This window comes from Priestia taiwanensis, assembly GCF_014638355.1.
Lineage (GTDB): Bacteria > Bacillota > Bacilli > Bacillales > Bacillaceae_G > Priestia_D > Priestia_D taiwanensis.
Map to the genome: position 1 here is coordinate 1 of NZ_BMFK01000006.1, position 57,671 is coordinate 57,671.

Below are 57,671 nucleotides of genomic sequence, written 5' to 3' on the forward strand. Positions count from 1 at the left end.
ATTGTTTTTCAAATGTTTTTTCGTTGTTACTTCGTGTCTCAGAAGCAACTTCTACATAATAGCAATATACTATCAAATCGTCAACCACTTTTTATAAAAAGAATTTCTTTTTTCTTTCGCCTCTCACTTCCTCTTTCTCTTTTATTTTTCTATATAATGAAGGAACAGTAAATATACTTCTCTTTATATAAAAATAAAAAGCGACCTCGATAGTCGCTTTTCTCGCAAATACAAAAAGTTATTTCGATACTGTACACGTCACATCCGCTACAACTGCATCTAAATCTTCTACCATCCCATTTAACTTCGCAACCGTTTGTCTCAATGAGTCAGCTGTATCAAACTGTTCTTCAGATGCGTGTGCAATTTTCTCCATACTTTTCGCTGTAGCATCTTTACTCATTGAAATTTCTGTAATAACTTCTTTTGTCTCTTGAGAGTGATTCAACAAATAATTTGATGCTGTTATCACTTCTTCTATTTTGTCATTTACTTCTTTGACATACTCAGTAATTACCGTCAATGCTCTTTCGGTTTGCTTAATCTTCCCTGTCCCTTTATGTACATCCTCTAATCCAACATCCATTTGACGTACCACATTGTCAATTCTTCCTTGAATTGTTTTCACAATCTTCTGTACCTCAGACGCTGATCCTTCAGATTGAGTCGCTAACTTCCTTACTTCAGCCGCAACAACAGCAAAACCTTTTCCATGCTCACCCGCTCTTGCAGCTTCAATTGAAGCATTTAATGCAAGTAAATTTGTTTGGTCTGCGATATTTGTTACTTCTTTAATGAATCCAGCTATTTCTTCTGAACTATCTTTCAATTCTTTTACTAAATGATCAATAGAACGAATTGTATTCGTAATAGTGCTCATTTGAACCGTCACTTCATGTACAAGTTTCTGTCCAGCACCTGCCTGTTCTGTCGTTTTATATGCGATACTATTCATTTCTGTCATGTACGTATTCATCTGATTAATTTCGACGAACATATGCGATATCTTCTCTGCACCATTATCTAAATGACGAATTTGTTCCTTACTCTCTTTATTCAAATGACTAATTGTAGCCGCGATTTCCTCACTAGCTCTCGCTGTTTCATCTGAACCCTTGATTAAACTAGATGTTACTAATTTCACCGAATCATTTGATTGATTTAATCCATTTAAAATAAGCTCCAGCATTTCCTTCTGCTCTTGTTGCTTTGCTTCATACTCTCTTGCTTCAATTTTTTTGGCATACATAAACCAAATTGTAGCCCCACTCGTTAAAATAAGATAAAACGCATGAATAAGTAACAAACTAAACGAATACTCAGATACACCGCAAATTAACTCTGGGAAAAAGAAATATCCCCCAAGATGATGAACAGCAAATAACACCGTACTAATCACTATCAATTTAATTGCGTTATAACAAGCTATCATTGCTAATACCATAAAAATAGAAAAATGATACTCTACTAAACCGTCTCCACCAGCAATAATTGAAATACTCCCCGATGTAAGTGTCAGTGCAACAAACACAGGAATAAATCGATGATTTCTATCCACTCGATATAAGACAAAACTTATACATAACAATACGATTGGCAATAAGAGTACTACATTTATCAAAAATGGAAATTCAATTGCCACACTCCCGATTCCCTTTATAACTAAATACTCTTCTAAAAAACCCATCTGTCGATGCAACATATGTGTCATTACCGATATTCCTACTGTTAATAACGCTAGACATAACATCATCGTATTTTGGTGCCACTTCTTCAATGTATATTTCCCCCTCGGAATACATAATCCATCTCTACTACATACACTATTTTAAATAACTAGGCCTTCTATCATCTTCATTTCTTTGGAAACTTAATCCAATATACCTAGAAAAGAGGGAACTTGCAAGGAAATATTACACAACGAACAACAGGGAAATCCCCTCCATTCATTCACTAAACTTCTCCTATTCTTTCACCCAGTACGTCAGACCTTCTTTACTTCTCTCCAACAACTTGTAATCAATTAAGTAGCGACGTAAAATCGCGAAATCAGCATAAATTGGCTTTAGAATATCATTAACTTCTCTTTCCTTGTATTCTCTTCCCTTTTCAAATTGTCCGATTAAATAAAGAAAGATACTTACTTTCCCTTTTTCCTTACTCGGTAGGTTTTGCAACTTGCCATCCTTCACAAATTTACGAATTATTTCCTGCTTCTCTTCCTCTGTTATCAAGTATTTCTCCTGCACCATCTCTTTCTCCCCTTCTTACTTCTTTTGACAAATAACAACCATTGAGTAACATCCAGGTGTTAACGGATCTCCTAACCAGTTTCGATGAACATGAAGCAACTTAAATCCATTTTCGCCTAACACTCGCTCTAACTCTTGTGGATATGTATAACGTAAATCAATCGTTGTCTTTTTCTCTTCTATAAATGTTTCTCCTTCATAAAAGCGGCGAATCATCTCATACGATTGAATTTGTGAAATAGCATCGTACACTGCTTTCGTATAAATATCACACCTGATCCCCTCTGACACGTGTACAGAACGCCAATATTCCTCTTTCGGTTCTTGAAGCAATTCTTCTGTCGACGGGAAACGCGTACTGAAAATAAATACGCCCTCTTCTTTTAAAACACGATGGATGGACCGGAGTAATGCATCTTGATCTGTATTTGTTAAGAAATGTTGGAATGAGTTACCTACCATATAACTAAAAGGAATGCCGCCTTCCACTTGTAAGTCTGTACAATCTTGCTGTATCCATTCTACTTGTACATCCGCTGGTGCCTTCTCTTTCGCTTCCTCTAACATCCCCGCATGAATATCAACACCAAGAAGCGTATAGCCTTTCTTTGCTAGAGGCAACGTAATACGTCCTGTACCACAAGCTAAATCTAGAATACGCTCCTTCCCAACATTCAATTTCTCTGCCCACTCTACTAATAAATCAACCTCATCTGTAAACCAATCATTCTCGGCATCATATAATTTCGCGTCATCATACTCAGATAAATTGTTATACAAATCTTCTCCCTCCTAATATATCTCTTTTCATTTATTTTTTAAAAACAAACGTTGTTCCTTCACTCGTAGAATGAATCTCCCACGTAACCCCCATTTCTTTTGCCATTAAAGCAATAATGGACAAGCCAATTCCAGATCCTTTGTGAGAAGTTACTTGTTCAAACCCCGGTCCTTTGTCTACAATTGTAATTACTTGTTCATCCCCGTCATGCCGGATATAAAAACCAATAAATTCTCCACTCGCACCGTGACGAATGACATTTTGAATAACGTTATCAAGCATGCGCTCATACCAATTTACATCAATATTCCAACGAAACTCCTGTACAGATACATCTACATCGATATCGAAATATTCCGACTCTAGTTTGTTGTACCAGCCCGCAATAATCTTTCGTGTCACTTTCACCATATCTACTTCAGTTGGCTCATACGGATACTTCTTCGACGTTAATAATGTATATGCGAGTAAATTCTCTAGCAATTCGCCTAAGTAATGAATCTTCTCATCTACTAACTCAATCGTCTGCATACCTTTCACCGAAGATACTTCATTCTTTAATACATATAACTGCGCACGAATTGCAGTAAGCGGTGTACGTAAGTCATGAGATAAATCCGCAATTAGCTTTCTTCTTACTTGCTCTTCTTCTTGTTCATTCTGCTTACTTTCCTCTAACGTTAGAATCATCTTATTAAACGATTCTTCTAACGCACCTATTTCATCCAGCTTCGAAATAACAATGGGAGCTGGGATAGAACAATCATGTGGAAGTTCCATCGCTCCTTGCAACCTTACAAGCCTTTTTCTTATTCGTTGGAAGAATAACCATGAAACAAGTAGGAACGATACAAAAACGACGATACTACCTATGATTATATAATACTCGTAATTTTCCCCGGCCTTTTTATTAGGCAATTCTGTATACATACGTGGCATCTGCAATACAACAAACCCATTCTCCGCCGCTCCACCAACATACGCCACAATCGTTAAAGGATCACTATCATAACTCTTCTTCATAAATTCAATAGTATATCCAACACTCCACTTATTCGGAATATCCGTTCTCTCAGGTAAGGTAAGCTTTAGCTCCCCGTTTCCATTCACCCAAAACAAATGTGCCTCTTGATACATAGATTTCAATCTATGTAAGGACCCTTCTATTTGCCGCGGATTATCTACGTGCATGTCTGTCGCCTCTGTATGCCACATCGTAATTAACTCTTGTGAAGAGTAATATGGATCTGGATGATCAGAGATTCGCCCCGACATAGAAATAGGCACCAATGTAACAGGAACTAATAATAACGCTCCTGCAATAATCATCATATACTTGCGCAATAACGATTGCTGCTTCCTCATGATTTGAATCGGTATCCTATCCCACGAATTGTTTCAATAATAGTCGGTTCACTTGGGTTTCGTTCGATTTTTTCCCGCAAGTAACGGATATGTACCATAAGTGTTTTATCCCCTTCTATGTAATCCAACTTCCAAATCGCTTCAAATAATTGTTCCTTCGTTAACGTCTGATTCAGGTGCCTCATAAAGAAGAAAAATAAGTGATGCTGTTTGCCAGATAAGACAACCTCTTCTTCCGTATCTGTACGAATAATACGTTGTTCTTTCATATTTACACGTAAATGTTGAATATGTTGTACATTTTTATCTACTTTGTCATACCGTCTGAGTAACACTTCTATTCTCGCAACTAGCTCTTTCGGATGAAATGGTTTCGTTATATAATCATCCGCAAATGTTAGACCGTGTAGTTTATCATCTAACATCGTTCTTGCCGTTAACATGATAATTGGTATATCCGGTTGCTCTCGCTTGAAACGCTGTCCTAACGTGAAGCCATCTAACACAGGCAACATTGCATCTAATAAAACACAATCAGCCGTTTCAAGAATATCTCCACTACCTTCTCCTGAAAGTAACCACGTCACACGGTATCCTTGCTTCTCTAACTCTTCTTTGCCCCACTTTCCGATATCTACTTCATCTTCTATATACATAATATGCTTCATCTTTTTCTTCCTTCCAAGCAAAATCCTTCTCTTTCCCATCATACTAAATCTGTTATTTTTTTGAAAATGATAGATTGCCTTATTTAAACAAAACTTAAACAAAAGTAACCTTTCTCTTTAACCTCCACGATCTAAACTAAATAACGAGGTGATGAGAAATGAACTATATCGTTCAAACAAACAGACTAACAAAAACATATAAAAAGGAAAACGTTGTACAAGGAGTTAACTTAAACTTACAAAAAGGAGAAATATACGGATTTCTAGGACCAAACGGTGCGGGTAAAACAACAACAATCCGAATGTTGCTTGGCTTAATTAAACCAACTACTGGGACTGTCACAATGTTTGGCAAAGACTTCCCTAATAACCGGCTACACATTTTATCTAAAATCGGCGCACTCGTTGAAAATCCATCGTACTACGGACACCTAAAAGCAACAGAAAATCTTGAAGTATACCGCATGCTTCGAGGTGTGAAGAAAGAAAAAATTATGGAAGTATTAACGATTGTCGGACTTAATCACGTTGCAGATAAAAAAGTAAGCACCTTCTCCTTAGGAATGAAGCAACGACTTGGGATTGCTATCGCATTACTCGGTGACCCAGAGCTATTAATCTTAGACGAACCGACAAATGGATTAGATCCGCAAGGCATTATTGAAATACGCGAACTCATTAAATCCCTTGCAAAAGAAAGAGGCATTACCATTCTCGTATCAAGTCACTTACTAAGTGAAATCGATCAAATGGCAACGCACGTTGGCATTATTTCAAAAGGAAAACTTATTTTCCAAGATACAATTGAAAAGTTACGTGCTCATGCTATGCAAGGAATACAACTCACAGTGAACAAACCAGAGAACGCGTGGAAAATGCTTCTTGCAAAAGGAATCCCGTCTACATTGGAAAACCATCGTATTCTTTTATCCAATACAAATGACGAAGAAATTGGACAAATTGTTAAGTCACTTGTCATGAATGATATTACTATCTACCGCATTGAAGAGGAGAAAAAATCGTTAGAAGATATATTCTTACATATCGTAAAGGAGGATTATCATGTACAAACGGCTATTAGCGTCTGAGTTCTTAAAAATTAAACGAAGATGGGTATGGTTTCTTGTTGTACTAGGGCCAATTGGAGTACTTATCCTTCAAGGGCTGAACTTTGGACTTCGATACGACTATTTAACAAATTTATATAAAGATGATCTATGGGGCGGCTTTTTACGCACTGTCCAACTCTTCTTAACTCCTGTCATTATATTAGGGAGTACTATCATTGCTTCCATGGTCGCAAACGTTGACCATCAATCAACGTCTTGGAAACATTTAGTATCGTTACCGATTCGAAAAAGACATATTGTTGGTACGAAGTTTATCGTTTCTGTGCTATTACTAAGTGTTTCTTGTATTCTCTTAAGCATTGGTTCAACGTTGCTAGGGATTGGATTAAATTTCGGAACAGATTTTCCATGGACAGAAGTAATCAAAACAAGCTTTTATCCATTTCTAGCAGCTCTACCTATCTTAGCTATTCAACTATGGATATCCGTTATTCAACAAAACCAAGGCTTGGCGATTACAGTTGGTATTATCGGAATGATTATCGGTCTATTCGGACCACTCTTACCTGACTGGTTCCTATGGACATGGCCAAGCTTAATGAACGAAACAGGAAACCAACTAACAAACGTATACCTTGGTATACTCGTCGGCTTAATCCTATTCATTCTCCTAACTATTCATTTCGTACGAAAGGACGTGGAAAAATAATGCGCTTCTTAACTGCTATTCGAGTTGAATTATATAAAATACGTAAAACAAACATGTGGATGCTATTCTTTATTAGTCCGTTACTAGTAGGAATATTCTCGTACTTACATACACAGGACTTCTTACAAGAAGACCCCACTAACTCTATCGACTGGATTGGATTTTATGCATGGCTTATCCCATTTCACGGTATGTTACTCCTCCCGTTATTAGCCGGGATTCTATCCGCACTCATTTGTCGCTATGAGCATACAGACGGCGGTTGGAAGCAATTGCTCGTTCAACCCGTGTACAAACATGAAGTATATCTCGTGAAGTTCTTTCTTGTTAGCATGATGATCGCATTCATCCAATTACTTATCTTACTAACAACTGTACTGGTTGGGAATATGCTAGATATTTCAGGTTCCATTCCATTCCTGCAACTTCTGAAGCACCTAGCAGCTGGATGGATTGCCACGTTACCGCTCATCGCCTTGCAAATGTGGGTATCGAGTATATGGACAAATTTCGCCGCTCCAATGGCACTGAATGTCGTTGTAACCTTACCAACAATTATTATTGCCCAGTCTGAACAATACGGACCTTATTATCCGTGGGCTCAGCCGATGATTTCCATGATGCCAAACGAAAGTAATAACTTATTCGCATCTACCGAGACACTCATCTTCGTTATAGGAGGAAGCTTCCTTCTCTTCTTTATCGGAGGACTCACAACATTCACACGAAAAATCTATTGAAGAATCGGGGGCATTACCTCGATTCATTTTTGTATGTCTTTCTCCTTCCTCTCACATATAATGAGACATATCACTCTTAACAAACTGGAGGTACATACGATGAATCCAGTAACACATCAATTCCTTGCTTTTCTACAACTAGAGAAAAAAGAACCTACACTTCCTTACTTACATGAACTCATCCGAGAACACCAACTACGCGTACGATGGGAAAATATTACGAAAATAGTAGACTGGGAAAAAGGAAACGAAAGTGGCAATTTCTTACCTTCAATGGAAACGTACGTCGACAGAATCACAACAAAAGGATACGGTGGCACATGTTGGAGCGTGGCAGTGGGCTTCCACTGGCTGCTCGACAATCTCGGATTCGATGTTCAATACATCTACATGGACCCAGGGCATTTATGCTTACGTGTAAATCTTGAGCAGTCTTATTATGTTGATGTCGGATACTGCGCTCCGTTATTCCATGCATATCCACTCTATGAATCATTCACTACGCAGAACGTACGCGAAACATTTGAATATACAATTGTGAATGACAAAGAGATACACGTTGTTCGAACACCAGGACCAACAAAAACATTAAACCCTGTCTCACGAAACTTCGACGATTTGATTCCTCTTATCGAGAAATCAAATCGTTGGGGAACCTCACCAATGTTCCAAGAAATACGCATTTTCGGGTATATCAATAACATGTTGACCTCTATTACAGGTAATAAACTAAAACAATACCGCGAACATGAAACGTATGAAAAAGAATTAACAAATGAAGAGATGACCTATTGGATCAAAGATGAGTTTCAGATGGACATGGACATGTATAAAGAAGCAATTCGTTTGTTTAACAAATACTTCGTACCATCAGACACTACCTCATAGAGACCCATCATCAAACCATGTAATTGACGTAGTGAAAGCGAATCACATCTCATACACATAATGGAGAGTGGCGACTCCTGGGGGAAAAGCGAGGAAAGGGAGACCCCCAGGAGGCTCGCTCTCGCCTGCGGAAAGCGCCCGCTCGGAGTGGAGCCTCTTATTTTTCCCCTCATAAAATAACTGATACATAGTAAGAAAAGTATAAAAGAGGTATCCGAATGTCTGTATTAAACATTCGAATACCTCTTTTTATCTTATGCAGGAACTGCCTCTTTCTTCAAGTAGCTCAACGAAACATTTCCCACTTGAATTGCAGCCTGAATAATATATCCTGTCGTAAAGGACAACACAATTGTACCGAAATAAATTGGTCCATCTAATAAAAAGCTCACACTTAAAAATAAACAAGCTAAAAAGATTTCTGTCTTACGGAACGTCCATTTCTTTATTGTTGAAACCGCTAATACAAACGCCTCCTGCGGTGCCGCACATACATTAGATGATACGTAAATACCGATACCAACTCCAACGCATATATTCCCAAGTGCCATCGCAAGCAATCCTGGTATTGCTTCGATGCTTGCCATAAGGCTATCAATTGATCCAACAAAATCTACGAAAAATGAGATTAAAAACATCGTCACAATTGTTCCTACAGTTAAAAACTTCTTATTTAAGAAATACACAATAATAACAAACACAAAATTAATGCCAAACATCCAAAAACCAATACTTATACCGAAGTTCTCATACAACGCAATAAACAACGAATCATACGGACTTAATCCGAACTCCGTTACCGTTGTCATGATATTAATTCCGAGTGCTAAAATAAGTAGCCCCCCGATAAAATACATATATTCATATTTCATACTCGTCTCTCCTTTTTCTAACATGACGTAAGCATAAAAGATGAAACGCGTTCCAGGTCAACCTATTTCTTGTATTATGTACGTATTTTTTTCTATACTATAAAAAGCAAAGGAGAATGAACGTGACAACAATACGACAAATAGCCAAATTAGCAAATGTATCCGTTTCAACTGTTTCGAGGGTACTGAACAATCATCCATATGTAAATGAACAAACGAGAAACGATGTGCAAGCAATTATTGATCAATTAAACTATACGCCAAACAGCAACGCTATTCATTTATCAAAGGGAAAAACAAATGTAATCGGCATTTCGTTACCACTCGTTAACAACCAATATTACAGCTCCATTCTAGAAGGTATCGCGAAAGAAGCTGCAAAAGAAAACTATCACCTAATGGTGTGCCAAACGAATAATGATAAGAAGAAAGAAGAAGAGATTTTGCAAATGCTACGAAACAAAAAGATGGATGGACTCATTATGTGTTCGAAGTTAAATGAAGGTAGCTCCCTCGAAATGTTCTCGACATATGCACCAATTGTAACGTGCGAAGCAAACGATGTCCCCTCTATTTCTAGTGTCTATATGAACCATTACGAAACATTCCGTATGAGTATGGATTATCTTATTCAGAAAGGTCATACGAAAATTGGTTATTGTATCGGAAGAAAGAATAGCTTCAACAGTACACATCGAAAACAAGCTTACATCGAAGGGCTACACTCAATTGGTGTAACTCCTAATACAAACTGGACCTTTGAAGAATGTTTAACAATTGACGATGGAAAACACGTTGCCCAACAACTCGTACAACTAGATCAGCGACCAACTGCACTCGTCGTATCATGCAACCATATTGCCGCTAGCATTCGCAAAGAAATAGAACGAAATGGCATACAAGTTCCAGAACAACTTGCTATTATCGGATGCGACGATCAGCCAATTGGTGATTTGTTTGACATTACAACTATTTCAAGCCAAAGTGAGCAACTTGGCAAACACGCTTTCCGTCTTTTCTTTAAACGACTAACAACCGAGCAACAACTGAATGAGCATATCGAAGTTTCCCCACAACTAATTGAGCGAACCTCCACGTAAAAAAAGACACGAATCGCAAGGATCGATTCGTGTCTTTTCGTTTATCTTTCTTCTTTACGTAATTTCGCGTCCAATACAAATGTACCGAACGGGATAAGAGAAGCAACAACTGCTCCTAACACTTTTAAGAATGACCAACGGTGTACAAGTGTTACATGCGCAAGTGCAATCATGAACAAGACAAACAGGACACCGTGTGCCATTCCAGTAAACTTTACAGCTTCTGGCATATCCGCGAAATACTTAAGTGGCATTGCGATAAATAATAATAGAAGATACGATATACCTTCTACATTCCCAATCCAACGTAAACGACTAATGGGTGTTTTGAACATCTTTTTTACCTCCAACATTACTTATGTAAACGTCCGAAGAACGATTCCAACGTCTTCCTTACACCGTAAGTATACGACATGCTTAATTACCTTGTCATGTTTCTAATTCGAGATGTTCACTGATATAAAATGAGGTATTCATCGAAATAAACGCCATATAAGCAAAAAGTATGGTGGAACAGGTGAATAATTTTATACACATTATAAATAAAGAATGAACCAGCATACGTGTATGCTGGTTCATTCTCCTTTAAAATGCTTTCGCTACTTGTGCTACTTTCTCTAAACCATCAGCAATGATTTGTTGAGAGCGATCTGGATATTGATTATGCCCTTCAATAATTACCGTCTCATAATTCGTAATACCCCAGAAACCAAGGATAGTTGTTACGTAGTTAGCTGCCATTTCCATTGAAGCCATTGGCTCTGAAGAATACACAGAGCCACGAGCACTTAATACAGCAACTTTTTTGTCGCCTGCTAATCCAACTGGTCCTTGTTCTGTATATTTGAACGTTTTTCCTGCTTGTGAAAGATATGAAATATATGTTATTAATGGCGCTGGTACAGTAAAGTTCCATAATGGGAAAGCAAATACTACTTTTTCTGCTTCTAAAAATTGATTTAAATATTGGTCTACAACCTCCACAGCTTCCGCTTCTTCCGCTGTTAACTCCATTCCTTGGCTACGTTTGTATCCGCCTGCAATCGCCGTATTTCCATAGTACGGTAGGTTTAGAGCAAAAAGGTCCAATTCCGTTACTTCTACAGAAGGATTTGCTTCTTTAAAATTCTGTACAAATGTTTCATACATTTTTGAACTAACTGCTTGCTCCGCCGGACGGTCATTTGCTTTAATTACTAATACTTTTGACATTGTTTTCGTCTCCTTTGTATATAAATCTTTTTCTTTTCTTCCAAATAACTTGTTTAGTATTCCCATTCTACTCACCTTGACTTCTTTTTTATTTACACCTGTAAATTAATACGATTTCCAGAAGGATCTACTGTCACAAACAAATCATTCTCTTCCATAACGGATGACCCAATTGCTTTTAGATTAGCTACTACGCGACCCCTTGATTCTTCATTGGGGAACACTAACGTAAAAGATCCAAGTCCTGTACTAGTTACTGGCGGAGTTGGTGCTCCAACTCCAGCCCACGTATTGAGACCGATATGATGATGGTAGTTACCAGTAGAGATAAATAATGCTTGCGTACCAAAACGGTTTACAACGTTGAAACCAAGTCCTTTCGTATAGAATTCTTCTGCTTGCTTTAATTGTGATACATGTAAATGAATATGTCCCATTACAGTACCAACAGGTAAACCATTCCACCCTTTTCCTTCTTTGCTCGTTGAAAGCAAGTCTGCGAAATCAAGTGGGTCTACCGCCATCGCTACCTCTCCGTTATTCCAATCCCATTCAGAAGGAACGCGGTCAACGTAGATTTCAATTCCGTTCCCGTCTGGATCTGATAAATAGAGAGCTTCACTCACAAGATGATCAGACGAGCCAATTTGAATTCCATTTTGGACAAAATGATTTACGATATCAGCTAAATCTGATCGTTGTGGTAACAGAAGTGCAAAGTGATACAAACCTGTTGTTCTTCCCTGCTTTGGTTCAACATTTGCTGGTTGTTCAATTGTTACTAGGTCAGTCTTTCCGTCAGCTGTTAGTACCGCCGTTGTTTTTGTTCGCTCTAGCACATTAAAGCCGATAATTTGTTGATAGAACTGAAGCGAACGCTCCAAATTAGCTACTTTCAGTTTTACATTCCCTACAAACGTGTTTGGTTCACGATGAAAGTCCATCATACTTCCTCCCGATATTTAATTAGTTTGATCTGAATAACTTGTCATCTAACGATAAAGTAGATGTATTGGCTGTTACAAAATAAATAGAGATAGCAAGTAAAGCTAAATCAAATTCATACCCTGCCATGTCACCATTACCTAAAAGACCTGCTGGAAGCTTGACTGTGAAAATAGCCCCTACCATCACACCTACAAATAACAACGCAACAACGCGTGTACCGAGTCCGACAATCATCGCGATACCACCGACTAATTCAATTACTGCAACAATATAAGCAACAAACCCTGGAATTCCAATACTATCAAAGAAGCCTACTGTATTTTCTATCCCCCCTTGAAACTTTGACAATCCATGAGCGAAGAAAATAATTCCTAACACAACACGTAACATACATTTCCCGATTTCATTTATACTCATTCTCGTTCTCCTTTTATCACTAAGTTACTTTATGTAACTTAGTTTATTTATTTAATTAAATTTTGTCAAGTAACTTTGTTATAAAATATAATTTAATATCAAATAATAAAATGGTATAGTAAGTAAAAAGGAGTGAAAGAACATATGAATAAATCTTCTATTTGTCCACGATTCGAAAAAGCCATTTCACTTTTAAGCCAACGTTGGACAGCCTTAGTTATCTACGAATTATTACCCGGACCACAACGCTTTAGTAATATCCAATCCTCTATTGGTATCAGCGGAAAAGTGTTGTCTGAACGATTAAAAGATTTAGAGGCTCAAGGGGTTGTTGTGCGAAAAGTTATCCCTGAAACACCTGTTATTATCGAGTACTCACTAACAGAAAAAGGTGCTTCCTTAGAGCCTGTCTTACAAGAAATTGAAAACTGGGGTATGCGTTGGGTAGACATTACAGACGAAGCATAGAGCGCGAGCTACTTTTCATGTATATGCGGAATCCATTCTTCTTTATAGGCAAAGAAAAGGACATTCTCATGAAGTATCCTTTTCTTTGCCTATATGCTATTTCAATTAAAATAGTGAAAACGAAACAACCATTCATTTGCATACATTAAAATAAACAAAATAGTTATCTTCCTTTACTCAAACACCTCTCTACAAATTTTACCTATTGTACAAAAACAGTACATTCACTATACTTCTCTATGGAAAAACCTATAAACTAAAATTATCCCTTATGGCAAAACTTAGATTTTGTTATAATAAAGTAACACTTCGTTCGATCACTCACTTTCCTACCATCGCATTCTTTTATTTCCATTCACAAAAAGTGACGTAATAGACGAACGAAATAGCTAATCGAATATAAAGGATGAACAATGATGATGACTAAACAAGATATTTATAATAAGTTAGTACACACTCTTCCAAAAGAATGTGTGCTATTAGATGAATCTTTAAGCAAATATACGTATACACATACTGGTGGTAACGCTGACCTTTTTGTTACACCAACTAGTTACGAAGAAACACAAACAGTAATTCGTTTCGCACGCGAACATAACGTTCCTGTTACGTTACTTGGTAACGGCTCAAACTTAATCGTTCGTGACGGTGGTATTCGCGGTATCGTCTTAAGCTTAGTAAAATTAACGGATATTACTGTTACAGATACAACAATTACAGCACAAAGCGGCGCAGCAATCATTGACGTGTCACGTATGGCATTACACCACACATTAACAGGCCTTGAATTCGCATGTGGTATTCCTGGTTCTGTCGGCGGTGCATTATTCATGAATGCAGGAGCATACGGCGGTGAAGTAGCAGACGTATTGGCTAGCGTTATTGTCTTAACAGAAGACGGCGAACTATTAAACTTAAAACGTGAAGAGTTAGAACTGGAATATCGCAACAGCTCCATTGCTACGAATAAATATATCGCCTTAGAAGCAACATTCAAACTTGCACCTGGCGAACACGAAGTAATCAAAGCAAAAATGGATGAATTAACGTTCTTGCGTGAATCAAAACAACCTCTTGAATACCCATCTTGCGGTAGTGTATTCAAACGCCCACCGGGATATTTCGCAGGTAAGTTAATTCAAGATAGCGGCTTACAAGGAAAAATAATCGGCGGTGCACAAGTATCGACGAAACACGCTGGCTTTATCGTTAACATTAACAACGCAACAGCGAAAGATTACACAACATTAATCAAATTCGTTCAAGACACAGTAAAAGAAAAATTCGGTGTCGACTTAGAAACAGAAGTAAAAATTATTGGTGAAGAATAAAAAAGCCCCAACATAACAGCTACACAAAGTCTGTCATGTTGGGCTTTTTTTCGTGTATTATTCCGTACTCCGCACAACCCGCTTCTGTTCAACCCCACGAGTTAACTCTCCAATTTTCTCTGCTTCTTCTGGTGTCAATTGCTCCGTGCGTTTTAAATTCCCCATGATTACTAGCAAGCTTACAACTAATACAACTGGTACCAACCAATTCATTACCTTCCGTACCACATTATTCGCCCCCTTTTTTATACGCATTCCAACTACCATTCCTTCTCTTATCACCAGCTCCTGTTATATCATCCGATTTTTTATCCCTTATTAAAGTCTGTATTCCTCCATAAAACATCGGGGAATATTTATATATAACATCGTAGCCACCTTTATCTAAATATCTTCGTTTCTCTTTTTCTAGCAAAAACTCTGTATAAACAACATTTTTTTCTAACACAAATCGCTCTCGGTCGACAATTGACTGCATATCCTCCCGTTCGTTTGTATATTTATCTAACACTTGTGCGATGATTTGAGGAATTCGATTCCCTCCTGGAGAACCAATGCCAATTACCTCTTGTTCACTTACCAACACAGTAGGTGCCGTAAAAGTTCTAGATCGCTTGCCTACTTCTCTATTATTAGGCTTTGTTCCAAATTGGGTCATTTGGCTATTAAGAAAGAAACCCTCCACATACTCACCTGAACCAAAGAAATTACCAAGCGTATTCGTAACAGATACAACTGTCCCATCCTTATCCATGACAACAAAATGCGTTGTACTTTCGTGCTCTTCCACATCTACTACTTCTTGTTCACGGTGCTCTTCCACTCTCACCTCACGTTGCATCTTCTCCAACAGTTCCTTACTTAGACGCTGATGTATATCTACCTCCATGAAATTTGGATCACCTCCATATAAGGCTCGATCCTTATATGTCACTTTCACCATTTTACCGAACTCTTCTATATACAATTCTTCGTTCTCTTTTTTCTTATATGTTTCTTCACTGTCTAATAATTGAAGTATTTGTAGTAACGTAACCCCGGAAAAAGGAGGAGGTGCAGTATAGACGGTATACCCTTTATACGTACCAATTACAGGTCGGCGTTCTTCTATTCCATACTCCTTCAAATCCTTTAACGGGATTCCACTTATTCCCTTTACTGCATCTGCTATGTCTCCACGATAAAAACCATCTGGCCCTTCTTCTTGAATCTTTCGCAATGTTTTCCCTAGTGCCGGTTGAACTAATATACTGCCTACTTCCATTGCCTTCCCCTTCTTATAAAAAGCAGATAAACCACTTGAAGAAATACGTGGTTTTGCTAATTGAAAACGTGTCGTTAAATGTTGATCGACAGCAAACCCTTGCTCTGCATGTGTAATAGCAGGCTGGATTAATCTTTTCATTGGTAAGGAACCGTACGTATCATGGGCAAATTCCATCCCTCTTACCAATCCTGGTACTCCAGATAATGTATCCTCTTCATTTGATGCCGTCTCTCGGTAATCGACAAATGTACTCATACCATCCTTTGTAACGATTACCATACTCCCCCCACCACCAATACCAGAACCATATGGTTCTACAACCCCTAATGTATAAGCAACAGCAATTGCAGCATCGACCGCATTGCCTCCCTCCTCTAATACCTTCATGCCTTCTTGAACAGCAATCGGATGAGAAGCACTCACACCATAATTAACCGTTCCCTCTTTATCCATTAAACTGTGAGGTTGATCTTTTTGATTAGGTACATCACGATTTATCTTGTTACATCCAACTACCAACCATACAAAAAACAAGACGATTATCCACTGCCACCTCTTCATGCGATTCAAGAATCCCCCTCGCTAGCTACGCGTTCCTTCACCCTTTTTATAACATGTTGATGATTTAACTTCACTTCCAATAAACCACCATTCTCCTCCCAATCAATATCTATCGACGCATCTTTCGTTAACTGACGAAAGATACGTTTTTTATCTAGCCAATTAGACGTCTTTCTCGGCACCCCTTCTTTTATTTGTAGCGGGACAATGTCAATCGTTGCTTCTCCTTCATCATTGAGATGATATTGGACAAGTGCACTATCTTTCGTACGTGTCCATCCTTGATCAAAAACAAAATTACCAAGACTATAAAAAATAACACCTTCTTTGTATACTTCAAACGATTGAAGAACATGAGGGTGGTGACCAACTATAATATCTGCACCCGCTTCAATCATCGCTCTTCCTAACGCTTGCTGCCTTGGACTTGGCTCGTCATCATACTCTTGGCCCCAATGCGCATGGACAACAATAAGGTCAGCGTTACCTCTTGCATCACTTTTTGCGATACCAATTTGTTCAAACAATAACTCTGGATTCATACTTAGTACACCTGGCTCCTCACTCGTTGCGATAAATCCTTTGACGTATGCATCAGTAAATCCTAACGTCGCTACTCGAACACCGTTTACATCGTGATACGTAATACCCTTTGCTTGTTGAAGATCCTCTCCAGCACCTACATAATCTAATCCAGCCTCTCGAAATACACTCACTGTATCATGGAGGCCACCGGCACCATAATCCATTAAATGATTGTTTGCTAAGTTCATCACAGAAAAACCAGCTTCTTTCACTGCCTGCACAGCCTCTTTATTAACATGTAAATGAATATATTTATCTGCTTTCTCATATTTACTAGGCTCTTCCGCTAAAACTGGGTGTTCGAAATTTCCACTTACATAATCTGCATTCTTCAAATACGAATCCACATATCGAAACATATATCCTTCCCCGTATTGTTGGGTAACATTTTCTATATGGCGCCCCATCATAATATCTCCGACCAAGGTCATTGTGAGTTTCTGGTTCTCTCTTATATGTACACTCTCCGCTGTTCCCGTTCTCTCTATCCAAATTAATAAAGGTAAAAAAATTAAAACAAGTACCAATACTATCAAACTATGTTTTCGATTTTTCTTCTTCGTATGCTTCATAAATGCTAATAACTTCTCTTGAAATGTCAGTTCTCTTTTCATATGCACTCACACCTATACGAAATAATAAACATTCATAATGCCAAACGTTAAACCACTCAACAACAATGTACTACCTAACGTAAGTGATATCCCTTGCTTTTGAATTGTATTTGCAATTAATCCAGGTACAATAACACCAATACCTCGAAACTCGAAAATTTCAAACGGCATAACTGGATAAAAATAATCAAACGTTAGCTTCAAACAAATACCTGTGATTAGCATAGCTGCAAATTTACGACGCCCATATAAAATGACCCATTTCGCTATAACATGAACAACAAGTAAATAGGTGGCAATACTAATAAGTAACACAATTAACATAAAGATAGGTTGATTAAAAATTAGCGCTAAGTAACCAGGAACAACAAGACCAGCTGGTACAACACCCGTTTTCTCTGCAAAAATAAGACTAAGCACAACCCCGAGTACTAATGCTACATACAAGTCTGAACCGAACATTTTTTTCCTCCTTTCAAGGGTATCGCATCAACTTGCTTGCTTTTCTCTTTTTATACTCATCTTCATGATTGCTTCAATGAGAGGCTCTGCATCCCCATGTATATTTCCCACTCCATATACAATTCGATTCTCTGTATACGGCAACAATTTATCCATTATTTGCTTCGTTCCCCACCCAGTTAAATCCCATAATTCCTTCGTTTGAAATGCCCCTTGTTTGTATCGTTCAATGATTGGTGACGTTGTTTCACCAATCGCAATAATAACTTCTGCTTCAATGTATGGAAGAACATCTCTTGCAAATTGTTCTGTCCGATCCACACGGTCTGCACGACAATTCATAATGACAATAGGTAATACATCACTGTACCCAAACATTTCTACTCGTTCCCATATCCGTAACGTAGAAGATGCATCATTCGCCGCAAATCCATTCACAAAGAAACTACTATTTTCTTCATCTCCAAAACGAGTAATTCTCATTGCACCTGGATCTGGCTGCGCATGTAACATTCCCTGCAACGCTATCTCTTCATCAATTCCGAGTACTTCTGCAACAGCCAAAGCAATGGATGCATTATCCGGAAATACCATATATCCAAATTGCCTCAAGTATTCTTCTGATATTTTCGTATTATCCGCGACAACTACTTTTGTCCCTCTGTCCTGTGCCACTTGCTTGAAATATTCCAGATATGGACCATCAATTGTCACCAGATGACCACCATATGGAATCGTTGCTGTAAATGCTTCCGCAACATTGTCTAATGTCGGTCCCATTACGTCCATATGATCTTCTAATACATTCACAATCACACCAATATTTGCTTGAACCAATTTCTCTTGAAACACTAGTTGATAATCTGGTTTAACAGCCATGCATTCACATACGAGTGCTTCTGCTCCTAAAGTTGCTACCTCTTTTACCACTCGTCTTTGCTCTCCAATATTTGGTCCTTCTGGTCTACGCTTAATGGGTCTCTCTTCATCCGTATACCAATAAATTATTCGAGCAGATGTACCCGTCGTCTTACCAACTGTTTTATATCCTGCTTCCTTCACGACACTTGTAATCAGTCGTGTGACAGTAGACTTTCCTCTAATCCCATTCACATTAATTCGAATCGCGATGGAACGGAGCCTTTTTTGATGATGATACTGCTCCCAAATCCCATATAGTAAAATGAAACATACACTCATCCACATAATAACCATCTTTCTCGCTCCCCTTTTTTGCGTACCATATTAGATGATGGAACGCCTATTATTAAAACTAACTATACGAATAACTAAAGAGGTCTTTACTAGAAATAAAAATGTTCTTTATAAAGAACAAAAGAGCAATACTATCTCTTGTTCATTTCACTTTACTACCAAATTTAGAAATCTACCATTCTCTTTTTTCCATTTTATCACAAAAAATATTCTTATCACCCACCTTTAACAAATATATCTCTCAAATTTCTTTCAAAAAAATAAGCCATTGCATCTCCCACTATCCCGGATATAAGCAACGGCTTTCATCTTCTATTTAAACTGAATCACATTAAATCTTTCTTCACCATCTATCTCCTCTGTAAAGACGAGATTGTTATCATTAACCTGTACCTTCGATGCTTCCCCAGAACTAATCGTCGTCTTTTTCCCTGTTGGCAAATACACGGCATCTACTTTAAGGTCTTCCCAAACGAAGAGATAATTGCCTCTTATATGTATATCTGCACCGTTTGCTCCTGAAAGGAATTCGTACCTTTTCTGCTTGTCAGCCAAATTATATACCTCTATCTTTCGGCGCCCCATCTCTGATTCTTGTTCTGTTGCATACACAATCCATTCTTCATCTAACGCTACAGAATAAGCTTTTGTTGGATTAGGATAGTCAACAACGTCTCCATTCTCCTTAACCAAACTAATCAACGCCTCTTCTGCTCCACTATCTTTTGTTACACGTTTATGGAGCAACATACCAACTTCTGTTCGTAACAATCCTTCAATTGTCGTACCCGTATGGCTAGTATATGTTCTTTCTCCTTCTGTTTTATACAGGACCTCTTTCTTCCCTGTTTCACTATCATACTCAATTAACCGACTTGTTCTATCCTCATCTTCTATCCACATTATGTGATTCTTTTTCCACTGAACAGGATCACTTATATAGCCTTTGTCACTAGCAAGTACCGTTTCCTTCTTTGTATTGATATCAAACAAGATTAATCTCGCTTCTCCTTTCCCTCTCATAGCTTTCTCTTCTAGCCGAACAAAACCATTTGGAACACCTATTTCAGGAAACGAATCTTTTGCATGTACTTTCATTTCACACATCTTTGTTTGTAGATTAATCGTGTAATAAATATCCTCATCAAAGCTACTCTTCGTATTTCCCATATCGTTTTCTCCAAAATAACCAGCATTAGCCATTATGTACATATCATTCACGTAAAATAGTCTTACATCCTTCTGTGGAATACCACACACCGTATCGCCTAAGTTGTATGATGTAATCGTAAAAGGCAGATCCTCTTTCTCTTGCACAGTAACATCTACTTTCGTAGCAATTGCTTCGTCCGTAACAGTCATTTCAAATGGTTTTTCTTTCGAATAAAACAAATATGCCCCTGCTCCGATAACAAGTATCGCAATCCCATAGATCAATCGCTTCTTCATCGAAATACCTCCTACATATCTTTCTATATCACATCTAACCCTACCATAATAAAAGGAGAGGCACATTATACCTCTCCTTCTATTATCATTTATGAAATAAAAAATTGCGGAACTGTTCGACTGTCTCGAAATAATAATCAGACTCTATCTTCATATTTTCCTTAATAACTGGTAAATGATGTCCCCACCCTGCTGCGGCGAACTCTACACCACAGCTTTTTGCCATCGCGATAGCTGGTTTCATATCATCGACCATTAGTACCTCTTCTGGTTGCAAATCAAATTGCTTCAAAATTTGTTGTATGCCGTACGGATGAGGCTTGCGATACTCTGGTTCCATATCCCAGCCATACACAACATCTGGCTCAAATCCACAATGATGCTTGTAGTCTCGAATGATTCGGCTGCTCTCTGATTGCGATAGAACCGTAACAATTCCACCTCGCTCCTTAAATTCACGAATCACTTCTGGAAACATCATATAGAATGACGGAATCGATTTAGCTGTATGTGTATGCCATATTTGTTGTTGCTTCTCGTATTCTTCCTCTGTAAATTTTAACACATCTTTGCATAACCCAATAAATCCCGGTTCATAACAATACATCACGAATTCTTCAAATGTCAGTACTTTCTCGCTTGGTCGTAACGTCTGTAATACTTCTACAAAAGAAGGATAATGAATGTGTTCTGTACTTTGAACAGCTGTATCATCATGATCTAATATTAAACATTTATATCTTAAGTTCATTTCATCCTCCGCATTGTGTTCGTTCTTGTTTAGAAAAAGTCATAGAAATACGATTTATTTAATGGAATTACTTTTTCTAATTGCTTCACTTCTTCTATGTTACCTGAAATAGCCCCTATGTCTAGTAATTCATGTGGACGCTTGTATCCAAATAGAAGCGTTGTTAACGTATTAATGTTCATATGTAACCCACTCGTACTTCCTTCTTCACGCTCCATTACATGAACAGTTCCTTCTTTTATTACCATTGTTTTCTCATTCCACGGCGCATGTTCATCGGAAATATGAAGTGTTACTTCTCCTTCTTCAAATTCATATTGCAGGGTGAAGCTCTCTACATCAACAATACGTGCCATAAAGTATGGTTTCGTCTCCGTCTTCATACGCGGTTCATGTAGTGAGAAGAATAGTGGTTCTCGATCATACGTTGTCATTACGACTTCTTTTGCCATTGAATCATGTTGGCAAATGAAGTTCCATAGACCACTTCTTGCTTCACTATCTAATGCGACAAACTCATCAACCGTCATTTTATAATTTTCAATGTCATAGATGATATATCCGCGTGCTTCCCCTTGTTTATTATAGTACACCGCACTACGCCCATCTTGAATAATTGATTGTAACCACCAATCTTTCGTACGTGCCAACATCCCTGTGAATGTTCCTGCATATTGTTCGTACACATTATTCACATCTTCTGAGTATGCGCCTCTAGAAATACGCTTCATGTACCCATCCACATGCTTATGCATCACTAAATGCTCCTTGGCAAGTGTACGAACTGTTCTGTCAGAGAAAAATTCAAATCCATACTTACGGTAAAAACCCGCCGCAAACGGATGAAGCATGGAAATCGTATATCCTTCTTCTTTCATCTTCTTTAACGCAAATTGAAACAATTCATTAATATATCCTTTTCGACGATGTTCTGGATATGTCGCAACAGCTGCGATACCACCCATCTTCATTTTTTCCTGCCCGAAATAAATATGAGATGGCAAAAAGTGAAACTTCGCCGCAATTTCTTCGCCTTCTTTAATCGCAAATACTTCGTGATACTTTCTCATCCATTCTATACGTTGTGCCAGCTTCTCTTCTGACAACGTATACTGAAACGCATATTCAGACAAGTGTAGCGCATCAACGTATTGTTCTTTCTGTATTGTTACAATATTCATCTCGTTTCCTCCTTACCTATCATCCAACACACTTATTTCTACATTTCTCGCACTATCTCCTTCATCCCACCGTAGAAAGACAAATTAGTACAAGGATTTTAGTTAACCATGTATAATATTTATAATTATAAGAATTTTCAAAACGATAAAAGGAGCGATACAATGAGTTTTTTACAGTATGAGTATGTACGTCCAAACAAAGAAACAATTGAACAAAAGTTCAAGAGTGGTATCGAGAAATTCAATACGGCATCTACATTCGAAGAGCAAGAAGGAGCGATGCACGAAATTAATAACCTTCGCAACGAAGTATCTTCCATGCTCCAAATTGCTTATGTCCGTCATACAATTGACACAACAGATACATTTTACAAAGAAGAAAAAGATTTCTTAGATGGTTTCTCGCCAATTCTCCAAAGTTTTACGATGAAATACTACCGTGCATTAGTAGCTTCTACTTTCCGAAACGAACTAGAGGCAAAGTACGGTGAGCAGATTTTCAACCTTGCAGAATGCCAATTAAAAACATTTAACGATGATATTATTGAAGATTTGCAACAAGAGAATCGCCTTGTTTCTCACTACACTTCACTCATCGCTTCGGCGAAAATACCATTCAACGGTGAAGAATATACACTTGCTCAGTTGAAACCATTTTTAGAAGTTGATGGCCGTGATGTTCGGAAAGAAGCACTACAAGCTCATACAAATTTCTTCGTCGACAACAAACAAGAATTAGACGAGACATATGACAAACTCGTTAAACTACGCACATCGATTGCGAAGAAACTTGGATTCGATAGCTTCGTTGAACTCGGCTACGCAAGAATGCGCCGGACAGATTATAACCGTGATATGGTCGCAAACTTCCGTAAGCAAGTAGAAACGTTCATCGTCCCAATTACAATGAAACTAAAAGAACGCCAACGTGAACGTATCGGTGTAGATACACTGTACTATTACGACAGTGACTACAACTTCCCGAATGGAAATGCAACGCCTAAAGGTGACCCAGAATGGATTGTGCAGAATGCAGCAGAAATGTACAAAGAATTATCACCTGAAACAGATGAATTCTTCCGTTCTATGATTGACAACGACTTGATGGATTTAGTGGCGAAGAAAGGAAAAGCAAGTGGTGGATACTGTACGTATTTTTCTGCTTACAAAGTACCATTCATCTTCTCGAACTTCAACGGTACATCTGGAGATATTGACGTATTAACACACGAAGCCGGACATGCGTTCCAGAAATTCTGTAGCCGTCATTTCGTCATTCCAGAATACGCTGGTCCAACATCTGAATCAGCAGAAATTCATTCGATGTCAATGGAATTCTTTACGTACCCATGGATGGATAAATTCTTCCAAGAAGAAACAGACAAATATTACTTTGAGCATTTGAGTAGCGGATTACTATTCTTACCTTACGGTGTAGCAGTAGATGAGTTCCAGCATCGTATGTATGACGAACCGAACTTAACGCCTGATGAGCGCCACGCTGTATGGAGAGAAATAGAGAAGAAGTACTTGCCACACCGTCAATATGATAACAACGAATACTTAGAGAACGGTGGGTTCTGGCAACGTCAACTTCACATTTATAAATATCCGTTCTACTATATCGATTACACATTAGCACAAATCTGTGCACTTCAATTCTGGAAGAAGATGCAAGAAAACCAAGAAGAAGCATGGAATGACTACTTAAAGTTATGTTCAGAAGGTGGTAGCAAGTCATTCTTGAAGCTTGTTTCTGGAGCTAACTTACTTTCTCCATTTGATGATGGCACAGTAGAATCCGTAGTAGGTGTCATCGAAGACTACTTAAATACAGTAGACGATAAGAAATTAGGAACAGAGAATATAACAACAAACTAACTAAAAAAGCATGGCACTCCGCCATGCTTTTTTATTATCCAACCGCTTTTGGCAAATTAAGTTGCCACGATACCCCATACTTATCCTCCACCCAAGCGAACTTTTCGCTCATTGGTAATGGACCAAGTGGCATTAATACAGCACCACCTTCTGACAACTGTTCAAATACGTGCTCAATCTCTTCTTCCGTATCACATGTAACGAAGAGTGACATTGCTGGTGTAAATTTATGTTCATCTCCATTGTTGTTATCAAGACACATGAACGTTTGTCCTTTTAAAGAAAAAGTCGCGTGCATGATAAGTTCTTCTTCTCCAACCGCATGTGCTCCGTGACGAACAATATGTCCAATTTCCGATCCATCAAAAATAGATGTATAGAAATTCATAGCTTCTTCCGCTTTTCCGTTAAACATGAGAAACGTTGTAATTTTCTGTCCCATCCTCTTTCATCCCTTCCATTTTATTCTTTAATTGAATGCATCCCCCGTAAAAACAGAACATACATTCTTATATGTATATTTTCCCGTTCTTTTGCCATCTTGTCAAGTTCTCTTCTTTTTATACATATTCATACCCCTCTTCAAAATACTAATAATAAAGAAAGACAACTATAAAAAGACGGAGCTGACTAATAATGAAAGGTAATGCTATTTTGTCATCTTTATGTTATTTCAGTATTTTATTTGCACCATTTATTTTCCCTATTATCGTCTATTTCGTTGCAGAACCCGAAGTAAAAGTCCATGCAAAAAAAGCACTTTGGACACACCTTGTTCCGTATATCGCAATCTTTCTCGGATTCTTCCTATCCTTCCTTCTCCCTGGTGATACATCCACTGGGATTGGTTTACTACTAACCTTTGCAATTACAGGTATTCTTGCTCTGTATTACTTCATTTGGAACATCCTGAAAGGGATTAAAGTATTAACTGCCCAGTAATGTTATAATGAATGAATTATATAGAAATATAAGCAGGAGAAGCAGATGAAACGATTGATTTTCTTTCTTAGTATAGGGCTTATCACAATTATCTTCCTAAACGGTTGCACGGCAACAGATAAATTACAAAAGAGGAATAGCGATGAATACTACGTCCACATTACGATAGATGGCATTGAAACAAGATACACTGAAAATTCATCTCCACGTTTTTCTTATGAATTACTTGGCTTCGACCACGAAGGAAACGGAAAAACACTCTTATTCGATTCTGAACGTAATTTACGAAAAGGCGCTTATTTACGCATTTATTACTCCGATTTAGAAAGAGTAAAAACATTTGAAGAAGTGATCTTTGATGAAATTCCAGCACGTGCTAGAGATAGATTACACAACCAATCAAAAGAAGGAAACGCCTAGGCGTTTCCTTCTTTTGATTTCTTTCCAGTTCCCATTGCCGATTCACTAATCACATACAGTAAGCTAACTCTTCCCATCCATGATTCTACGCTATCCTCGTCTTCCTTCGATCTATTCAACTCTTCTTCATATTTGAGCCCATCGATCGCTACATATCCAACTGGTAACTTAGCGATACGATGAATAATCATCGGCCACTCCGCATCGGTCATACTGTCTTTTGAGTGCTCTACTAAATATGGAATTGCTTCTTTTGAAAAAGCACAAGAACCTGCTGTAATATCGACTTCCTGTCCAAACTGCAAGGAAAAAATTTTATTCGTAATCTCTTCCGTCTGTCGCCATGAAGCTGGATGTGTTCCAAACGCATAATCAGTTCTTCCAATAATAAGATAATCGTTTCCCTTTAGTCCTGCTTCTACCTTCTCTAATCCAGCTATATCATCATGAAGCCATGTTAGAAAACGATCAAAGTCACAATAATGGTAATACTTATGCATACGACCTTGCATAAATCGTACTGCTGCTCTTCTTGCCGCTGCACATCCAGCCTTCGGTACAATATTAATTTCAAAGCCACACATTTTTAATTCTTCGATAATCTTCTCTGATGTTTGGTCACTAACCGTTATGTATTTTGTATAACGAAGTTTCAATAACTTGTCTTTTACCTCTCGTATAAAAGGCAATAACCTTGCACTCGGATCATGCGTAATACATGTTAATGCGATATCCATGCTCTCTCTCCTATTCACCACTATTTTAAATCTGAATTTTCAAACAAAACAACTAAATACCATTATCTGCTAAAATTAAAATAAGAACAAATAAAAAGGGGTACCTACATGAACTATGGATGCTGTAGAGACAACAACGAAATACCTATGATTACTATCGAAGGAGATATGGGCGGCGATCCTATTTGGTGCACGAACTGTGGATGCAACCTTGATATAGACAAGATACCACTTGGTAAAGAATTAAAAGTAGCATTATGGCAATGGATGCATAACTATGGGAAGTGGATTGACTGGGAAACAGATACACTTCTACCAAACGCAACCGAACAAGAAAGATTACATAACAAAAAGGGACAGAAACTAACATGGAATGTCCAACAAGCATTGAACGGGGAATATATCGTTACATTTAAACCTTCTACAAGTGTAGAATTATATACCGAAATAGCACGCTTCGATATGAATGAATAAACAAAGCCCATCCTTCACCTTCCTGAAGGATAGGCTTTGTTATCGATACTTCTTTCGATACCGCAAAGGTGTATCACACATTACTTTTTTAAAGACTCTCGTAAATTTACTCGGATTACTATAACCTACTTCATTAGCAATAGCCGTAATAGAATTATCCGTTGTTTGAAGAAGTTCCGACGCTTTCTTCATTCGTTGTTGCTGAATGTATTGATAGACCGTACAACCGACAACTTGTTTAAATCCTTTCTGTACATCAACAATGGGCAGATGAAATTCAGCGGCCAACGCTTTCACCCGTAATGACTCTGTAATTTCTCGGTCGATTTTTTCTTTTATTGCCCTGATTATGCCATAACGTTTTTCTTCTGTATGCAACATTAATATTTCTGTATCTTCTTGTATACAAAGAGATACAAACTGTAACACTTTTGATTTTAACACTAAGTAATTTCTCATATTCTCTTGTAGCTCACTCATTAATTGCTGGGCTAATGCCCGATGTACAAATGAACTTTTTCTGAAATATAAAGGGTTGTCTTGGAACATTCGTGCTAAAAGCTTCTCCCATCCGTCTTCAATAATCTCTGAACTTCGGGCATTTACATTACTTTTTAATGTTTCAACATTTACATAGATAGAAACACCAGAAAAAGACCAACTCATTCCTTCATAATAGACCCATGGACTAGACCAATCAAAGAATACTAACGTCTTTTCATCAATGGACATAAATGCTTCATCTACAGAAAAACGCATCTTCGCATATCCCGATGTGATACACGTAATTTCAATCATCTTCTGATCGTACTTCCGCCTCCCTCCCTGTTTCCTTGTATATGTACAATCTTTGAAAATGACAAGCTCTACACCAGGTTCAACGGTAATTCGTAACATAGATCCATATCCATATTGCGGTATAATTCTGTACTTCTCTCCAAGCCAGACATCCTCAACTTTATAAAGATACTCATTCTCTAAGTCCTCATTCCACTCTATTAGTTTCCGTTCGTACATGTATGCACCCTCCAATTGATAATCGTTATCAATTATATTAGCGAAAGGAGCTTTCTTTTCCTTTTTTTCTACCATAAAAAATAAAAGAAGTTACCTCCATAAGGTAACTTCTTTTATTCCACCACGCTCTTTTCCACTTGCTGAAATACAAGCGATTTATGCCCAAAACATACATACAGTAGAAGTAGAACAACGATGCCTAACGCTATCCAAAAAGGTAAAGACTGATTGACAACATATAAAGACGTACTAACTACTGGAACGATAAGCGATGCGATACCCGAGGCAGCTGCCGTCAACCCACCCGCTTCTCCTTGTACCTCTTCTCCAGCAGCTAATGAAATGCCGGCTGTATAACCTGGTATCGTAAATCCACTCGCTACTCCAACTAACATATACGATATAAGGTATAATGCAAGGTGGTTCGTGAACAAAAGAACAAGCAAAGCAGCGATAAACAAGGGCAAACCAATTCGTAATAACGTCAGAGGCGGATACGAACGCTTTTGAATAATCGTCATTTGCACAAGCGCCATCATTATACCAACCGATAATAGCCCTATCCCTAGCCATATTGCCGTTTCTTTCGCTCCTAATTGAAATACATCCTGAATATAAAAACCACCTACTATTTGCAACGTCGCAAAAATACTCATCACACACGTACAAATAAGTAAATATGGGCGAAGTCCTACTCTCTTCAAATCAATTTTCGTCTTCTTGTTGCTTCGTTGATGTGTTACATTCGGGAGGCGTTTATACGAAAACCATGCCACACATAAAACTAATGCTGACGCTACAAAAATCGGTATAACAAGATGAATACCTGATAGTAACGCTCCCATCGCCGGACCAATAATGAAACCAATTCCTGTTGCTGCTCCTAACATACCCATTCCAGCAGAACGTTCCTTCACATCCGTAAAATCTGCCATCAATGCTTGAGCCGAAGAAGTCATCGCAGGAAAGAAAAATCCAAACAACACTCGCGATACCATAATAAGAATAAAGATTACCATCACATTCACATCATTCTCCATCCCAAACCAAGACACACTACCAAATATCATTAAACCAATGCTAAAGCCGATAAACCCAGTTAACAAAACTTTCTTTCTACCTACGCGATCACTTAATCGTCCCCATATAGGTGCAGATACAAGCAATACGAACGCCGCAATGGAGATAATCCAACCAGCTTGTTGTTCATCCAATCCAATTTCACGGACTAACGGTGCCATAATTGGATTAATAACTCCAAATCCTGCATAACAAATAATCATTGAAAAAAACAAGACGCGCTTCGAATCCATCCACTCTCCTCCATCTCTTTAGTGAGTTCCTTTCTTCCATTAAAGCGAATTTGTCCAAAAGGTCGCAACTCCAAAAAAGATGAAAACAATCCAAAAGAATTTTCAAGTAACTAAGCGTATCGCTTCACCTTCTGTATACTTTTACAGATAGATAAGAACAGGTACTACCGATTCGCCTTTATTCTTGATTGTCTGCACCGCTTTCCTACTTCGTTACTTCCTAGCACCCTATTTCCTTTCCCATCTATCTTTACTACGAATCATAGTAAAGATGCCTCCAGCCTTATCTTCGCCAACAAAAAACGTGAATAGAGAATACTCCCCGTTCACGTCTTCTTGTATATTATTAGATTTTCTTTACGAACTCCGACTTTAACTTCATTGCACCGAAACCATCGATTTTGCAGTCGATATCATGGTCGCCATCTACTAAACGGATGCCCTTTACTTTCGTACCGATTTTAATAACAGATGAGCTACCTTTTACTTTTAAATCTTTAATAACCGATACTGTATCCCCGTCTTGTAAGATGTTGCCGTTTGAGTCTTTGATAACTTTTACATCGTCGTTGTTTTCTGCCTCTGATTGCGCATTCCACTCGTGTGCACACTCTGGACAAACAAACATAACACCATCTTCATACGTATATTCTGAACTACATTTTGGACAATTTGGGATTGCTGACATAATTAATTTCCTCCATTCATTTCAAAACCTTCTACCTATATAAGCGTGAAAATACCACGCATTATTAAGAATCTGTACATATTATTTTATACTGCCATAATCTATATACATTGACAACCCTTCATTCATATAAAATGGATACCATTCCTTATCACCTTGAACATCTTACATCACTTATTTCATTACCTACAACCCATACGCTACCGAACTATCTTTTCCAATCCAACTCTCTCTATTATCATATCAATAAGTGGTTCCAGCGGATTCAAAACTACTGTAGCAATTCTTTCTTCTATTCGTTTCGTTGCATCAACCATAGATAGTTGTGCAACAGATAGTACTGCATGTTCCTTCATAATCACTTCCATTAATGCTTTCTCTATTGCATCATCGTATTCTACTTTTCTTCCTTGCATAATAAGCTCAAATGTCCCATCTATTACACGTACATCTACATCCATTTTCGTTCCTTGCTCTTCTGCATAAGCATATAAACGATTCATTGTACCTTGTACCGTTTCTGGATTTGTAAAGGTTATAATTTGTGGCCGCTCTATCCTACAAATCTGTTCAAAATACGGTTCGTCTAGTTTGATAATAGGTACCTCTACTTGTAACTCTTCACCTTGTAATAAGGCAATATAATTTGTACATGTGATGAGAATAGCATCAACTTTGCTTTCTGCTAGGAATTTCACATGTGGTCTTATCTGTTCCAACGAAGTCCCTTGATTCCCCAAAACTGGCCCAACAACGTGTGTAAACTCCACATAATAGTTAGCCAATGCTTGTTCAATATATGCACAATTTGAATGATGAGCATGCAAGCAACCTATTCGTTTCCTCATCTACCCTAATCTCCCCTCGACTTGGTTATACACTTCATCGCAGCTATTACTTTCTTCTCCTTATCACACTCTAGATGAGTTTTCACGAACACAGGTTTTTAGAATAAATAGAGCAACATACTTGCTACTATCAAAAAAAGAGCTAGATGTATCATTTACTCCAGCTCTTTTTCGATTTAATCCTTGATCTTATCTGGTCGCTCTACTCGAAGAGATGCAACCTCCCCACAACTCTCGCAGAAAAGTAGTAACAAATTGGATCCACCAAACATTTTGGATGGATTTCGCACTTTATCATAGCCAGATTTCCCTAACACACCTTCTGAAAAACGTGTATGACCACATTTCTTACATGAACCACTTCTCTCCACTCTGCATCCCACCTTTATATGTTCTACAAAGACATGTTTGAAACAACTCCAACTACACGCTTATTGAGGTGCTTTCGTTTGAAGTAACTTCAATCCCATTCCGATAAACAGGATACCTGTTACCTTATTTATGACCATACTTACCTTTTGATTCCCTCGTAATTTCTTCGTTACATAAGAAGAGAAATACGCAATAAATAAACTCCAGATGAACGCCGTTGTAGCAAATGTGAGACCTAATAGAATAAAAGGTATTGGACTAGAAGAGACGCTTGTATCAATGAACTGAGGAAGAAATGCAATGAAGAATAACGCAACTTTTGGATTTGTAATACTCGTTAATAAGCCCTGCATATATATCTTTCGAATGTTTACCTTATTAGCAGAAGCTTTCACATCAATACTCGTCTTATCGCGCAACATGTTGACTCCTAAGTACACAAGGTAAATAACCCCTGCAAGCTTAATCGCATTAAATAGAACGACCGATTTCATAAGAATCATCGATAAGCCAAACGCAACGAGTAACGTATGCACAAATGCACCTGTAATAATACCAAACACCGAGTAGATACCCGCTTGACGCCCTTGTGAAATACTTCTTCCTAAAATGTACATCGTATCGGTACCAGGAATTAAATTGAGTAGAATTCCTGCCAAAAGAAACACTTCGTAATTTATAATTCCGTACACACTATCCCCCTCCTTTTCTTGTATGTCTATCTTAATCCAATCTGTAAATCATTACCACAACAAATACTCATCTAGGTTGTGACGCCTACATGAGTATTTATGACATAAAGCTTATTGTACTTTTACAGAGTAATTTCCGTTTTGATTATCAAACTTATAAACAGATAAGTAGTACTTACCTGGCTTTGCTGCATACTTTCCTTTAATTATGTTTCCATCTTCTGTACCATACGCTACGTAATTATGTGTATCAGATTCATGGTGCAGTACCCACGTCATACCAATTTGCTGTTCATTAATAACAGAGATATCAAGGTCTTTTGCTGCATTAAGAGTGAACGTGTATACATCTGTATGATCTTGATTCAACAGGCTACCTCTCATTGCTTTGTTGAACGGAATAACATTCGCCTTTGCCTTCGTGTTATTAGGCTCTGTTTCTGTTAACACTTCTTGTTTCACCGTCACCTTCGTCTCTGCGGTCGTAGATGCACCTTTATCATCCGTCACTGTTAATGTAACGGTATATGTTCCTTCTTTGCTATAAGCATGTGTTGGATTTGCCTCTGTGCTCGTCTTTCCGTCACCGAAATTCCATGCGTACGAAGCAATTTTACCGTCTTCATCTTTTGAACCATCACTCTTGAACGAAATACCTCCGTCCACCGTTCCATTATACGGACCGTTGATGTTTACGATTGGTGCTTTGTTTCCCCCGTTGTCCGTAGAAACACCGTGGAAGACAACGTCATATTCAAATTGATTTGATGCATTTACACGATAATTTACGAAGTATGCTGTTAATGTCTTATAGCCAGTCCACTCTTTCTTCGATAACTCTTCTAGCACTTGATCCATTTGTTCACTCATTGCTTTCCAATCTGCTTCTTCGCCTTTCGTTGCTCCACCTGTAAATGTTCCATCAAGAGTGAACGTATCAAAGAACTTAGATTGATGCTTTGTCATCGTTGCACCTTTTACATTCATAATGCTTGTGATATCTTTCTGAACATCTGCTAGTGATTTAGATGCGTGAGCTGCTAAATAATCGTTCGATGCTTCTGGCACTGTAAACTTATCTTGGTTATCAATTAAATATTGCATATATGCTTGATAATCCTTATTCAACTGCTGATCTTTACTTAACGTATCGCGATACACATCATAATTTTTCACATCATTTGCACGAATTAAGTCTTGAATTTTGTCTAATGTCGTAAATCGATGTGTGTACATATATGATTGCAATGCAAATGAATAGTTATAGAAATCAAATGATGCCCCGTACCTCGCAAATAATGTTCGCTCTGCACTATAACGCTCTGCTGGATTATGAGATAAACCACTGATAATACTACTACGTGGCACAATACCATCCGTACGCGTTGAACCCGCAAATAGCTCTGCATTTCCTTCTTGGAACCACGTTAATCGCTCATCTTGATACATCGCCCCACTACCAAATAAACCAGGTACTTCAAATCGTGCTTGTAAATAATGTGTATATTCATGGCGGAACAATTCTTCTAAACTATAAATACTTTGTTCTGGCGTACGCTCATACGTGAAGAAACTACCTTCTTCTTCAATATAAATCCCACCATTATTCGTCTCATATCCGTATAATTGACGGTTTAGCTGATATTCGTCAGGTGAATTGTACAGCACAACTGTTAATACATCATCTGCGTTCCCCGGCTCTAACGCCTTATCATTTCCAATTACACGATGGTATTGTGCCTTTACTTCTTTCGCCGCCCAGTATAATCGTTTAATCTTCTCCTCTGTTACTTTGTCACCTGTACGGAAGACAATTTCTCCATCATCAAATGTATATGTTTTCGGTAAGTAGTGCTGTTTGCCTTCTTCACGAATTTTGTTTAAATCAATGACGTTTCCGTTATAGTCTTTGCCACCATAGTTCGTCGTAATTTGTTCTACCGCAACAAAATACGCTTCGCTTAAGCGAGGATATGTGTTCATCGCTTCTGTTACGACTTCTAATCCTTTATTCGGACTGCTATGGAATTTCCCTAAGCTTCCCGCATAATAAATACCATTGTTAATTAACCAACTATTATCACTCGTTACTTTACCAATTAACGCAAGCTTATTAACTTCATTTATGAAACTATCAATTTTCCCATACCATATTGTTTGATTTGGTTTCGTCTTTCCATCATACAGAACAGAATCCAAATCATACTCGATTCCTTGCATCAAACTATATACAGCCTCTCCTTTTCTATGGTCCTTCACATATGTCGAGAGATTATCTGTATATTGCTTCAAAATTTCCGCGGCATAGCCTACTGTCTCTACATCACTTGATCCGTTACTAATTAACTTCCCATATGCTGTGACAACCTGGTCTTGTTCCGCTGTGCCAAGCTTAAAGTTTGGATTTTTTGCAATTGCTTTTAAAGCAGGTAAGCATTTGTCATGAAAGCTTCTTTCATTTAAATACGATAATTCCTTATGATAAAAACCTAGATAAAAGGCAGAACGCAATACTTCAACAAACGTTTCAATCCCCTTTATATCTGTCGATGTATACGTACTTCCTCGCTTTTCTAATTCATTAATAATTAATTGCATACGATCTTTATTTTCATAAAAAGGCTTTGTATCTTGTGTAAACTGGAATAAATCTGTGATATGGTACCACGGAATACTTTCTAATGTACGAATCAATTCTGCATCGTTCATTTTATTCAAATCAGCTATCGTATATTTTTGTTGTGCTTGTTGCGGTGTTGCCACACGTTGTGTTACCGGTTCTGGACGCTGGGAGAAATCTCCTACTTTTAACCGTTCTTCAAACGATAATGTTTCATCAACTTTCGAGGAATGAGCAATTTCATCTGTTGGAACTTCTATTCCTATCGGTTTCATCTGTAACACGTTATATGGTGTTTGCTCTACTGCTGATACCGGTGTTTGCAGCCCTGTCATCGATAACGTCATCGCAGCTGCACTTAATAAAGAGAAGCTAACTTTTTTCTTTTTCTTCATTGTTTCATCCTCCTAAACTATTATCTTCACAGAAAACATATCGTACGCCCAACAACATATTTAACGAGATATGCAACATTGCATATTTTCTCGACACATTCGCTCCATTTCTCGTACTACCATAAGGGCCTGTACATGTATTCCACAATGAAATCTTTCACTCCTTCTCATCTATACAAGAAATCCCTCTTCAAATACCGACATTTGAAAAAGGATTTCGTTTACATACATTATTAAAATAACAAAACAGACTAAACCACATGATGACGAATAAAAACATAATATATATTTTATTTCCTCAACCCATATATCAGACTAAAAATCGCCAATCTCTATCAATCACTTGCAATTAAATAAACACTTAGACATAATTCGCGTACATAGGATGTTTTCACCTTTAACAGGTAACCATTATCTCGCTATAACCATCCCTTTTTCATGCAACTATAAACGATATACTTCAACACGAATAAGGACGCCATATTGGAGATATAGAGAAAGAGAATATAAAAATAAGAGAAAAAAGGGTCTTAAAATGGCTCTCTGGATTAGGGTTTTAAACATTTAGACAAAAAACACCCCATCATTCATCTATCGAACAATGGGGTGTTTCTATTAGTAAATATAATAACGGGGATTATTTCTCTTTACGTAAAATACCCATTAACCCACCAATTAATAGTAAGACTCCAGGTAAGAAGTAAAGCATAGAAATACAAATAAATCCGCCAACTGCAGCAATTGTCATCATAATACCGCCAGTCTTAGCATTACTCTTTACTTTTGCACTACCTACAATTCCTAAGACTGATAAAGCAACAGCTCCCCATCCTAATCCAATAACACTATCTGCTCCATTCGCTTCAAGTACAGCACCTAAGCCACCAATCATTAAAGCTACAAATGCAAAAATAATACCAAAAATACCACCAATAAGACCTAACACAAATTCAGTTGTACGTGACATAATAACCTCTCCTTTTCTTATTTCTATGGAAAGAAAATATTATAACGAAGAATATTTTTATATGTAACCGTACTACTATATATCCACCAATTCAAATAATTCCCTTTTCACATATTTGTCTAACATTATTTATATACCCTTATAGAATAAAAAAGTACAAGAAGAATTATCTTTCCTCTTGTACTTTTTAAATATTACTTCGCTGTTAATGTTACACCATCCGCATTAGCCCAGTTGTTCGTTGGCACCACTTTATATTTCACTCCTGCTTTTAATGTTTTATCTTTTACATCAAAGATACCTACCGCACCTTTACGAGATGAGAAACGATATTGCGCTTGGACTTTGCTTCCGTCTTCCGCTTCTAGTTGCACACTTCTTCCTGCAAGTAATTCCATACCCGGATCTTTATCTAACGTTACTTGGAATGACTTATCATCGATTTCTTCTGCTGACTTCATTACAAGCGGAGTAATTTGCGCTGCTGTAAACGTTGGATTTTTAAATGTCGCCCAGTCAGATGACACTGTATATTTCACGCCTGGTGTTAATAGTTTCCCTTCTGGTAAACGGAATTTTGGTGCTTGTCTTCTATCTGCAGCTTGCGTAAATGGAACATACTTCGCTACGATTGCTTCTCCTTTATCTGACGTTACTGTTACTTCACGATCTCGTAAAGAAGAAATAACTTGATACTGTTTTCCATTCGCATCTTTATTTTCATCATTTACTTGGAATGACTGATCTCCTCTACCAGCTTTGTATGCCTCAATAATATTCGCATAATCTACAACACCATCTGTTTGTAAAGAATCAATTTCAAACGTATCATTTGTTACTTGTTTCGTTCCATTCATCCCCACTTTCACATCGCTTGCTGCGAATGTCTTCTTTTCTCCACCATTGTAACTAAGTGTATATGTAGTTCCTGGCTTTTGAATTGTCACTGGGACAACATATGTGCTTGTTGCACCAATTTTTAATTGCGGAACATTGACAATGCTCATGCCATTATCAAAGGCAAAGCTTTTCTTAATTTCATCTAACTTACTTCCATCTACCTCGTCTTTTGATAGTGGTTCAGCAAATGTTATTTGCAACGTCAACGCATTTAATGGCTTTACTTCTTGAATCTGTATCGCACTTGGTTTTGTCTGTTGTTCCTTCGTTTGTTCTTGCTTTGTTTCAGGCTTGCTCTCTTGCGGATTACCGGTACATCCTGTTATAACTAACGTTAAGCCTAATAGTACTGGTGATAAGATTTTTGCTTTTTTCTTCATATCCATGTCTCCTCTTTTCTATCGTAATTATTTTGCTCCTGCTCTTAATAAAATGCGTTCAATTTCCTTATATCCTTTTGCTTTTGCGTGTTGTAAAGGTGTTACATGTTCATTGTCTGGAATATTCACATCAGCTCCGTGATCAATCAACATTTGTATGACTTGCTGTTGCTTTTCTTTACCATCGTTCAAAATAACTGCTTCCATGAGAGCTGTCCATCCAAGATTATTAACATGATTTACATCAATCGTCGTCATCGTGAGGAGTTCTTGAATGACATCCACATACCCGTGCTCCGCAGCAGGGATAAGAGCTGTACCTCCGTAACGATTGGTAATGGTAGTGTCCGCACCGGCTGCAATTGTCATCTTCAGAATCTCCAAATATCCCTCTGCTCCCGCATATAAGAAAGGTGTATTCTTTAAATCATCTTGAATATTTACATTTGCTCCAGCGGCGATTAATAATGTTGCAGTTTCAATATCATTCTTATAGGTTGCAACCATGAGCGGAGTTTGTCCGTTTGTATCCTGCACATCCACATTTACACCTTTATCAATTAAACTCTTTACTGTTTCTGTCTCGCCACGTTCTGTAGCTTGAAGTAACATGTCATTTGATGTTTTTTGTACCTGCTGTTGTACTTGCTTCCCCACCATTACACTCTCCTCCTCGACCGTGTCTTCTTGATTGATTGAAACACAACCTTGAAGCAATAGAGATATTCCAAAGACCCCAGCTAACCAATTTTTCATCGAACAATCTCCTTTCATCCCTATAGACATAGCGTAATACGAAAACATAAACCTCCTATAAATCATTTCTTAAAAAAAGATAAATTTTTTCAAAAAAACCATAGAAAACATTAACATTTCATGGAAACATAAAATACATAAAAAAATCTCATCACTCTTGTGACGAGATTTCCTATTTATACATTTAATCGATATCCTGCTCCCCACACAGTTTCTAAAAACTTAGGATGTGCAGGATCCCGTTCAATTTTTTCACGTAATTTTCGTATATAAACAGTCACAGTTGAAACATCTGCCGCTGAATCAAAACCCCAGATCCGTTCGTATAACTGCTCTTTACTTAATACTTGATTCGGATGTTTTGCAAAAAAGACAAGCAAATCAAATTCCTTCGTCGTAAAGCCCTTTTCTTCCCCATTTACCTGCACTTTTCTTGCAGATGTATCAATGGAAATACCATGGATGGAAATAAGATTTGTCGTGACTTGATTCCCTGCCAGACGTTCATACCGTGAGATATGTGCTTTTACTCTAGCTACTAATTCACTCGGGCTAAACGGCTTCGTAATATAATCATCTGCTCCTAAACCAAGGCCACGAACTTTATCAATATCCTCTTTCTTCGCAGATACAAATAAAATCGGAATATTTTTTACTGCCCGAAGTTGTTTGCAAATTTCAAATCCAGTCACTTCAGGAAGCATGATATCTAAAATAACTAAATCGTACTCTCCTTGAAGAGCTTGCTTCAATCCTTGATTACCGTTGTGCTCCATATCAACATAGAAACCATTAATCTCCAAGTAGTCTCTCTGTAATTCTGCAATACTCACTTCATCTTCAATTAACAGTATTTTCTTCATTATTTCCCACCTCGTCCCTCTACTTTTTTCAATGAAAAGTGTATCGTTGTACCCTTCCCGAACTCACTCGTAGCCCAAATATCTCCGCCGTGTTCTAAGACAATTTGCTTCGCAATGGCTAATCCTAAGCCACTGCCTCCTGTCTGAGAATTACGAGATAGTTCCGCACGATAGAAACGATCAAAGATATATGGTAATGCAGCTTCCTCAATTCCAGATCCATTGTCACTTACTTGAATCATTACTTCATCCTGTTTCTCTATTAATTCAATAGTAATTTGTTTATACTTCTTATCCATATACTTCACACAATTACTAATTAAATTCGATAATACACGCCTTAACTTATCACGATCTGCTTTTACATACAGAGAGTTCTCCTGCGAAAGAAGTGTAATATGGACATCTATCTCCACTAAATCAAGAGATGTCTCTCCCACATAATCACTCATATAGTTATGTAAAGGTATGGTTTCAAAATTAAATGGAACTTTCTTTAAATCTAGTTTCGAGAATAGAAAAAGTTCATCTATTAATACATCCATATCTTTCGCTTTTGTCGAAATGGTCGTTAAATACTTTTCCCTTTTTTCTTCCGTATTAGCTACCCCGTCCCTTATCCCTTCTACATAACCAAGAATTGACGTAATCGGCGTCTTCAAATCATGCGAAATATTGGAAAGCAACTCCTTCCTATTTTCTTCGTATTGCAGTTGCATCTGTATCGATTCTTTTAACTTTATTCGCATTTCTTCAAATGCTCGATTTAATTGTCCAATTTCATCGTTCGATGTAGGTGTCATCTCAAAATCGAGATTCCCTTCCTTAATCCGTTCTGCGCCTTCTTTCATCACTAAAATAGGCTTTATGATACTTCGAGAAACTAAATAATTTAAGATACCAATTGCCATCGTAAACAGGAACAGCAATAGACCGAATAATAGTGGAAACCACTCTCTTGTTAACTCCGCGTATGGATTTACTTTTCGTAAGACAAATACACTGCCCTTATCTTTATTCGCAAAATAGAAATCATACTTCACATAAGTATAAAAGTTGTCTTCCGTCTTCATTGAACCACGTGTATTAATATTCGTCGATTCGAATTCCGGAAGCGACTCTAGCAAATTCTTTTCATTTAGATTAGGAGAAGTGTATACAAGCTCCTGCTCTCTTTTAATTAAAATATCGATCGAATCTGCTTCAATCTCCTTTAATTTTTCTTCATCAGACAGACTCTGTTGCTCCTTTTTTGCCATATACATGAGATCTGTAAAAGCCGATTCTTCTACATTCGTCAAAGGTTTTTGTACATACGATTTATTATAGAAATGCTCAATCGATCGTAAATCTCCAGTTATCGCAAATAGAAATAAAAAACCGACAACGAGCAATAAGGTAATAAATATGACTATTACACCTATATACGATAACAAAAACCTTGTTTTTATAGACATCTCGAACACCCTCCTTGCTCTATCATTTACGTCATTCTTCCTACCATATCTTATACGTGATTTATCTACACAAACCATATCACATAAATCTTAAAATAGTCTAAACTTCACATGAAAAATCTTTAAATATCCAAAATTTTATCTGTATAGAAATCCAACATACTAAAACATCTCTTCTCAAAGCGATGCTGTAGCATGAGTAGAATGCTCCTTCTATCTTTCCTTCACATAAAAATCCCCGCCAGACCGCTCTGCCGGGGATTTTATATTTATCCTTTTCGATATTGAATAACTTTGATAAGCTCCATACAAATTAACGAAGCTACTGATAATCCTGCTGCGATAAGCCACTCTGTTAGACCAAATGCAGCTGGTATATCAAATACACCACGCGCAAACGGTAAAACAGTGATTCCATATAAGACGAAACCAAGTATAACCGCACCAATTACATACTTGTTACTAAATAATCCAGACGCTATTGCTGTTTGCGTATTGGAACGAGCCGCAAATGTTTGCAATGTACGCGATAAAATCAACGTAGTGAATGCCATCGCTACTCCCATCTCATCTGAATGAGATAAACCAATATAGAAGGAAATAATAACTGCAATACCAATTAAAGTACCACGCGTTATGACTGTTCTCATTGTTCCACCAGCAAATATTCCTTCATTGACAGAACGTGGTTTTCGATTCATCACATCTGGCTCTGACTTCTCTACTCCTAATGCAATGGCAGGTAGAGAATCATTCACAAGGTTGATGAATAATAACTGCAAGGCTGTAAACGGATTTGGTAAATTGAAAATAACCGCATACAAGATTGCGATAATCGCTCCTAAGTTCCCTGAGAACAAATAGCCGATTGCTTTCTTAATGTTATCAAATACCGTCCTTCCCACTTGAACAGCATTCACAATGGAGACGAAATTGTCATCTGTTAAGATCATAGAAGAAGCATCTTTCGCTACATCTGTACCACTACCCATCGCAATTCCGATATCCGCTTGCTTTAGGGCTGGGGCATCGTTCACACCATCACCAGTCATTGCTGTAACCGCATCTCGTTTCTGCCAAGCACGGACAATACGTATTTTATTTTCTGGTGATACACGTGCGTATACCGAAATCTTATCTAGCTTCTGCTCTAACTCTTCTTCTGACATCGCATCTAATTCTTTCCCTGTAACCGCAATATCATCCTTTTCCATTAAACCAATATCACGACCAATTGCTTGGGCAGTTGTCTTATGGTCACCTGTAATCATGATTGTTCGAATACCAGCTTTTTTCGATTCTTCAATTGCGCTATATACCGCTTCTCTCGGTGGATCCATCATAGCAGTTAATCCAACTAAGACAAGGTCACGTTCATCATTAGGTGTAATAACATCCTTCTTCACACCTCGTTTATATCCATATGCAAGAACACGTAATGCCTGATTAGAGAAATCTTCATTTGCCCCTACGAAACGTTCAAGTAACTCTGCTGTCATAATTTCTTCTTGACCATTTACTAACACATGGGTAGCACGATTGAACATGACGTCAGGGCCACCTTTTGTTAACATCAATACCTGGCCATCAATCATATGAACAGTCGACATCAACTTGCGATCTGAATCGAATGGCAACTCTGCTTTTCGTGGATAAGTAGCGCGTAGCTGCTCATACTCATGACCATGCTTATTCGCAAAATTAATTAATGCAACCTCCGTTGGATCTCCTACCTCTTGTCCATCTTCATTTATGTAGGAATCATTGCAAAGCGCTGCAATACGAACAAGTAGACGCTCTGAGCCATCCCATTCTTCTATGTTTTCAGGTAATCGTTCACTTTTATGAACTGGGAGAAAATGATCTGTCACCGTCATTTTGTTTTGTGTAAGGGTACCTGTTTTATCTGTACAAATAATACGTGTAGATCCTAACGTCTCTACTGCAGGAAGCTTTCGAATAATTGCATGTTGCTTCGCCATTTTATTTGTTCCAACAGACAACACAATTGTCACGATGGATTGCAATGCTTCTGGGATTGCCGCAACTGCAACTGCAACTGAGAACATTAACGCATCAATTAGTGCTGTCGTCATATTCGTCGTTGTACCACCAAGCCAAATACGGAGTGCCTGTACGGCAAAAATCGCAATACAAAGTAATAAAATACCGATACCTAACTTTTTACTGAAGTCGCCAAGCTTGCGTTGCAACGGTGTTTCTTTTTGCTCTGCTGTCGAAAGCATATGTGCAATTTTGCCGACTTCTGTTTTCTCCCCTGTACCAGTTACAACAAATGTACCCCGTCCATATACAACTAGCGAGCTACTGAATACCATGTTCCGTCGATCGCCTAATGCCACTTCGCCTTCTATTGCATCAGTATACTTCTCAACCGCTTCTGATTCACCAGTTAACATTCCTTCATTTACTTTCAGTGAGCCGCTTTCAATGACACGTCCATCAGCAGGAACGTAATCACCAGCTTCTAAGAACACGATATCTCCCTGAACGAGTTCCCTTGCCGCAATCGTTTGCTTCATCCCGTTACGAATCACTTTCGCTTCTGGTGCAGACATATTACGTAGTGCTTCTAATGAACTCTCTGCCTTCTTCGTTTGAACAACACTTATAACCGAATTAATAAGAAGAACGACAAAAATAATGAGCGATTCTGCAAGCTCACCTATTAAAATTTGAATACCGGCAACTGCGAGAAGCACAATCACCATCGGGTCTTTAAATGTTTCTAAAAATAACTTCCACGTCGGAACTTTTTCCTTATCTGATATTTCATTATAACCGTCACGTTCAAGCCGGTGTTTTACTTCTTCAACAGCTAATCCATTCTCCGTTGAATTTACTTCTCCTAGTACGTCTTCTGTTTGTTTCTGATGAAAATCCATGTTATATCTCCTTTCTGATTGGATATTCTATCTTGTGTCTAAACAGAACTTTCAACTCGTTCGATATGAAAAACACCTCGCTTTTCCTCTCTATGTATATTGTGACATGTTTCTCATTCATCTTGCTAGCAAAATGATTTTACATTTTTGTGACAAGAACAAGGAAAAGGAATGCTGGATGAGCCAACATTCCCCTAATAATGAATGAGATACAATATAGCTACATACTAAACTGTGCGTGATGTAACCTACTGTATACTCCTCCTGCTTCAAGCAATTCTTCATGTGTTCCGTCTTCTGTCACTCCCTCTTCTGTTATGACAAGAATTCGGTCTGCATTTTTAATGGTAGCTAGACGGTGTGCAATAACGAGCGTTGTTCTTCCTTGTGATAGTTCGTTTAACGCTTGCTGAATTGCTGCTTCTGTTTCTGTATCTAATGCGGAAGTTGCTTCATCAAGAATAAGAATTGGAGGGTTCTTCAAGAACATTCTCGCAATAGAAAGTCGTTGCTTCTGTCCTCCAGATAATTTGACACCACGTTCTCCAATTAACGTATCTAATCCATCCGCCAATCCTAGAATAACCTCTTCCAACTGTGCTTTCTTTGCAGCTTCGAAAATCTCTTCTTCCGTCGCATCAAGTCTGCCATACGCAATGTTTTCACGAACCGTTCCATCAAATAGGAATACATCTTGCTGGACAATACCAATTTGCTGACGTAATGATTGAAGTGTCATCTCTTTAATATCGATACCATCTATCGTAATACTTCCTTCTTGCACATTATAAAACCGTGGCAACAAACTACAAAGCGTTGTCTTCCCGCCTCCAGATGGACCAACAAGCGCCACCGTTTCTCCCCTATGAACCGAGAAGTTCATATTCGTTAGTACATTTTCTTTTCCTTCATAGCTAAATGTTACATTCTTATACATAATATCTCCATGTACATGCTTCACTTCAATCGCATCCTCTACATCCTTCTCATCTGGTGCGTGATGAAGTAAATCTAAATAACGACGAAAACCAGCTATTCCTTTTGGATACGTTTCTATAACGGAGTTTATTTTTTGAATTGGTCCTAAGAAGATATTAGAAAGGAGAACGAACGCCATAAATTCCCCAAAGGTCATTTCCCCTTCGATAACAAACCACGTACCACAACCTAATACGAACAACAGGATGATCTTCATTAACAAGTGGCTGATGGAAGAATTCCAAGCCATCACTCTATACGCCTGAAGCTTCGTTGTACGGAATCGCTCATTATTCACCGCAAATTGCTTAATTTCATGATTTTCGTTAGCAAATGCCTTAACAACACGAATACCACTCACATTGTTTTCTACTCTCGCATTAAAATCAGCAATATCCGCGAACATTTGGCTAAATGCACGCGACATTTTCTTACTGAAATAAATTGCTAAAATAATTAAAAACGGAATAATAATAAACGTTAAAATAGCTAGCTGCCAATTAATAGAAAGCATTAAACAGAATGTACCAACTAACGTCATCATCGCAATGAACATATCCTCTGGACCATGATGCGCAATTTCTCCCATATCCATTAAATCATTCGTCATACGCGAAACAAGATGACCCGTCTTGTTGTTATCAAAGAAGCCGAAAGATAGTTTTTGAACATGATCAAATAGCTTCTTCCTCATATCCCGTTCAATATTAATTCCAAGCATATGCCCCCAATATGTCACAACATAATGTAAGAATGAACTAAAAATATAAATCCCAAGCAAGCCAATACAAGCCCATACAATGAAACTCCAGTCCCCAGTTGGTAATAAATCATCAATGACCCTATTAATCATTAACGGAAATGCTAACTCTAACAATGCAGCTAAAATGGCACAAGAAAAATCAATAATGAATAACCATTTATATGGCTTATAATAAGCAAAGAATGCCTTTAACACCTTTCATCCCCCTTTTCTTTCATTTATCTGCCTGAAATAGATTGTATAAACACGCTTATACTAATTCTTATAACAAGCAATAAATAAAAATGATAATCATTCTCATTTAATTGTATATTTTTTCAACTGTTCGTACAATATGCTATTCATAAAAAAATCTCTCATCCGATAAAAAAATCGAATGAGAGATTTTTTAACTTTTAAATGATAACCCTACTTCTTCTAAAGAAGCTCTAAGCTTAGGCATAGAAGCCGGGCCCATACCGTGAAGCCTCAAAATTTCTTTCTCGGTATATCGCGATAACCTTTCTAGTGTCGTTATCCCTTCATGCTCCAATGCATTTCTTGCAGGTGAAGATAGCTTTGAAAGAAATCCATCTTTCGGCTTACGTTCTTGCTCACATGTTGGACAAGTCGGGCAATCACTGCTCTTGTAATATTCGTGGCCTTTCTCACACGTTCGTAGCGTTCTTTTTACGTTCGGCATGTTTCATTCTTCCTTTCTCCAAATCAGTAACCTTTATAACTGATTTGTCCTGTTTCTACTAACTCTTTCAAGCCCATGAACATTAAGTTCCAACCATGTTCAGAACCATCGTGATATTCTTTCGATGCTTTTTCAATGTCTGCCTCTGTCCAACTTTCTTCATGAGGAACAATAATGCATTGAGAGAAATTCATTTCACACCCTTGAGGTACCTCTTTAAATTCAACCGTAATCGTATCTTCTGTATCACTAAACTGTGGCATTTTAAACGTAAATACTAATTTTGTTGAAGAAGTAATCTCCAGGTATTCTCCTATCGCTCGGTAATCTGTTCCCTCACGATGATCCACAACCTCCCAACCGCCTCCAACTTGAGGAGTATTGGTTGTCACTTTATTTGTGTGCTCTAGTGTAAAGAACCATTTCCTCATCATTTCAGGAGTCAGCCACGCCTGAAAAACATGCGCAGGATCCACATTAAAATGCCTTATCATATGTAACGTAATTGTCGAATAATCGTTCATCTTCTCACTCCTTTATATTAATATTAAAGTGCAAACAAGAATATTTGTTCGCATGTTGATTATATTACAATTGAATAAGTAATACCATTTCCCGATACACCCCTTTCTTTTTTCTATATAAAACCCTATAGATAGCTTAAAATGAATAAAATAAACTTTTTTATGAACAGGAGTGTACCGTTAAATGATTACACCTATCTTTCGGATTTTTGATGTTGAAAAAGCCCATTTGTTTTATGTCGACTACTTAGGATTCCAACTAGACTGGGAACATCAATATGCAGAAAATATGCCTTTTTATTTTCAACTTTCGTTCCGAGATATGACTCTCCATTTATCTGAACATCATGGAGATTGCTCTCCCGGTAGTGCTATTCGAATAAACATACGTGGTCTAAAGGATTATCACGCTTCTTTATCACAAAAGGAATATGCTTATGCTAATCCAAACATCGTAAAGGCACCTTGGGGGACAATCGAATTAACCGTTGTTGATCCCTTCTCCAATCGAATTACTTTTTACGAAGAGATACATGAACAAGCCTAAATAATATCGTTTATAAAAAAATCCCTGTCGTTAGATTTTATCTAACGACAGGGACACACCGATTTCATTCAACATTCGTTCTTATCATTTGTTGCCGATACTGCATGTAAAGGGAGCGTAAACCAAAACGTATGCTCATTACCATTTGAGTGAACTCCAATTTCACCATGATGAGATTTCACGATTTCTTTTGTGATAGCTAGTCCTAATCCTGTCCCTCCCGTTTCGCGACTACGTGACGGATCCGTTCGGTAAAATCGTTCAAAGATTTTATCCTGTTCTGTTTCTGGAATTTCCTGTCCTGGACCACTAATACAAACTCTGTACTCTCTATCTAGACACTCTCCTGTTATCGTAATTGGCCCCGTCCCTCGATAATAACGAACAGCATTATCAAGTAAATTACTGAGAACTTGTGTAATGCCCCCATTGTATACATTCACCAATCCGTTCTCCACCTTACATCCTACTTCGATATCTGCTTTCTCCATCGTCCAACGAAACATCTCTACTGACTGTTCCATTAGAAGTGCCATGTCTACTACTTTCTTGTCAGAAAACAATTGTTGGGATACAGAATCCCATTCTTTTAGCTTCTCTAATTGTTCTACCATACTAATAAGTCGCTTCGACTCTTCATGCAATGATTCATATAACTTTTGATCCCCTTCAATTACCCCATTCTTCATGGCGTTAAGGTAGCCATTTAAATTAGATAAGGGTGTTCGAAATTCGTGGGACAAGTCGGATATAAGCTTTTGTCGATACTGTTCATTGTTTTTCAATTGCTGCACTAAGCTATTAAATTGAACAGACAATTGTCCAATTTCATCCTCAGAGCTTACCTCGATAGGAGTAGGATATTGCCCCTTTTTCATACTTTTCGTTGACTCAATTAATCCCCTTAACGGGCGTGTCAATGTTCTCGTCAAATAAAAATGTACGATACTTCCCATCACAATTGCAGTAACGCTAAATATCCATAAGTATTGAAAAAGTGTGGAATCAAATTGATTTAATTTCTGCACATCCATCGCTTCCATTCCATCTACTAGAAAACAAGCTGTATTATAGATCGCCCAGCTACTTAAGACAATAAAAGAAGCAACAATGACGATATTTAGAAATGTTAACCGCCATAAAAAACGTTTCGGTAACCATGATTTCTTTCTATCATTACTCATAAACAAACTTATACCCCATTCCTCTAACTGTACAAATACGCTTTGGAGAAGATGGATTATCTTCAATTTTTTCACGTAGCTTTTTTATATGGGCATCAATTGTGCGATCCAATACAGTCTTTTCATCATATGGGTACAATTTATGAATGAGGTCTTCCCTTGATAAAACAATATTAGGATTCTCCATAAAATAAGAAAGAAGCTGAAATTCATGTTTCGTCAAATTCAATTGTTTATCGAACAACATGACCTCTCCTTTTCTCGGTTTTATACATAGCCCATCATAGGTCATTTTTTCGCAAAACTGTCCCATTCTCCGCAAGACTGCCTCAACATGCGCCACTAATTCATCCGGATCAAACGGCTTTGTTAAATATCCATCCGCTCCGATATTTAACCCATTAATTCTGTCACCTATTTGCGTTTTAGCAGAAAGAATGATGATTGCTACTTCATTTCGTTCTTGCTCCCTAACCCATGTACAGAACTCTTCTCCACTAAGTTTAGGTAACATTAAATCAAGCACAATTAAGCATGGATGGTGTGTCAACAAAGCATCTTTCGCTTCTTCCCCATCCTTAGCTTCCACAACATCGTATCCTGCCTTTTTCAAATAGATTCTAATAAGTTCACGAATCATGTTATCATCTTCTACGACTAATATTGTTCGTTTCATCCGAATCACCTCTTCTCCTATTGTACGCATATATAGAAGCTATTTCATCTGTTCGACTATTTGTACCATCATCTCATGATTTAATGCACCTAACGCTTTATAGTGAATTATTCCTTGGGAATCAATCATATAGGAAGTCGGAATCGGACGTACTTCATATTGAGTAGCTACGTTAATTTCTTCATCTAATAAAATTGGGAATGGTAATCCAAACTCATTTACAAAACTTTGTACTGCTTGTGTCCCAGGTTCCGTTTGTGTCAAATTAACTGCTAGAATCATCACATTTTGTTCTTCATAGAGTTTCACCATATCTGGCATTTCCGCACGACATGGCGGACACCAAGTAGCCCAAAAGTTCACCATGACCCGTTTGCCTCGGTAATCTGATAGCTTTGCGGTCTTCCCGTCTAACGTTTGAAGTTGAAAATCAGGAGCAATATCCCCTACATTTAATCCCACAATGGCATTCTGTGTTTTCTCATTTTTTTGTGTCTCATTAGCGGAAGAAACTTCTTCTTTCTTATCCTCTTTGACCTCTGAGCTCAACGTATGATTCGTTTGGAAAGCAAGCTCATAGACGGTCCAGCCAAGCATCCCAAATAGAACCATAATTATCATTATTTTTTTCATTATAAGTACCTCCTTCTTAACCTAACTTAGCAAACCAGCTATCTTGTACCAGTTGTAAGAAGAAAATAGAAATGCGAGTCATTTGTCCTGTAAAGAGCAGCACACCCATCATAATCATCGCGATTCCACCTATCTTCATAATCTTTTGGCTATGTTTGACAAGCCACTTCGCAGAACCTAAGAAGAATGTCAACACAAGGAACGGAATCGCAAAGCCAATAACATACATCATCGTGTATAACGCACCTTCCGTCGGATTACTGCCCGCTATTACTAAAATAGATGAAAAGATTGGTCCTATACACGGTGTCCATCCCGCAGCAAACCCCATTCCAACAAAAACAGTGCCCATATATCCTACTGGTTTCTTTGAAAAACGGAATCGTTTTTCGCGCATCAGTGGTGTAAATTTAAACCAACCTGTCACAAATAACCCCATTATAACAATAAAAATCCCTGCTATTCTTTGTAAGAACAAGCCTGTATTACCCGATAATACACCTTGAATCCATTGTCCTAAAAAAGAAACACCAATACCTAAACTAATGAAAATCATCGAAACACCGATGAGGAAAAAGATAGCGTGTACGAGTAATTTACTACGTATTTTTAGTGTGTTCTGCGTCTGAATCTCCTTAATACTCATCCCTGTAATATACGATAAATATGCTGGAAGAATAGGTAGCGTACACGGTGAAAGGAAGGATAAAATTCCCGCGCCTAACGCAAGCCAAATTGTAATATCTGTTGTCATCTGTTCAACCTCTTTCTATTCATAATTAGTCCTATGCTACATATAAACATAATGATATAAAAACTACTATGTAAGTAGAAATGAAAAACGAATGTCGTAGAAAACACTGATAGTGCCCACTTTCCTATACTCCATCCAACGAGTATGATGCACGCAATCCTGTCTGTTTTTATTTTCTCCTGCAGTAGAATCACTATCGTTAGAAGCATCACAAGTAACCCTAAATATCCCCATGTCTGTACCTTATCTCCCCATAGAATTTGGATAAATTCATATATTAAGGATGAGCTTAAGAAAATTACGATAAAAGAGAAAAGAACACTCCACATATGAAATGTGCTAGTGATAATTCTATACTTGGCATATAAAATCGTTGCAAGCACTGCAAAATAAAATGCTTTCGAGTCACTTGGATATGCCACAATAGCGCGTGGATCAGCTAGAAATACAGAAAAATTAATCACTATTTTCCCTATCCATAATGAAATAACAAACGCAGTAAACAATGAGCTTATTTCATCTATTCTCTTCTTCGTCTCTACTTTTGAATGGGAACTAATGATGAACGTAAAAAAGAGAAACCCTACTATGAGACTTATCACAAGTATGACAAGGGAACTTTGAATGACAAGGGAACCAATTACCCAAGCTGAAGGCATCGTATCAGCCCTCCTTTTTCATCAAGATTATTCCTACATTATAAAAATGAAATATGAAAATTTGATGAAAATAAATGAAGAATGTGCGTTAAAGTTCTAAAGCTTTCAACAAATATACACAAAAAACACCTCTCTATTTTTTGAGAGGTGTTTAAAACATGTACTTCTTTACTGAAACGGCGGGATACTTTGTGGAAAACGAAACACATTTTCTGGATCGTATTTTGTTTTTACTGTTCGAAGGCGTGCAAAGTTTGAACCATAATATGCTTCTCCGAAATCTCTAATGTTTTGGTCTGGAACATTCACATACGAACCTGTCACATATGGTTTGATTAGCTGACGTACTCGTTCAACAGATGCAAGGCTCGCTGCTTCTTCCGATGGCTCCTTCCACGTAGCATTCCATTCTGTGTAAAATAACGGACTACGCCAAAAGAAAGCTGTCTCTTTGCTAGGAACTTTGCTAATCTTGCCACCCCAATTAATAAAGAAGAAATTAGATTCTGTCCCTGGTGACTCTTCTAAAAATTGCCTCATAATAGAAATTGGCTCGTCCGTCCAGAGATTCAATCCCCAAGCAGAAGAGAACTTAAAATTTTGATCTGCTACAGGTGGCTCAGGAGGATCTAAGAACTCGATTGCATCTAAATAAGGTAATTCTTCAATGATAATTTGCGTTGGTGTTCCAGTACTAGTTAGTGGCTCTAGTAATTGGATTGCCTCTTCCTCTGGGCCTAAGAAAATACCTACTGCATGGCATAATCCATTTACTCTACTGAAAATCTCAAGTATACATCCTAATCGTGAATCGACAAACGGTGCCCATTCTTGCCACGCTCTAAATACGTCTTCAAATTGTTCCCACGGCCAAATAATGTTGAAGACAGTTGCCGTAGTTGGCGCACGATGAACTTTAAACGTGTATTGTGTGTTATACCCGAAATTCCCACCGCCACCTCCTCTATAAGCCCATAATAAATCCTCATTACAACAATGATTCGCTTGAATAATCTCCCCATTTGCATCTACTGTTTCTAACGCAAGAAGATTATCACTTATCAAGCCAATCGAGCGGGAAACGACTCCAAATCCACCACCCGTCGTAATTCCGCCAATTCCAACAGTTGGACTATCTCCAAATGGGGCCATAAATCCTTCTCGGGCTAATCCTTTTACAAGCGGACCGACACGTATTCCTGGTTGAACCGTTGCAATCGCGTTTCGTTTATCCAAGTACACTTTATTCATGTCACTCGTATCGATAACAATACCTCCATTTACAACGGAAAGATTCTTATCTAACGCATGGCGACCACTTCTCACACGTAATGGTACGTCATTCTCACGAGCCCATTTAATCGCATTACTTACATCACACGTATGTTGTGCAAAAACAAAAACAAGAGGAAAAGCATCCACATAAGGGTTCCAGTTCTTCACTGCCTCTATATAACCAGGATCCCCTTTAAAGATGACACGTCCCGTTAACTGTGTTCCTCCCATCGCTATCACTCCTATCAATTTTTTGTTGATTATCCCTCTTATCTAGCAATTAAACTACATCACCTAATGAGCTGGTACATGACAAGTACCTTCTTTACTTACTATTGCTGATTACGTCATTGCTAAATTGACTCTACTATTTACTATATGAATGGAAGGCTACTATTGTTAAAACCTAGCTAATCTTGTATGAAAATATAATCAAGAATTTGTACTTCACTATACTCTTCTCGTCACTCAACTTATTACCACTGGGTAATGACATAGCGAAAATTCTCAATATATATTTCTTTTACTTTCTCTACTCGTCGCAGATGGTCGTAGAAGCTATCCGAAAATTTAAATACGTGACCGTAATCCCAATCTTTCTCACGATAACCCTTCTTCCAAAACTCCGTCTCACTCGGAAGTACAGCCGCTCGTTTTGCTCGCTGTAAAGGTAGCTGGTCCACAGGCGAAACTAATTTGATTGCATCTTCTTGTTTTATATTCTTACTACTTCGGAGAACTTTCATTATTTTTAAAACGGGCAGTAACCCTCTCTTGAAAAAGGAAGTATGACCAAGATCATATAAACTATTCAACGCATGGGAGAAAGTTAACATATGGCCAATTAAATCATGGTGCGATTCAGCTCGGTAAATCGTTTGAAACTGTGCTAACTCTTCTAAAACAAGTAGAGAAAGCTCTTCTGGATTTGATATAGGTGAAAATCCATCTTCGTCCGTAATCGTCATCCTTTTTACTTCCGAAGCAGAAAAGCCAATCCATGATCTGCCTGGAATCGTCCTTTCAAACGATTGTATGAGATCCGTTATTCCAGCAATCTCCTCCTCACTCCCCCATCCTTCTAACTCACGGATGGCTAACAAGCTCGCTGCAGCATAGATAACATTATGACCAACCCAATGAAGCTGATCAATCGTGTTATCAAGTGCTTCAAGTATCGCACGTACAGCACTTCCTTCATCGTAATGAGCGTTATTTTGTCCCCTTTTTCTCTCTATTACGTTATTGGACATCTCTTTTGCTTGCCTAAAAACAAGCTCAGTAAGTTCCGAGTTTAGATCGTGATTATTTTTCATAAAAAAGTAACTACCGATACATGCCGCCCCGTAATGAGCCTTCCAAATGTCACCTGTTTGCGCTTTACATGACGAGATAATTGCTAATCCATCTTCCAATATAGATGTATGTAACATATTGTCCCTCCTCTCCATTTCATTCCTAATTATTACATCCCTCAAAAAAGAGTATCAATCCTTCTTGGATTAATACCCCACATTCTCAGCACCTTACATGTTTGCGTTTGAAACCAAGACGCCCTCTATCAACTTCTTTCTGTATGCTTTCGTAAGCATTTAAAAAACTAGTTTTTTTCTTATCCCGTTTTACTTCTACTGTACCTACTTCCTTCGCGACCTCTAATGCCTTTTCATGTAGTGGTACATAGGAGACCCCCACAGTATATAGAAAATTATTCATAGCAGATTTCGTTCGTTCTGGCGAATGATGAATTGTTTTTTTTACCATTTCAAGCATATTGTAAATCTTACTTTCGGAAAATTCATTGTCACGGCGATTCCCTAATAGCCAGCAATAGCAGCTCCACCCCGCTGACATTCTCAACTCTTCACCACTTGCAATCCATTTATCCGCCACATCTTGTGCAATATCTGATTCGGATAACGTTACTGCTACTACGTAATCAGACAACATATAAAAATATGCTCCGTCCATCCAACGATCAAAGTCCGACTCGCTCATAGCCTTTGGGTCTGCAATAATACCCGCAAAGTACATTGCATCGTAGTTACCTGTAGCATAGAGCTCTTCCGCTAACGGTTGATTTATTTTTATTTTCTTTACGATTGGTTTCATGGCACCTGTAGCTACACCAAAAAGCGGCTCGTGTGCCCCATTAGATATGTACGTTTTTTTCGTTCGCTCCTTACCAAGAGCTTCAAGCTCCTGCATCACTGTTTCGAAATCCATCGTTTTGCACTTCCTTTCTTACCAACAAAATTCTTTTAATTGTACCTATATTTTTCATCAATTCTTCCATACTTCTCAATTTTACCATTACTCTTATTCAAATTGGATGTCTACTGTCTATCATTTCCCAACAACTCAGCCCACCACTTTACATGAACCACAAAAATAAAGTTCCGATGTTTGTAAAAACAGATTGTACAATATTTATTATCTCTTTACACTTCTGCTTCTGTGTTAGAAAATGCATCAACTAAATGAGGCTGTGGGCTTTACCCTACTCCATACATTACGTGTGGCGAAGCTGCTGTTATGATTATGAATTTCTTTTATCGACAATAGACTTATTTAAAGCAAAATAAAATTAGATAAAAAATGGGAGAATATATGACGGAATTCGTGGAACTTCTGTTGCAACAAAAGAGGAGCTTGTAACTATGCACGTACCTTGAAATTTAATATGAACTAAAAAGTGACGTATCCCACTAAAAAGGACACGCCACTTTCTAATTTACCCTTCTAAATAAAGGGCCTTCAGAATTATCTTAACTAGTCATTATGTATGACTTTACAATATTCATATAATTGGCCTTCTTATAAAAGCAGGACAAGTTCGCTATATGCTATTAGATTATAAAAATGAGTCAGTACAACCAGTATTAAAATGTCTAAAGTTTAAGGATAATTATAGGGCTTTTCGTAATATCTTGAGTGCAGTTCCGTAGTAATTAGTTTGTAGGTAATAGTTGGTGGTATTAAGTGGCGAAAATAGCTTCGATAATTATAGCTACTTTGATATAGTTTAACTTCTTTAATCGTTGTTAATTTAATAAATTGATGAAGGCAATAAGGGATTAATTTCATCTACATATTTATAGATGAGCAATACTTAAGTCTCTTAAATATTTGTTTAAAATGCTAGCTTATAAAATTATGATAAAACCCAAGTTATTTAGCATTTTTGTACAATTGAAACGTATAATCTGTCCCATTTTCATTAGTTGGATCGAGTGAGTCTGGACTAAGAATTTTCATTTGATACGCCTTAGAAACAATCCCTACCCTCGTTTGTACCTTAAGTTTTTTGGTCACCTTACTAATATAGTATTCGATCATCCTTTGAGAATAGTTCAGTTCATGCGCAATGAGCTTATTCGGCATTTCTTTAGCAATCATTTTAATGATTTCTACTTCAATTTCAGATATATTTGGGGTTTGATTATTCATTTCTACTCTCCTTATATTATCGTATCTCAGTAATAAACTCTTAAAACAATTCTACTATTTCCCCCTAAACTTTTCCATATTATTACAGAATAATACCGGCATATACGTAATTTAGCTATTCCCGATACGTATATATATTATTAGCAACTCTTAACTCATTATGAATAGGGTACACGAGTAATCATCTCAGTAAAAGTGAATTTTCCCATTATTGCGGAATTACGCAATACTATTCAGAATCTATTGAATTATTAGATAACTACATAATATTATAGAGTCATCCTAAGGCCTAGGAAAAAAACTTAAAATTACTGGAGGAAATAAAAAATGGCTGCAATTTTAAATGCGTTAAAAGCTCTTGTTTCAAAAATCCCGTTCCACAAGGTACCACAATTCTTAGCATGGGCTGCAAACTTAGCTAAGGCTGCTGCTAGTAAAACAGCTGCTGAAGTGACTAAAATTTTAAACTTCATCAAGAGCAACGGTGGTAAAATCGTTGACTGGTTCTCAAAAGGATACACAGTATACGAAATTATCCGTATGATTCTTGGCTACTAATAAAAATTGTAGCACCAATAGATTACCTATTTAGGGGTTATACCCTAATAGGTAATCTTTCTTATTGTTTTTCGGAGATGGACGATGATAAACTATAAACAATATTTAACAATTTTCACGAAGGAGAGTTCCCGCTATGGATATTTTAATTCTGAAGAACATAAAAAAAATGTATGATGATATTTGTGTATTATCTATTGATTCTCTTTCAATAAAAAAAGGGACTATAAGTGGATACCTTGGTAGAAATGGAGCTGGAAAATCTACAACTATTAAAATCATAATGGGAATTATTACGCCTAATCAAGGGGAAATAACTTTCCAAAATGAAATAATGGATTATAAAAATCCAACACATAAAAAATATATAGGCTATTGTCCAGACTACCCTGCTGTTTTTGATAAACTTACTGTTATTGAACACCTGAACTTTATGGCTTACCTTTTTGGATTAAAAAACCCTAAACAAATTGAAACTAAAATAGAAAAGTATTTAAAGCATTTCGAAGTGGAGAAATATAAATATACCCTCATTAAAAACCTTTCAAGAGGAAATAAACAAAAAGTAGCTATTATTTCATCAATTATTCATGACCCAGCACTCTTAGTCTATGATGAACCAACACTAGGATTAGACCCATTAAGTATTAAGCAATTTAAATCGATGCTAACAGAATATACATCCACAGGTGGAACCGTCTTTTTATCTTCCCACTCATTAGATATTATTGAGGAAATTGCTGACACCGTTTCAATTATAAATGATGGGGAAATTGTTAAGAAAAATATATCTGTAGAACAGATACGAAATTCACTTACTAGTGTAGAAGATTATCTCATATCTGTTGTAGAAGGACGGGAATAATCTATATGAACTTTATCAACTATTTGTCATTTAAATATAAGCTAAACCGTCATAAGCCAAAAGGATCTCTAAGAGACTTATTTCTTGAAGTATTTGTTATATCTTTTCTTTTCATGGTATTAACTTTAATTCTATTTTTGATTATTAAGCTGTTCCCTCAGTATATCCAAGACGATATGAATAAATATATACTTGGTTTATACGCATTTGTTTGTTTAATATCTTTATCTAGTTCTATTAAAAAGTTCTATAAAGAATATTTCCTCTCTCCAGAGCGTGAGATATTACTTGTAGCACCAATTAAAAATTCTCAAATTATTTTATCGAGATTTTTTATCGTTGCGATAGAAATTATCACTATAAACATGATGTTCTTACTGCCATTTATCTTGGCAAATTACTTTGCAAACAACATACCTATTGAGATTTTTCTAATTACTATTCCGCAAATAGTAGCTAGTTCTATTTTCTTTAGTGTTATTGCACATATACTTTTCGCTCTAGCTTATATCATTTCAAAAGGAAGAGGATTAAAGACAATTGCTTATTCTCTAGTAACTTTCTCTTCTGTCGGTGTAGTTGCTATAAT

At 37.5% G+C, this 57,671-nt stretch carries 60 protein-coding genes (1 of these 60 running past the window's edge); 15 read left to right on the plus strand and 45 right to left on the minus strand.

Features of this window, described 5'->3' with window-relative positions; all coding sequences use genetic code 11:
• Positions 1–238: 238 nt before the first annotated feature.
• The 5 genes from IEV41_RS17960 to IEV41_RS17980 all read right to left on the minus strand — a co-directional run bounded on the left by IEV41_RS17960 (position 239) and on the right by IEV41_RS17980 (position 5,066).
• Positions 239–1,777 carry a methyl-accepting chemotaxis protein gene (locus tag IEV41_RS17960; RefSeq protein ID WP_188389901.1) on the minus strand — a complete coding sequence of 513 codons (1,539 nt, stop codon included), beginning with the start codon at positions 1,775–1,777 and terminating at the stop codon, positions 239–241.
• 187 nt (positions 1,778–1,964) lie between these two features.
• Entirely contained in the window at positions 1,965–2,252 is a 288-nt protein-coding gene (locus IEV41_RS17965; RefSeq protein ID WP_188389902.1) for a DUF2087 domain-containing protein, read from the minus strand.
• 15 nt (positions 2,253–2,267) lie between these two features.
• Positions 2,268–3,032, minus strand: coding sequence for a class I SAM-dependent methyltransferase (locus IEV41_RS17970; protein ID WP_188389903.1), 765 nt, complete (start codon positions 3,030–3,032; stop codon positions 2,268–2,270).
• 31 nt (positions 3,033–3,063) lie between these two features.
• Positions 3,064–4,398: a sensor histidine kinase gene (locus IEV41_RS17975; RefSeq protein ID WP_188389904.1), complete on the minus strand. Its 1,335-nt coding sequence runs from the start codon at positions 4,396–4,398 to the stop codon at positions 3,064–3,066.
• Positions 4,395–5,066: a response regulator transcription factor gene (locus tag IEV41_RS17980; protein ID WP_188389905.1), complete on the minus strand. Its 672-nt coding sequence runs from the start codon at positions 5,064–5,066 to the stop codon at positions 4,395–4,397. Before IEV41_RS17980 ends, IEV41_RS17975 begins: the two co-directional genes overlap by 4 nt.
• Positions 5,067–5,224: 158 nt before the next feature.
• Between IEV41_RS17980 and IEV41_RS17985 the strand changes: the two genes are divergently transcribed.
• The 4 genes from IEV41_RS17985 to IEV41_RS18000 all read left to right on the plus strand — a co-directional run bounded on the left by IEV41_RS17985 (position 5,225) and on the right by IEV41_RS18000 (position 8,473).
• Complete coding sequence (locus IEV41_RS17985; protein WP_188389906.1) at positions 5,225–6,154, plus strand: ABC transporter ATP-binding protein; 930 nt, start codon at positions 5,225–5,227, stop codon at positions 6,152–6,154.
• Positions 6,129–6,845, plus strand: a complete 717-nt coding sequence (locus IEV41_RS17990; RefSeq protein WP_188389907.1) for an ABC transporter permease — start codon at positions 6,129–6,131, stop codon at positions 6,843–6,845. Before IEV41_RS17985 ends, IEV41_RS17990 begins: the two co-directional genes overlap by 26 nt.
• Positions 6,845–7,585, plus strand: a complete 741-nt coding sequence (locus tag IEV41_RS17995; RefSeq protein WP_188389908.1) for an ABC transporter permease — start codon at positions 6,845–6,847, stop codon at positions 7,583–7,585. The genes IEV41_RS17990 and IEV41_RS17995 overlap by 1 nt, the downstream gene beginning before the upstream one ends.
• A 99-nt stretch (positions 7,586–7,684) precedes the next feature.
• Positions 7,685–8,473: an arylamine N-acetyltransferase gene (locus tag IEV41_RS18000; protein WP_188389909.1), complete on the plus strand. Its 789-nt coding sequence runs from the start codon at positions 7,685–7,687 to the stop codon at positions 8,471–8,473.
• A gap of 254 nt (positions 8,474–8,727) precedes the next feature.
• Here the strand turns inward: IEV41_RS18000 and IEV41_RS18005 are convergent, their stop codons facing one another.
• On the minus strand, positions 8,728–9,345 hold the full coding sequence (locus tag IEV41_RS18005) for a YczE/YyaS/YitT family protein (RefSeq protein WP_188389910.1): 618 nt from the start codon (positions 9,343–9,345) through the stop codon (positions 8,728–8,730).
• Positions 9,346–9,467: 122 nt separating this feature from the next.
• Between IEV41_RS18005 and IEV41_RS18010 the strand changes: the two genes are divergently transcribed.
• Entirely contained in the window at positions 9,468–10,445 is a 978-nt protein-coding gene (locus IEV41_RS18010) for a LacI family DNA-binding transcriptional regulator (protein WP_188389911.1), read from the plus strand.
• A gap of 41 nt (positions 10,446–10,486) precedes the next feature.
• On the opposite strand, the gene IEV41_RS18015 is transcribed toward IEV41_RS18010, so the two are convergent.
• The 4 genes from IEV41_RS18015 to IEV41_RS18030 form a co-directional block, all read right to left on the minus strand.
• Positions 10,487–10,780 (minus strand): DUF3817 domain-containing protein, encoded by a 294-nt coding sequence (locus IEV41_RS18015; protein WP_188389912.1) that lies wholly within the window; start codon positions 10,778–10,780, stop codon positions 10,487–10,489.
• Between the two features lie 250 nt (positions 10,781–11,030).
• A complete protein-coding gene (locus IEV41_RS18020) occupies positions 11,031–11,723 on the minus strand; it encodes an FMN-dependent NADH-azoreductase (RefSeq protein WP_188389913.1) in 693 nt (230 codons plus the stop codon).
• A gap of 26 nt (positions 11,724–11,749) precedes the next feature.
• Entirely contained in the window at positions 11,750–12,601 is an 852-nt protein-coding gene (locus tag IEV41_RS18025; RefSeq protein ID WP_188389914.1) for a VOC family protein, read from the minus strand.
• A gap of 22 nt (positions 12,602–12,623) precedes the next feature.
• The gene (locus IEV41_RS18030; RefSeq protein ID WP_188389915.1) at positions 12,624–13,022 is read right to left on the minus strand and encodes a DoxX family protein; all 399 of its coding nucleotides are present in this window, start codon (positions 13,020–13,022) and stop codon (positions 12,624–12,626) included.
• A 144-nt stretch (positions 13,023–13,166) separates the two neighbouring features.
• On the opposite strand from IEV41_RS18030, the gene IEV41_RS18035 reads away from it, so the two are divergent.
• Positions 13,167–13,490 (plus strand): winged helix-turn-helix transcriptional regulator, encoded by a 324-nt coding sequence (locus IEV41_RS18035; RefSeq protein WP_188389916.1) that lies wholly within the window; start codon positions 13,167–13,169, stop codon positions 13,488–13,490.
• Between the two features lie 419 nt (positions 13,491–13,909).
• Positions 13,910–14,821 (plus strand): UDP-N-acetylmuramate dehydrogenase, encoded by a 912-nt coding sequence (gene murB / locus IEV41_RS18040; protein ID WP_188389966.1) that lies wholly within the window; start codon positions 13,910–13,912, stop codon positions 14,819–14,821.
• 57 nt (positions 14,822–14,878) lie between these two features.
• Here the strand turns inward: murB and IEV41_RS18045 are convergent, their stop codons facing one another.
• The 8 genes from IEV41_RS18045 to IEV41_RS18080 all read right to left on the minus strand — a co-directional run bounded on the left by IEV41_RS18045 (position 14,879) and on the right by IEV41_RS18080 (position 22,906).
• Positions 14,879–15,049: a CapE family protein gene (locus IEV41_RS18045; protein ID WP_188389917.1), complete on the minus strand. Its 171-nt coding sequence runs from the start codon at positions 15,047–15,049 to the stop codon at positions 14,879–14,881.
• A gap of 1 nt (position 15,050) precedes the next feature.
• Complete coding sequence (locus IEV41_RS18050; RefSeq protein ID WP_188389967.1) at positions 15,051–16,649, minus strand: gamma-glutamyltransferase family protein; 1,599 nt, start codon at positions 16,647–16,649, stop codon at positions 15,051–15,053.
• Between the two features lie 5 nt (positions 16,650–16,654).
• Positions 16,655–17,848, minus strand: a complete 1,194-nt coding sequence (locus tag IEV41_RS18055) for a CapA family protein (protein ID WP_188389918.1) — start codon at positions 17,846–17,848, stop codon at positions 16,655–16,657.
• A gap of 12 nt (positions 17,849–17,860) precedes the next feature.
• Positions 17,861–18,310: a poly-gamma-glutamate biosynthesis protein PgsC gene (gene pgsC, locus IEV41_RS18060; RefSeq protein ID WP_188389919.1), complete on the minus strand. Its 450-nt coding sequence runs from the start codon at positions 18,308–18,310 to the stop codon at positions 17,861–17,863.
• A gap of 27 nt (positions 18,311–18,337) precedes the next feature.
• Entirely contained in the window at positions 18,338–19,525 is a 1,188-nt protein-coding gene (gene pgsB / locus IEV41_RS18065; RefSeq protein WP_188389920.1) for a poly-gamma-glutamate synthase PgsB, read from the minus strand.
• A 312-nt stretch (positions 19,526–19,837) separates the two neighbouring features.
• On the minus strand, positions 19,838–20,974 hold the full coding sequence (locus tag IEV41_RS18070; protein WP_188389921.1) for a hypothetical protein: 1,137 nt from the start codon (positions 20,972–20,974) through the stop codon (positions 19,838–19,840).
• 85 nt (positions 20,975–21,059) lie between these two features.
• Complete coding sequence (locus tag IEV41_RS18075; RefSeq protein ID WP_188389922.1) at positions 21,060–21,725, minus strand: HAD family hydrolase; 666 nt, start codon at positions 21,723–21,725, stop codon at positions 21,060–21,062.
• Between the two features lie 29 nt (positions 21,726–21,754).
• A complete protein-coding gene (locus IEV41_RS18080) occupies positions 21,755–22,906 on the minus strand; it encodes a GNAT family N-acetyltransferase (RefSeq protein WP_188389923.1) in 1,152 nt (383 codons plus the stop codon).
• A gap of 162 nt (positions 22,907–23,068) precedes the next feature.
• Here IEV41_RS18080 and IEV41_RS18085 point away from each other — a divergent pair, with 162 nt between their 5' ends.
• A complete protein-coding gene (locus IEV41_RS18085; RefSeq protein ID WP_188389924.1) occupies positions 23,069–24,787 on the plus strand; it encodes a M3 family oligoendopeptidase in 1,719 nt (572 codons plus the stop codon).
• Positions 24,788–24,821: 34 nt separating this feature from the next.
• On the opposite strand, the gene IEV41_RS18090 is transcribed toward IEV41_RS18085, so the two are convergent.
• Positions 24,822–25,229, minus strand: coding sequence for a VOC family protein (locus IEV41_RS18090; protein ID WP_188389925.1), 408 nt, complete (start codon positions 25,227–25,229; stop codon positions 24,822–24,824).
• A 194-nt stretch (positions 25,230–25,423) separates the two neighbouring features.
• Here IEV41_RS18090 and IEV41_RS18095 point away from each other — a divergent pair, with 194 nt between their 5' ends.
• Positions 25,424–25,729, plus strand: coding sequence for a magnetosome magnetite crystal formation protein family (locus IEV41_RS18095; protein ID WP_188389926.1), 306 nt, complete (start codon positions 25,424–25,426; stop codon positions 25,727–25,729).
• Between the two features lie 45 nt (positions 25,730–25,774).
• Positions 25,775–26,149: a YxeA family protein gene (locus IEV41_RS18100; protein ID WP_188389927.1), complete on the plus strand. Its 375-nt coding sequence runs from the start codon at positions 25,775–25,777 to the stop codon at positions 26,147–26,149.
• On the opposite strand, the gene IEV41_RS18105 is transcribed toward IEV41_RS18100, so the two are convergent.
• A complete protein-coding gene (locus tag IEV41_RS18105) occupies positions 26,146–26,886 on the minus strand; it encodes a hypothetical protein (RefSeq protein WP_188389928.1) in 741 nt (246 codons plus the stop codon). The genes IEV41_RS18100 and IEV41_RS18105 overlap by 4 nt on opposite strands.
• Before the next feature lie 108 nt (positions 26,887–26,994).
• On the opposite strand from IEV41_RS18105, the gene IEV41_RS18110 reads away from it, so the two are divergent.
• Complete coding sequence (locus tag IEV41_RS18110; protein ID WP_229722285.1) at positions 26,995–27,360, plus strand: immunity protein CdiI family protein; 366 nt, start codon at positions 26,995–26,997, stop codon at positions 27,358–27,360.
• Between the two features lie 39 nt (positions 27,361–27,399).
• Here IEV41_RS18110 and IEV41_RS18115 read toward each other — a convergent pair whose 3' ends face one another.
• The 16 genes from IEV41_RS18115 to IEV41_RS18190 all read right to left on the minus strand — a co-directional run bounded on the left by IEV41_RS18115 (position 27,400) and on the right by IEV41_RS18190 (position 46,481).
• Positions 27,400–28,377, minus strand: a complete 978-nt coding sequence (locus IEV41_RS18115; RefSeq protein WP_188389929.1) for a helix-turn-helix domain-containing protein — start codon at positions 28,375–28,377, stop codon at positions 27,400–27,402.
• 113 nt (positions 28,378–28,490) lie between these two features.
• On the minus strand, positions 28,491–29,690 hold the full coding sequence (locus IEV41_RS18120) for an MFS transporter (protein WP_188389930.1): 1,200 nt from the start codon (positions 29,688–29,690) through the stop codon (positions 28,491–28,493).
• 346 nt (positions 29,691–30,036) lie between these two features.
• Positions 30,037–30,378, minus strand: a complete 342-nt coding sequence (locus tag IEV41_RS18125; protein ID WP_188389931.1) for a zinc ribbon domain-containing protein YjdM — start codon at positions 30,376–30,378, stop codon at positions 30,037–30,039.
• 200 nt (positions 30,379–30,578) lie between these two features.
• Complete coding sequence (locus IEV41_RS18130) at positions 30,579–31,226, minus strand: hypothetical protein (protein ID WP_188389932.1); 648 nt, start codon at positions 31,224–31,226, stop codon at positions 30,579–30,581.
• A gap of 176 nt (positions 31,227–31,402) precedes the next feature.
• Complete coding sequence (locus IEV41_RS18135; RefSeq protein WP_188389933.1) at positions 31,403–31,597, minus strand: hypothetical protein; 195 nt, start codon at positions 31,595–31,597, stop codon at positions 31,403–31,405.
• A gap of 60 nt (positions 31,598–31,657) precedes the next feature.
• Positions 31,658–32,290, minus strand: a complete 633-nt coding sequence (locus IEV41_RS18140) for a LysE family translocator (RefSeq protein WP_188389934.1) — start codon at positions 32,288–32,290, stop codon at positions 31,658–31,660.
• A 111-nt stretch (positions 32,291–32,401) separates the two neighbouring features.
• A complete protein-coding gene (colA, locus tag IEV41_RS18145; protein ID WP_188389935.1) occupies positions 32,402–35,305 on the minus strand; it encodes a collagenase ColA in 2,904 nt (967 codons plus the stop codon).
• A gap of 637 nt (positions 35,306–35,942) precedes the next feature.
• Entirely contained in the window at positions 35,943–36,272 is a 330-nt protein-coding gene (locus IEV41_RS18150) for a DUF4064 domain-containing protein (protein WP_188389936.1), read from the minus strand.
• A gap of 194 nt (positions 36,273–36,466) precedes the next feature.
• Positions 36,467–37,552, minus strand: a complete 1,086-nt coding sequence (locus tag IEV41_RS18155; protein ID WP_188389937.1) for a hypothetical protein — start codon at positions 37,550–37,552, stop codon at positions 36,467–36,469.
• A 27-nt stretch (positions 37,553–37,579) separates the two neighbouring features.
• A complete protein-coding gene (locus IEV41_RS18160) occupies positions 37,580–38,212 on the minus strand; it encodes an ankyrin repeat domain-containing protein (protein WP_229722287.1) in 633 nt (210 codons plus the stop codon).
• Between the two features lie 272 nt (positions 38,213–38,484).
• Entirely contained in the window at positions 38,485–39,171 is a 687-nt protein-coding gene (locus IEV41_RS18165) for a response regulator transcription factor (RefSeq protein WP_188389939.1), read from the minus strand.
• A complete protein-coding gene (locus IEV41_RS18170) occupies positions 39,171–40,628 on the minus strand; it encodes a sensor histidine kinase (protein ID WP_188389940.1) in 1,458 nt (485 codons plus the stop codon). The genes IEV41_RS18165 and IEV41_RS18170 overlap by 1 nt, the downstream gene beginning before the upstream one ends.
• A gap of 269 nt (positions 40,629–40,897) precedes the next feature.
• Positions 40,898–43,534 (minus strand): cation-translocating P-type ATPase, encoded by a 2,637-nt coding sequence (locus IEV41_RS18175; protein WP_188389941.1) that lies wholly within the window; start codon positions 43,532–43,534, stop codon positions 40,898–40,900.
• Positions 43,535–43,754: 220 nt separating this feature from the next.
• Positions 43,755–45,470: an ABC transporter ATP-binding protein gene (locus IEV41_RS18180; protein WP_188389942.1), complete on the minus strand. Its 1,716-nt coding sequence runs from the start codon at positions 45,468–45,470 to the stop codon at positions 43,755–43,757.
• Between the two features lie 193 nt (positions 45,471–45,663).
• Positions 45,664–45,957: an RNA polymerase alpha subunit C-terminal domain-containing protein gene (locus IEV41_RS18185; RefSeq protein WP_188389943.1), complete on the minus strand. Its 294-nt coding sequence runs from the start codon at positions 45,955–45,957 to the stop codon at positions 45,664–45,666.
• A 23-nt stretch (positions 45,958–45,980) separates the two neighbouring features.
• Positions 45,981–46,481: an SRPBCC family protein gene (locus tag IEV41_RS18190; protein WP_188389944.1), complete on the minus strand. Its 501-nt coding sequence runs from the start codon at positions 46,479–46,481 to the stop codon at positions 45,981–45,983.
• A 184-nt stretch (positions 46,482–46,665) separates the two neighbouring features.
• Between IEV41_RS18190 and IEV41_RS18195 the strand changes: the two genes are divergently transcribed.
• Positions 46,666–47,028, plus strand: coding sequence for a glyoxalase superfamily protein (locus IEV41_RS18195; RefSeq protein ID WP_188389945.1), 363 nt, complete (start codon positions 46,666–46,668; stop codon positions 47,026–47,028).
• A gap of 68 nt (positions 47,029–47,096) precedes the next feature.
• Here the strand turns inward: IEV41_RS18195 and IEV41_RS18200 are convergent, their stop codons facing one another.
• From IEV41_RS18200 to IEV41_RS18240, 9 genes are all read right to left on the minus strand, one after another.
• Positions 47,097–48,212 (minus strand): sensor histidine kinase, encoded by a 1,116-nt coding sequence (locus IEV41_RS18200; protein ID WP_188389946.1) that lies wholly within the window; start codon positions 48,210–48,212, stop codon positions 47,097–47,099.
• On the minus strand, positions 48,205–48,888 hold the full coding sequence (locus IEV41_RS18205) for a response regulator transcription factor (RefSeq protein WP_188389947.1): 684 nt from the start codon (positions 48,886–48,888) through the stop codon (positions 48,205–48,207). The genes IEV41_RS18200 and IEV41_RS18205 overlap by 8 nt, the downstream gene beginning before the upstream one ends.
• A 39-nt stretch (positions 48,889–48,927) precedes the next feature.
• The gene (locus IEV41_RS18210; protein ID WP_188389948.1) at positions 48,928–49,521 is read right to left on the minus strand and encodes a peroxiredoxin family protein; all 594 of its coding nucleotides are present in this window, start codon (positions 49,519–49,521) and stop codon (positions 48,928–48,930) included.
• A 16-nt stretch (positions 49,522–49,537) separates the two neighbouring features.
• On the minus strand, positions 49,538–50,275 hold the full coding sequence (locus IEV41_RS18215) for a cytochrome c biogenesis CcdA family protein (RefSeq protein WP_188389949.1): 738 nt from the start codon (positions 50,273–50,275) through the stop codon (positions 49,538–49,540).
• Positions 50,272–50,934 carry a hypothetical protein gene (locus IEV41_RS18220; RefSeq protein WP_188389950.1) on the minus strand — a complete coding sequence of 221 codons (663 nt, stop codon included), beginning with the start codon at positions 50,932–50,934 and terminating at the stop codon, positions 50,272–50,274. Before IEV41_RS18220 ends, IEV41_RS18215 begins: the two co-directional genes overlap by 4 nt.
• Before the next feature lie 168 nt (positions 50,935–51,102).
• On the minus strand, positions 51,103–52,440 hold the full coding sequence (locus IEV41_RS18225) for an FAD-binding oxidoreductase (RefSeq protein WP_188389951.1): 1,338 nt from the start codon (positions 52,438–52,440) through the stop codon (positions 51,103–51,105).
• 245 nt (positions 52,441–52,685) lie between these two features.
• Positions 52,686–53,642, minus strand: a complete 957-nt coding sequence (locus IEV41_RS18230) for a hypothetical protein (protein ID WP_188389952.1) — start codon at positions 53,640–53,642, stop codon at positions 52,686–52,688.
• Between the two features lie 85 nt (positions 53,643–53,727).
• Positions 53,728–54,435, minus strand: a complete 708-nt coding sequence (locus tag IEV41_RS18235; protein WP_188389953.1) for a DNA alkylation repair protein — start codon at positions 54,433–54,435, stop codon at positions 53,728–53,730.
• Between the two features lie 945 nt (positions 54,436–55,380).
• A complete protein-coding gene (locus IEV41_RS18240) occupies positions 55,381–55,659 on the minus strand; it encodes a response regulator transcription factor (RefSeq protein WP_188389954.1) in 279 nt (92 codons plus the stop codon).
• A 327-nt stretch (positions 55,660–55,986) separates the two neighbouring features.
• On the opposite strand from IEV41_RS18240, the gene IEV41_RS18245 reads away from it, so the two are divergent.
• From IEV41_RS18245 to IEV41_RS18255, 3 genes are all read left to right on the plus strand, one after another.
• Positions 55,987–56,217 (plus strand): AMEP412 family response elicitor, encoded by a 231-nt coding sequence (locus tag IEV41_RS18245; protein ID WP_188389955.1) that lies wholly within the window; start codon positions 55,987–55,989, stop codon positions 56,215–56,217.
• Positions 56,218–56,353: 136 nt separating this feature from the next.
• A complete protein-coding gene (locus IEV41_RS18250) occupies positions 56,354–57,082 on the plus strand; it encodes an ABC transporter ATP-binding protein (RefSeq protein ID WP_188389956.1) in 729 nt (242 codons plus the stop codon).
• 5 nt (positions 57,083–57,087) lie between these two features.
• On the plus strand, positions 57,088–57,671 hold the beginning of the coding sequence (locus IEV41_RS18255; RefSeq protein WP_188389957.1) for an elicitor-associated permease-like protein. It continues 973 nt past the right edge of the window; the window shows 584 of its 1,557 coding nt (coding positions 1–584); its start codon is at positions 57,088–57,090; its stop codon lies beyond the right edge, outside the window.

Bases quoted from the DNA above. Each gene is read 5' to 3' on its own strand.
- IEV41_RS18015 (WP_188389912.1), bottom strand. From the start codon at position 10,780: ATGTTCAAAACACCCATTAGTCGTTTACGTTGGATTGGGAATGTAGAA.
- IEV41_RS18125 (WP_188389931.1), bottom strand. From the start codon at position 30,378: ATGTCAGCAATCCCAAATTGTCCAAAATGTAGTTCAGAATATACGTAT.
- IEV41_RS17995 (WP_188389908.1), top strand. From the start codon at position 6,845: ATGCGCTTCTTAACTGCTATTCGAGTTGAATTATATAAAATACGTAAA.
- IEV41_RS17985 (WP_188389906.1), top strand. From the start codon at position 5,225: ATGAACTATATCGTTCAAACAAACAGACTAACAAAAACATATAAAAAG.
- IEV41_RS18005 (WP_188389910.1), bottom strand. From the start codon at position 9,345: ATGAAATATGAATATATGTATTTTATCGGGGGGCTACTTATTTTAGCA.
- IEV41_RS18035 (WP_188389916.1), top strand. From the start codon at position 13,167: ATGAATAAATCTTCTATTTGTCCACGATTCGAAAAAGCCATTTCACTT.
- IEV41_RS18105 (WP_188389928.1), bottom strand. From the start codon at position 26,886: ATGGATATCGCATTAACATGTATTACGCATGATCCGAGTGCAAGGTTA.
- murB (WP_188389966.1), top strand. From the start codon at position 13,910: ATGACTAAACAAGATATTTATAATAAGTTAGTACACACTCTTCCAAAA.
- IEV41_RS18025 (WP_188389914.1), bottom strand. From the start codon at position 12,601: ATGGACTTTCATCGTGAACCAAACACGTTTGTAGGGAATGTAAAACTG.
- IEV41_RS18175 (WP_188389941.1), bottom strand. From the start codon at position 43,534: ATGGATTTTCATCAGAAACAAACAGAAGACGTACTAGGAGAAGTAAAT.
- IEV41_RS17990 (WP_188389907.1), top strand. From the start codon at position 6,129: ATGTACAAACGGCTATTAGCGTCTGAGTTCTTAAAAATTAAACGAAGA.
- IEV41_RS18055 (WP_188389918.1), bottom strand. From the start codon at position 17,848: ATGAAAAGAGAACTGACATTTCAAGAGAAGTTATTAGCATTTATGAAG.
- IEV41_RS18000 (WP_188389909.1), top strand. From the start codon at position 7,685: ATGAATCCAGTAACACATCAATTCCTTGCTTTTCTACAACTAGAGAAA.
- IEV41_RS18210 (WP_188389948.1), bottom strand. From the start codon at position 49,521: ATGAAAAAAATAATGATAATTATGGTTCTATTTGGGATGCTTGGCTGG.
- IEV41_RS18130 (WP_188389932.1), bottom strand. From the start codon at position 31,226: ATGAGGAAACGAATAGGTTGCTTGCATGCTCATCATTCAAATTGTGCA.
- IEV41_RS18070 (WP_188389921.1), bottom strand. From the start codon at position 20,974: ATGAAGAAGCGATTGATCTATGGGATTGCGATACTTGTTATCGGAGCA.
- IEV41_RS17975 (WP_188389904.1), bottom strand. From the start codon at position 4,398: ATGAGGAAGCAGCAATCGTTATTGCGCAAGTATATGATGATTATTGCA.
- IEV41_RS18150 (WP_188389936.1), bottom strand. From the start codon at position 36,272: ATGTCACGTACAACTGAATTTGTGTTAGGTCTTATTGGTGGTATTTTT.
- IEV41_RS18085 (WP_188389924.1), top strand. From the start codon at position 23,069: ATGAGTTTTTTACAGTATGAGTATGTACGTCCAAACAAAGAAACAATT.
- IEV41_RS18230 (WP_188389952.1), bottom strand. From the start codon at position 53,642: ATGTTACATACATCTATATTGGAAGATGGATTAGCAATTATCTCGTCA.
- colA (WP_188389935.1), bottom strand. From the start codon at position 35,305: ATGAAGAAAAAGAAAAAAGTTAGCTTCTCTTTATTAAGTGCAGCTGCG.
- IEV41_RS18110 (WP_229722285.1), top strand. From the start codon at position 26,995: ATGAACTATGGATGCTGTAGAGACAACAACGAAATACCTATGATTACT.
- IEV41_RS18020 (WP_188389913.1), bottom strand. From the start codon at position 11,723: ATGGGAATACTAAACAAGTTATTTGGAAGAAAAGAAAAAGATTTATAT.
- IEV41_RS18075 (WP_188389922.1), bottom strand. From the start codon at position 21,725: ATGAACTTAAGATATAAATGTTTAATATTAGATCATGATGATACAGCT.
- IEV41_RS18190 (WP_188389944.1), bottom strand. From the start codon at position 46,481: ATGAACGATTATTCGACAATTACGTTACATATGATAAGGCATTTTAAT.
- IEV41_RS18120 (WP_188389930.1), bottom strand. From the start codon at position 29,690: ATGGATTCGAAGCGCGTCTTGTTTTTTTCAATGATTATTTGTTATGCA.
- IEV41_RS18165 (WP_188389939.1), bottom strand. From the start codon at position 39,171: ATGAAGAAAATACTGTTAATTGAAGATGAAGTGAGTATTGCAGAATTA.
- IEV41_RS18225 (WP_188389951.1), bottom strand. From the start codon at position 52,440: ATGGGAGGAACACAGTTAACGGGACGTGTCATCTTTAAAGGGGATCCT.
- IEV41_RS18205 (WP_188389947.1), bottom strand. From the start codon at position 48,888: ATGAAACGAACAATATTAGTCGTAGAAGATGATAACATGATTCGTGAA.
- IEV41_RS18235 (WP_188389953.1), bottom strand. From the start codon at position 54,435: ATGGATTTCGAAACAGTGATGCAGGAGCTTGAAGCTCTTGGTAAGGAG.
- pgsB (WP_188389920.1), bottom strand. From the start codon at position 19,525: ATGGTTATTATGTGGATGAGTGTATGTTTCATTTTACTATATGGGATT.
- IEV41_RS18240 (WP_188389954.1), bottom strand. From the start codon at position 55,659: ATGAATAATCAAACCCCAAATATATCTGAAATTGAAGTAGAAATCATT.
- pgsC (WP_188389919.1), bottom strand. From the start codon at position 18,310: ATGTTCGGTTCAGACTTGTATGTAGCATTAGTACTCGGGGTTGTGCTT.
- IEV41_RS18115 (WP_188389929.1), bottom strand. From the start codon at position 28,377: ATGTACGAACGGAAACTAATAGAGTGGAATGAGGACTTAGAGAATGAG.
- IEV41_RS17980 (WP_188389905.1), bottom strand. From the start codon at position 5,066: ATGAAGCATATTATGTATATAGAAGATGAAGTAGATATCGGAAAGTGG.
- IEV41_RS18220 (WP_188389950.1), bottom strand. From the start codon at position 50,934: ATGCCTTCAGCTTGGGTAATTGGTTCCCTTGTCATTCAAAGTTCCCTT.
- IEV41_RS18195 (WP_188389945.1), top strand. From the start codon at position 46,666: ATGATTACACCTATCTTTCGGATTTTTGATGTTGAAAAAGCCCATTTG.
- IEV41_RS18160 (WP_229722287.1), bottom strand. From the start codon at position 38,212: ATGGTGGGGAAGCAAGTACAACAGCAGGTACAAAAAACATCAAATGAC.
- IEV41_RS17965 (WP_188389902.1), bottom strand. From the start codon at position 2,252: ATGGTGCAGGAGAAATACTTGATAACAGAGGAAGAGAAGCAGGAAATA.
- IEV41_RS18050 (WP_188389967.1), bottom strand. From the start codon at position 16,649: ATGAAGAGGTGGCAGTGGATAATCGTCTTGTTTTTTGTATGGTTGGTA.
- IEV41_RS18100 (WP_188389927.1), top strand. From the start codon at position 25,775: ATGAAACGATTGATTTTCTTTCTTAGTATAGGGCTTATCACAATTATC.
- IEV41_RS18200 (WP_188389946.1), bottom strand. From the start codon at position 48,212: ATGAGTAATGATAGAAAGAAATCATGGTTACCGAAACGTTTTTTATGG.
- IEV41_RS18215 (WP_188389949.1), bottom strand. From the start codon at position 50,275: ATGACAACAGATATTACAATTTGGCTTGCGTTAGGCGCGGGAATTTTA.
- IEV41_RS18250 (WP_188389956.1), top strand. From the start codon at position 56,354: ATGGATATTTTAATTCTGAAGAACATAAAAAAAATGTATGATGATATT.
- IEV41_RS18185 (WP_188389943.1), bottom strand. From the start codon at position 45,957: ATGCCGAACGTAAAAAGAACGCTACGAACGTGTGAGAAAGGCCACGAA.
- IEV41_RS18170 (WP_188389940.1), bottom strand. From the start codon at position 40,628: ATGTCTATAAAAACAAGGTTTTTGTTATCGTATATAGGTGTAATAGTC.
- IEV41_RS18090 (WP_188389925.1), bottom strand. From the start codon at position 25,229: ATGGGACAGAAAATTACAACGTTTCTCATGTTTAACGGAAAAGCGGAA.
- IEV41_RS18245 (WP_188389955.1), top strand. From the start codon at position 55,987: ATGGCTGCAATTTTAAATGCGTTAAAAGCTCTTGTTTCAAAAATCCCG.
- IEV41_RS18080 (WP_188389923.1), bottom strand. From the start codon at position 22,906: ATGAATATTGTAACAATACAGAAAGAACAATACGTTGATGCGCTACAC.
- IEV41_RS18095 (WP_188389926.1), top strand. From the start codon at position 25,424: ATGAAAGGTAATGCTATTTTGTCATCTTTATGTTATTTCAGTATTTTA.
- IEV41_RS18030 (WP_188389915.1), bottom strand. From the start codon at position 13,022: ATGAGTATAAATGAAATCGGGAAATGTATGTTACGTGTTGTGTTAGGA.
- IEV41_RS18155 (WP_188389937.1), bottom strand. From the start codon at position 37,552: ATGAAGAAAAAAGCAAAAATCTTATCACCAGTACTATTAGGCTTAACG.